The sequence below is a fragment of the Leisingera sp. ANG-M1 genome, assembly GCF_000813745.1.
Taxonomy (GTDB): domain Bacteria; phylum Pseudomonadota; class Alphaproteobacteria; order Rhodobacterales; family Rhodobacteraceae; genus Leisingera.
On sequence record NZ_JWLC01000005.1, the window covers coordinates 228,495 to 282,959 of the forward strand.

The 54,465-nt window shown below is 63.6% G+C and carries 55 protein-coding genes (1 of these 55 cut by a window edge); 30 read left to right on the forward strand and 25 right to left on the reverse strand.

Annotation, left to right across the window (positions count from 1 at the left end):
• Positions 1-327, forward strand: the 3' portion of a protein-coding gene (locus RA19_RS03390) for a diacylglycerol kinase (protein ID WP_039159693.1). The gene continues 27 nt to the left of window position 1, outside the view; only the last 327 of its 354 coding nucleotides appear in the window; the start codon falls outside the window, past its left edge; the stop codon is at positions 325-327.
• Positions 328-470: 143 nt separating this feature from the next.
• Here RA19_RS03390 and RA19_RS03395 read toward each other — a convergent pair whose 3' ends face one another.
• Positions 471-1,160: a hypothetical protein gene (locus RA19_RS03395; RefSeq protein ID WP_152615670.1), complete on the reverse strand. Its 690-nt coding sequence runs from the start codon at positions 1,158-1,160 to the stop codon at positions 471-473.
• Between the two features lie 8 nt (positions 1,161-1,168).
• The gene (rimO, locus tag RA19_RS03400) at positions 1,169-2,587 is read right to left on the reverse strand and encodes a 30S ribosomal protein S12 methylthiotransferase RimO (RefSeq protein WP_039159552.1); all 1,419 of its coding nucleotides are present in this window, start codon (positions 2,585-2,587) and stop codon (positions 1,169-1,171) included.
• Positions 2,588-2,842: 255 nt separating this feature from the next.
• Here rimO and RA19_RS27345 point away from each other — a divergent pair, with 255 nt between their 5' ends.
• Both RA19_RS27345 and RA19_RS03410 read left to right on the forward strand, forming a co-directional pair.
• On the forward strand, positions 2,843-4,156 hold the full coding sequence (locus tag RA19_RS27345; RefSeq protein WP_241479015.1) for a hypothetical protein: 1,314 nt from the start codon (positions 2,843-2,845) through the stop codon (positions 4,154-4,156).
• A 244-nt stretch (positions 4,157-4,400) separates the two neighbouring features.
• Positions 4,401-6,326 carry an AsmA family protein gene (locus RA19_RS03410; protein ID WP_039159556.1) on the forward strand — a complete coding sequence of 642 codons (1,926 nt, stop codon included), beginning with the start codon at positions 4,401-4,403 and terminating at the stop codon, positions 6,324-6,326.
• A 245-nt stretch (positions 6,327-6,571) separates the two neighbouring features.
• Here the strand turns inward: RA19_RS03410 and RA19_RS03415 are convergent, their stop codons facing one another.
• From RA19_RS03415 to RA19_RS03430, 4 genes are read right to left on the reverse strand one after another with little or no spacing between them, the layout of a single operon-like run.
• A complete protein-coding gene (locus RA19_RS03415) occupies positions 6,572-8,068 on the reverse strand; it encodes a phosphomannomutase/phosphoglucomutase (protein WP_039159558.1) in 1,497 nt (498 codons plus the stop codon).
• A 15-nt stretch (positions 8,069-8,083) separates the two neighbouring features.
• Positions 8,084-8,917 carry a 3-deoxy-8-phosphooctulonate synthase gene (gene kdsA, locus RA19_RS03420; RefSeq protein WP_039159561.1) on the reverse strand — a complete coding sequence of 278 codons (834 nt, stop codon included), beginning with the start codon at positions 8,915-8,917 and terminating at the stop codon, positions 8,084-8,086.
• 28 nt (positions 8,918-8,945) lie between these two features.
• Positions 8,946-10,625: a capsule biosynthesis protein gene (locus RA19_RS03425; protein ID WP_039159563.1), complete on the reverse strand. Its 1,680-nt coding sequence runs from the start codon at positions 10,623-10,625 to the stop codon at positions 8,946-8,948.
• The gene (locus tag RA19_RS03430) at positions 10,603-11,262 is read right to left on the reverse strand and encodes an ABC transporter ATP-binding protein (protein WP_039159564.1); all 660 of its coding nucleotides are present in this window, start codon (positions 11,260-11,262) and stop codon (positions 10,603-10,605) included. The genes RA19_RS03425 and RA19_RS03430 overlap by 23 nt, the downstream gene beginning before the upstream one ends.
• 241 nt (positions 11,263-11,503) lie before the next feature.
• Between RA19_RS03430 and RA19_RS03435 the strand changes: the two genes are divergently transcribed.
• The 3 genes from RA19_RS03435 to RA19_RS03445 all read left to right on the forward strand — a co-directional run bounded on the left by RA19_RS03435 (position 11,504) and on the right by RA19_RS03445 (position 13,427).
• On the forward strand, positions 11,504-12,121 hold the full coding sequence (locus RA19_RS03435; protein WP_052261628.1) for a uracil-DNA glycosylase family protein: 618 nt from the start codon (positions 11,504-11,506) through the stop codon (positions 12,119-12,121).
• Entirely contained in the window at positions 12,118-12,921 is an 804-nt protein-coding gene (locus tag RA19_RS03440) for an SseB family protein (RefSeq protein WP_039159565.1), read from the forward strand. Before RA19_RS03435 ends, RA19_RS03440 begins: the two co-directional genes overlap by 4 nt.
• Before the next feature lie 92 nt (positions 12,922-13,013).
• On the forward strand, positions 13,014-13,427 hold the full coding sequence (locus RA19_RS03445) for an ester cyclase (protein ID WP_039159567.1): 414 nt from the start codon (positions 13,014-13,016) through the stop codon (positions 13,425-13,427).
• Positions 13,428-13,500: 73 nt separating this feature from the next.
• Here RA19_RS03445 and yghU read toward each other — a convergent pair whose 3' ends face one another.
• Positions 13,501-14,376, reverse strand: a complete 876-nt coding sequence (gene yghU / locus RA19_RS03450; protein WP_039159569.1) for a glutathione-dependent disulfide-bond oxidoreductase — start codon at positions 14,374-14,376, stop codon at positions 13,501-13,503.
• Between the two features lie 273 nt (positions 14,377-14,649).
• On the opposite strand from yghU, the gene RA19_RS03455 reads away from it, so the two are divergent.
• Entirely contained in the window at positions 14,650-15,168 is a 519-nt protein-coding gene (locus RA19_RS03455) for a YHS domain-containing (seleno)protein (protein WP_039132858.1), read from the forward strand.
• Positions 15,169-15,265: 97 nt separating this feature from the next.
• On the opposite strand, the gene RA19_RS03460 is transcribed toward RA19_RS03455, so the two are convergent.
• A complete protein-coding gene (locus RA19_RS03460) occupies positions 15,266-16,114 on the reverse strand; it encodes an alpha/beta fold hydrolase (protein ID WP_039159571.1) in 849 nt (282 codons plus the stop codon).
• A gap of 125 nt (positions 16,115-16,239) precedes the next feature.
• Between RA19_RS03460 and RA19_RS03465 the strand changes: the two genes are divergently transcribed.
• Entirely contained in the window at positions 16,240-17,118 is an 879-nt protein-coding gene (locus RA19_RS03465) for a LysR family transcriptional regulator (RefSeq protein ID WP_039159573.1), read from the forward strand.
• Positions 17,119-17,184: 66 nt separating this feature from the next.
• Here RA19_RS03465 and RA19_RS03470 read toward each other — a convergent pair whose 3' ends face one another.
• Positions 17,185-17,781 carry a GcrA family cell cycle regulator gene (locus RA19_RS03470; RefSeq protein WP_039159576.1) on the reverse strand — a complete coding sequence of 199 codons (597 nt, stop codon included), beginning with the start codon at positions 17,779-17,781 and terminating at the stop codon, positions 17,185-17,187.
• Positions 17,782-17,943: 162 nt separating this feature from the next.
• Here RA19_RS03470 and RA19_RS03475 point away from each other — a divergent pair, with 162 nt between their 5' ends.
• Entirely contained in the window at positions 17,944-18,756 is an 813-nt protein-coding gene (locus tag RA19_RS03475) for an ABC transporter permease (RefSeq protein ID WP_039159578.1), read from the forward strand.
• A 5-nt stretch (positions 18,757-18,761) separates the two neighbouring features.
• Here the strand turns inward: RA19_RS03475 and RA19_RS03480 are convergent, their stop codons facing one another.
• Together RA19_RS03480 and RA19_RS03485 are read right to left on the reverse strand one after the other, a co-directional pair.
• Positions 18,762-19,994 (reverse strand): MFS transporter, encoded by a 1,233-nt coding sequence (locus RA19_RS03480; RefSeq protein ID WP_039159580.1) that lies wholly within the window; start codon positions 19,992-19,994, stop codon positions 18,762-18,764.
• A gap of 116 nt (positions 19,995-20,110) precedes the next feature.
• Positions 20,111-21,022 carry a DMT family transporter gene (locus tag RA19_RS03485; RefSeq protein WP_039159582.1) on the reverse strand — a complete coding sequence of 304 codons (912 nt, stop codon included), beginning with the start codon at positions 21,020-21,022 and terminating at the stop codon, positions 20,111-20,113.
• A 394-nt stretch (positions 21,023-21,416) separates the two neighbouring features.
• Here RA19_RS03485 and RA19_RS03490 point away from each other — a divergent pair, with 394 nt between their 5' ends.
• The 5 genes from RA19_RS03490 to RA19_RS03510 all read left to right on the forward strand — a co-directional run bounded on the left by RA19_RS03490 (position 21,417) and on the right by RA19_RS03510 (position 25,604).
• The gene (locus RA19_RS03490; protein WP_039159695.1) at positions 21,417-22,592 is read left to right on the forward strand and encodes an aspartate aminotransferase family protein; all 1,176 of its coding nucleotides are present in this window, start codon (positions 21,417-21,419) and stop codon (positions 22,590-22,592) included.
• Positions 22,593-22,668: 76 nt separating this feature from the next.
• Positions 22,669-23,595: an ornithine carbamoyltransferase gene (gene argF / locus RA19_RS03495; RefSeq protein ID WP_039159584.1), complete on the forward strand. Its 927-nt coding sequence runs from the start codon at positions 22,669-22,671 to the stop codon at positions 23,593-23,595.
• Positions 23,596-23,597: 2 nt separating this feature from the next.
• Positions 23,598-23,990: an ACT domain-containing protein gene (locus RA19_RS03500; protein WP_039159586.1), complete on the forward strand. Its 393-nt coding sequence runs from the start codon at positions 23,598-23,600 to the stop codon at positions 23,988-23,990.
• A 222-nt stretch (positions 23,991-24,212) separates the two neighbouring features.
• Positions 24,213-24,788, forward strand: a complete 576-nt coding sequence (locus RA19_RS03505; RefSeq protein WP_039159588.1) for an isochorismatase family protein — start codon at positions 24,213-24,215, stop codon at positions 24,786-24,788.
• Positions 24,789-24,884: 96 nt separating this feature from the next.
• Positions 24,885-25,604, forward strand: coding sequence for an SDR family NAD(P)-dependent oxidoreductase (locus RA19_RS03510; RefSeq protein ID WP_039159589.1), 720 nt, complete (start codon positions 24,885-24,887; stop codon positions 25,602-25,604).
• A gap of 66 nt (positions 25,605-25,670) precedes the next feature.
• On the opposite strand, the gene RA19_RS03515 is transcribed toward RA19_RS03510, so the two are convergent.
• The 3 genes from RA19_RS03515 to hrpB all read right to left on the reverse strand — a co-directional run bounded on the left by RA19_RS03515 (position 25,671) and on the right by hrpB (position 30,455).
• Complete coding sequence (locus RA19_RS03515) at positions 25,671-27,152, reverse strand: inorganic phosphate transporter (protein ID WP_039159590.1); 1,482 nt, start codon at positions 27,150-27,152, stop codon at positions 25,671-25,673.
• A 90-nt stretch (positions 27,153-27,242) separates the two neighbouring features.
• Complete coding sequence (locus RA19_RS03520; RefSeq protein ID WP_039159592.1) at positions 27,243-27,701, reverse strand: NUDIX hydrolase; 459 nt, start codon at positions 27,699-27,701, stop codon at positions 27,243-27,245.
• Between the two features lie 306 nt (positions 27,702-28,007).
• Entirely contained in the window at positions 28,008-30,455 is a 2,448-nt protein-coding gene (gene hrpB / locus RA19_RS03525; RefSeq protein ID WP_039159594.1) for an ATP-dependent helicase HrpB, read from the reverse strand.
• Between the two features lie 211 nt (positions 30,456-30,666).
• Between hrpB and meaB the strand changes: the two genes are divergently transcribed.
• From meaB to RA19_RS03550, 5 genes are all read left to right on the forward strand, one after another.
• Entirely contained in the window at positions 30,667-31,644 is a 978-nt protein-coding gene (gene meaB / locus RA19_RS03530) for a methylmalonyl Co-A mutase-associated GTPase MeaB (RefSeq protein ID WP_052261629.1), read from the forward strand.
• A gap of 5 nt (positions 31,645-31,649) precedes the next feature.
• Positions 31,650-32,453, forward strand: coding sequence for a hypothetical protein (locus RA19_RS03535; protein ID WP_039159596.1), 804 nt, complete (start codon positions 31,650-31,652; stop codon positions 32,451-32,453).
• 148 nt (positions 32,454-32,601) lie between these two features.
• Complete coding sequence (gene rpmB, locus RA19_RS03540) at positions 32,602-32,892, forward strand: 50S ribosomal protein L28 (protein ID WP_039159598.1); 291 nt, start codon at positions 32,602-32,604, stop codon at positions 32,890-32,892.
• Between the two features lie 124 nt (positions 32,893-33,016).
• Positions 33,017-33,367, forward strand: coding sequence for a DUF2946 family protein (locus tag RA19_RS26865; protein WP_039159600.1), 351 nt, complete (start codon positions 33,017-33,019; stop codon positions 33,365-33,367).
• A 56-nt stretch (positions 33,368-33,423) separates the two neighbouring features.
• On the forward strand, positions 33,424-33,909 hold the full coding sequence (locus RA19_RS03550; protein WP_039159603.1) for a copper chaperone PCu(A)C: 486 nt from the start codon (positions 33,424-33,426) through the stop codon (positions 33,907-33,909).
• Between the two features lie 99 nt (positions 33,910-34,008).
• On the opposite strand, the gene RA19_RS03555 is transcribed toward RA19_RS03550, so the two are convergent.
• Positions 34,009-34,710: an NAD-dependent deacylase gene (locus RA19_RS03555; protein WP_039159605.1), complete on the reverse strand. Its 702-nt coding sequence runs from the start codon at positions 34,708-34,710 to the stop codon at positions 34,009-34,011.
• A 50-nt stretch (positions 34,711-34,760) separates the two neighbouring features.
• Here RA19_RS03555 and RA19_RS03560 point away from each other — a divergent pair, with 50 nt between their 5' ends.
• Entirely contained in the window at positions 34,761-35,198 is a 438-nt protein-coding gene (locus tag RA19_RS03560; RefSeq protein ID WP_039159606.1) for a low molecular weight protein-tyrosine-phosphatase, read from the forward strand.
• Between the two features lies 1 nt (position 35,199).
• On the opposite strand, the gene RA19_RS03565 is transcribed toward RA19_RS03560, so the two are convergent.
• The 4 genes from RA19_RS03565 to RA19_RS03580 all read right to left on the reverse strand — a co-directional run bounded on the left by RA19_RS03565 (position 35,200) and on the right by RA19_RS03580 (position 38,298).
• Complete coding sequence (locus RA19_RS03565; protein ID WP_039159610.1) at positions 35,200-36,165, reverse strand: LysR family transcriptional regulator; 966 nt, start codon at positions 36,163-36,165, stop codon at positions 35,200-35,202.
• Positions 36,166-36,332: 167 nt separating this feature from the next.
• On the reverse strand, positions 36,333-36,644 hold the full coding sequence (locus RA19_RS03570) for a hypothetical protein (RefSeq protein ID WP_039159612.1): 312 nt from the start codon (positions 36,642-36,644) through the stop codon (positions 36,333-36,335).
• 150 nt (positions 36,645-36,794) lie between these two features.
• Positions 36,795-36,977, reverse strand: coding sequence for a hypothetical protein (locus RA19_RS03575; protein ID WP_039132816.1), 183 nt, complete (start codon positions 36,975-36,977; stop codon positions 36,795-36,797).
• A 355-nt stretch (positions 36,978-37,332) separates the two neighbouring features.
• Entirely contained in the window at positions 37,333-38,298 is a 966-nt protein-coding gene (locus tag RA19_RS03580) for a hypothetical protein (RefSeq protein WP_152615671.1), read from the reverse strand.
• A gap of 520 nt (positions 38,299-38,818) precedes the next feature.
• Between RA19_RS03580 and lepA the strand changes: the two genes are divergently transcribed.
• From lepA to RA19_RS03595, 4 genes are all read left to right on the forward strand, one after another.
• Positions 38,819-40,633 (forward strand): translation elongation factor 4, encoded by a 1,815-nt coding sequence (lepA, locus tag RA19_RS03585; protein ID WP_039159614.1) that lies wholly within the window; start codon positions 38,819-38,821, stop codon positions 40,631-40,633.
• A 401-nt stretch (positions 40,634-41,034) separates the two neighbouring features.
• Positions 41,035-41,577 (forward strand): hypothetical protein, encoded by a 543-nt coding sequence (locus tag RA19_RS03590; protein ID WP_039159616.1) that lies wholly within the window; start codon positions 41,035-41,037, stop codon positions 41,575-41,577.
• Positions 41,570-41,848 (forward strand): hypothetical protein, encoded by a 279-nt coding sequence (locus tag RA19_RS26870; protein ID WP_193748216.1) that lies wholly within the window; start codon positions 41,570-41,572, stop codon positions 41,846-41,848. The genes RA19_RS03590 and RA19_RS26870 overlap by 8 nt, the downstream gene beginning before the upstream one ends.
• Before the next feature lie 332 nt (positions 41,849-42,180).
• Positions 42,181-42,438, forward strand: coding sequence for a hypothetical protein (locus RA19_RS03595; protein ID WP_241479016.1), 258 nt, complete (start codon positions 42,181-42,183; stop codon positions 42,436-42,438).
• A 55-nt stretch (positions 42,439-42,493) separates the two neighbouring features.
• On the opposite strand, the gene RA19_RS26070 is transcribed toward RA19_RS03595, so the two are convergent.
• Complete coding sequence (locus RA19_RS26070; RefSeq protein WP_082020438.1) at positions 42,494-42,631, reverse strand: entericidin A/B family lipoprotein; 138 nt, start codon at positions 42,629-42,631, stop codon at positions 42,494-42,496.
• 230 nt (positions 42,632-42,861) lie between these two features.
• Here RA19_RS26070 and RA19_RS03600 point away from each other — a divergent pair, with 230 nt between their 5' ends.
• The 4 genes from RA19_RS03600 to RA19_RS03615 all read left to right on the forward strand — a co-directional run bounded on the left by RA19_RS03600 (position 42,862) and on the right by RA19_RS03615 (position 46,734).
• Positions 42,862-43,176, forward strand: a complete 315-nt coding sequence (locus tag RA19_RS03600) for a TraR/DksA family transcriptional regulator (protein ID WP_039159618.1) — start codon at positions 42,862-42,864, stop codon at positions 43,174-43,176.
• Between the two features lie 200 nt (positions 43,177-43,376).
• The gene (locus tag RA19_RS03605) at positions 43,377-44,030 is read left to right on the forward strand and encodes a protein-L-isoaspartate O-methyltransferase family protein (RefSeq protein ID WP_039159620.1); all 654 of its coding nucleotides are present in this window, start codon (positions 43,377-43,379) and stop codon (positions 44,028-44,030) included.
• A 134-nt stretch (positions 44,031-44,164) separates the two neighbouring features.
• Complete coding sequence (locus tag RA19_RS03610; RefSeq protein WP_039159621.1) at positions 44,165-45,571, forward strand: TolC family outer membrane protein; 1,407 nt, start codon at positions 44,165-44,167, stop codon at positions 45,569-45,571.
• Positions 45,572-45,645: 74 nt separating this feature from the next.
• Positions 45,646-46,734 carry a hypothetical protein gene (locus RA19_RS03615; RefSeq protein ID WP_039159624.1) on the forward strand — a complete coding sequence of 363 codons (1,089 nt, stop codon included), beginning with the start codon at positions 45,646-45,648 and terminating at the stop codon, positions 46,732-46,734.
• A 293-nt stretch (positions 46,735-47,027) separates the two neighbouring features.
• On the opposite strand, the gene RA19_RS03620 is transcribed toward RA19_RS03615, so the two are convergent.
• Together RA19_RS03620 and RA19_RS03625 are read right to left on the reverse strand one after the other, a co-directional pair.
• Complete coding sequence (locus RA19_RS03620) at positions 47,028-48,482, reverse strand: cobyric acid synthase (RefSeq protein WP_039159626.1); 1,455 nt, start codon at positions 48,480-48,482, stop codon at positions 47,028-47,030.
• A 194-nt stretch (positions 48,483-48,676) separates the two neighbouring features.
• Entirely contained in the window at positions 48,677-48,994 is a 318-nt protein-coding gene (locus RA19_RS03625) for a DUF6280 family protein (RefSeq protein ID WP_008556013.1), read from the reverse strand.
• Between the two features lie 219 nt (positions 48,995-49,213).
• On the opposite strand from RA19_RS03625, the gene efp reads away from it, so the two are divergent.
• A complete protein-coding gene (gene efp, locus RA19_RS03630) occupies positions 49,214-49,777 on the forward strand; it encodes an elongation factor P (protein ID WP_039132797.1) in 564 nt (187 codons plus the stop codon).
• A gap of 334 nt (positions 49,778-50,111) precedes the next feature.
• Here efp and RA19_RS03635 read toward each other — a convergent pair whose 3' ends face one another.
• Together RA19_RS03635 and ygfZ are read right to left on the reverse strand one after the other, a co-directional pair.
• Positions 50,112-50,915, reverse strand: a complete 804-nt coding sequence (locus RA19_RS03635) for a fructosamine kinase family protein (RefSeq protein ID WP_039159627.1) — start codon at positions 50,913-50,915, stop codon at positions 50,112-50,114.
• The gene (gene ygfZ / locus RA19_RS03640; RefSeq protein WP_039159629.1) at positions 50,912-51,646 is read right to left on the reverse strand and encodes a CAF17-like 4Fe-4S cluster assembly/insertion protein YgfZ; all 735 of its coding nucleotides are present in this window, start codon (positions 51,644-51,646) and stop codon (positions 50,912-50,914) included. Before ygfZ ends, RA19_RS03635 begins: the two co-directional genes overlap by 4 nt.
• Before the next feature lie 101 nt (positions 51,647-51,747).
• Here ygfZ and RA19_RS03645 point away from each other — a divergent pair, with 101 nt between their 5' ends.
• Complete coding sequence (locus RA19_RS03645) at positions 51,748-52,428, forward strand: TIGR04283 family arsenosugar biosynthesis glycosyltransferase (RefSeq protein ID WP_039159631.1); 681 nt, start codon at positions 51,748-51,750, stop codon at positions 52,426-52,428.
• A 127-nt stretch (positions 52,429-52,555) separates the two neighbouring features.
• On the opposite strand, the gene RA19_RS03650 is transcribed toward RA19_RS03645, so the two are convergent.
• Positions 52,556-54,415 carry an ABC transporter ATP-binding protein gene (locus RA19_RS03650; protein WP_039159632.1) on the reverse strand — a complete coding sequence of 620 codons (1,860 nt, stop codon included), beginning with the start codon at positions 54,413-54,415 and terminating at the stop codon, positions 52,556-52,558.
• Between the last annotated feature and the right edge of the window lie 50 nt (positions 54,416-54,465).

Genomic DNA, 54,465 nt, shown 5'->3' on the forward strand with positions numbered 1-54,465 from the left:
CTGCGCACCATCTGGAGCTGGGCCGGCTGCCGCGATGCCTGGGCCAATGAGCATTCCTTCCGCACCTGGGTCTGGGCCAACCTGGCCTCCGCCGCCCTGGCCCTGTGGCTGCCTTTGGAGCCCGCCGAGCGCGCGCTGATCCTGGCCCTGGGCATTCTGGTGCTGGCGGCCGAGCTGCTGAACACCGCAATTGAGCGGGCGGTGGATTACATCTCCAAAGACCACCACGAGCTGGCCCGCCGCGCCAAGGACGCAGGCAGCGCCGGCGTGGCGGTGACGGCGGTTGCGGCCGGGGTTGCGTGGGTTGTGGTGCTGGCTGGGCTATAGGGAAGCCAAATGCCCGCGCAAAGCGCGGGCAGCGCCCGACCCTCCCCACGGGAGGGCGCTTCGCACCCACCCAGGGTCAGGCGCTACGAAGGAAGAAACCGCGCATCTAGAGATGGGTAGATAGGATTTGAGAGTGACTGCCTTTAAAACTTCGCGGAAAAAAGCAATCCGTTCCTCCTTACGAGTACATCAACTTGACCGACCGACCACTCGTAACTGGCAATAATTTCCTCGGCACAATTGCGCAACTCTGACTGAGTTTCTTCATTGAAAGAAATCATACACTCAGAATAAAGGACTAATACTGTATCCTTCGCGTATTCTTTGGAGCTTTTTTTCTTAGCGACTTGATCAAGACACTTCAGTGTCTCGGCCATCAATTTCTTACTTGTGGTGCTGGATTTTCCGGAGGCAACAACGACCCTTGCGTTTGGGCCTCTGCCTTCTCTTTTGTATTCCGACAATCCAGATGCCTCTCCGTGATCAGAGAGGTAGACATTGAGTAAGTGTTCTTGCTGACCGTTAGTCCCGCGACCAATCTCAATTCGCTCTGTTTGTTCGGCGTCGCTCCACGTAACTTCAGCATCATAGGGCTGGTTGCCATCTATTACTCTACCGAGACAGGCTGGACGTCGAATTTTCATCCATTCAATTAATGGGAGTAACTCTTCGCCTGCCAACTTAAACAACCTTCCGTGTTTGCCTTGGCGGCACCTCTTATTTTCGTCACTCTCTTCGTCAGACTCAAAAATCTCTGTGAAAGCTTGCTCTAGGTCTTCGACAGTTTGGAAGTTCTGTATGAAATCTTGTAGATCTATCAATGACCTAGACATCATAACTCCTAACTAGCCAATCCGCCCCACAAGTCATACTCCCCCGCCTCATCAACTTCAACGGTCACCAGATCGCCCGCCTGCAACCCGTCCGTTCCCTCATCAATGAACAGGTTGCCGTCGATCTCCGGCGCGTCGGCCTTGGTGCGGCAGGTGGCGATGCCGTCTTCGTCGATGTCGTCGACAATGACCTGCATTGTCTGGCCGACCTTGGCCTCCAGCTTGGCTTCGGAGATCGCCTGGGCCTTCTCCATGAACCGCTCCCAGCGCTCCTGCTTCACCTCTTCCGGCACATGGTCCGGCAGGTCGTTTGAGCGGGCGCCGTCGACGTTTTCGTATTTAAAACAACCCACCCGGTCCAGCTGCGCCTCGTCCATCCAATCGAGCAGGTGCTGGAACTCACGCTCGGTCTCGCCCGGGTAGCCGACGATGAAGGTGGAGCGCAGGGTGATGTCGGGGCAGGTCGCGCGCCAGGCGTTGATCTCGTCCAGCGTTTTGGCGGCGGCGGCAGGGCGGGCCATGCGCTTCAGCACATCCGGGTGGGCGTGCTGGAAGGGGATGTCCAGATAGGGCAGCAGTGCGTTGTCCGGGTCCGCCATCAGCGGGATCAGCTCGCGCACATGCGGGTAGGGGTAGACATAGTGCAGCCGCACCCACAGGTCCTCGGCCGGGGCCAGCCTGCCCAGCTCGCGGGAGAGGTCGAGGATATGGCTGCGCACCTCCTCGCCTTTCCAGGGATGGGTGGAGTACTTGCGGTCGAGCCCATAGGCAGAGGTGTCCTGGCTGATCACCAGCAGTTCGCGCACGCCGGCTTCGACCAGCTTTTCCGCCTCGCGCAGCACTGCATGGACGGGGCGCGACGCCAGCTTGCCGCGCATATCCGGAATGATGCAGAACTTGCACTTGTGATTGCAGCCCTCGGAAATCTTGAGGTAGCTGAAGTGCCGCGGGGTGAGCTTGACGCCCGCCGCGGGCAGCAGATCCACATAAGGGTTGGGGGCGGGCGGCACCGCGGAATGCACCGCGTCCAGCACCTGCTCGTACTGATGCGGGCCGGTGACCGCATGGATGCGCGGGTGATGCTCGCGGATGTAGTCCGGCTCGGCGCCGAGGCAGCCGGTCACGATCACCTTGCCGTTTTCCTTCAGCGCCTCGCCGATCGCCTCCAGGCTTTCCGCCTTGGCGCTGTCGAGGAAGCCGCAGGTGTTGACGATCACCGCATCGGCGCCCGCGTAGTCGGGCGAAATGCCATACCCTTCCGCACGCAGCCGGGTGAGGATGCGCTCGCTGTCCACCAGCGCCTTGGGGCAGCCGAGCGAGACCATGCCGAGGGTCGGCTGATCGCTTTGACTTCCAGGGCGGGACGCCTCACCGAACTGCGGGCGGGGGGCGAGGTCGGGGCGGAGATCTGGCGGATTGCTGGTCATGCGCGCGCGTATATCAGGAATGCCGCGGGAGGCAAGAAAAACGGGGGTGCCTTGCGTGCACCGCCCGTTCACCCCCTGTGCACCGGTAACGGCTCTTTCACCGCCCGGCTGCAGGCCGGGCAGCCCCCGACCTCCCCCACGGGAGGGGGCTTCACCCCCACCCGAGGCCGGGGACTGCCCTCCGTTAAGTGTTGAAGCCGCGGCCCCAAAGCCCGTAGCCTGCGGCAAAGCCTATTTGCATGACGAGAGCGATTGATGCGTGACGAGACAGAAGCCCCGGCCCCGGCCGCCCCGCAGCGCAAGCTGAAACCCGCCAACGAGAACCCCTGGTATGTGCTGATGACGCTTTATGGGGAGGATCGTGAGCGTAACAGGGAGGCATGGAACGCCTGGGTGAAAAATGGAATCTCGGGAGACCATGTGCTTAAGAAGTGGCAAGAGAACTCACCTGCTAAGTTTCCCAACCTGATCTGGAATAATGATCAAGTGATCCGTTTCCACGAAGAGTGCGAGCGGCGAGGGCTGAAGGGCTCCGAGTTGCCAAATGTAGAAACCGAAATAAAGCTGTTTGGATTGGATTTCTCGGAAGGTCTGAACCTGGATGGTTATTTTTTCCCGCAACAGATGACGATTGCAAACTGCGATTTTGGTGAATTTTCAGCTCGAGACGCTCACTTTGTCGGAGTGGTGACCCTGGAAGACAATACGTTTCGCTCTTCGCTAGTTTTATATTGTGCACTATTTTCTGGAGAATATTATTCTTCTGGAAATGATTTTGCCAAAGGGGCTAATTTTCGATACGCCAAATTTGAAGGACTGATGACTAGCTTGGGTGATGATTATTCACAGGAAGCTGCATTCTCAGGCAATCGATTTTTGGGTCAAGTTAATTTTGGGTATACTAGGTTTGGTCAATCCGCTGCCGAGATCGATCATGATTGCTTGTTTCAAAATTGTGAATTTCTTGCACCAACTAATTTTCGCGAAGCTAAGTTCGAAGAATTCTACCCAGATTTCCACGGAGTATTGCTGCACGAGCGTACTCTGTTCTCAGCCGGTGACGAATTTTGGCCTAAGAGCGTACGGCAGCCTTTGGAACAGGCGCGAAGCACATGCTCTTCAATCCGCCACATCCTCGCAAAGCAAAGCCTCCCGGAAGACGAGCACTTCTTTTTCCGCCGGGAAATGCATTTTGCGGGGCAGATCGGCTCTATCTGGCAACGGTTGCCTTATCTGCTTTTCGGCTGGTTTTCAGATTACGGCCACTCCATCGCGCGCCCGTTCTGGTGGCTCTTCGTTGTTTGGCTTCTTGGCACTCTGGTCATAGCCGAGCACTTTGTGGCTGAAACCGCTAAGCCGCTGTTTGGCTCCAATGACTGGACGGCAATGGCGCTGAGCTTTTCAAACCTGTTTCCGGTCTTCGGGTTCGGGCGGGCGTATTTCAGCGCTGATTTCCTGCAGGCTCTGCCTCAGCATCTGAAAGCTCTCTCAGGTTTCCAAACCGTCGCCAGCCTGCCGCTGTTGTTCTTTCTCGGCCTTGGCCTGCGGCAGCGGTTCCGTCTGCGGTAGCGGGCCACACTTCCCGGGCTGCCTCGCAGCCCGGTTCGCGCCCGGCCCGCCCCGTCATGCCGGAGGCGTGCTTGCAGCACGGCGGCGGGTGCGATGTGCGCCCGCCCCGGGACGGGCGCGAACCTCTTGTTTGAGGACCGCACATCCCGCATTGCACCCTCCTTCCCACAGAGTAAGCTGGGGAAAAGACCCTCGATGGAACAGGTTGCCGGAACAGGGGGGACAAGACATGAGGAGTGGGGTGATGAGGTTGATTATCCGGGTTGTGACGGCGCTGGTGCTGACGGTGGCGGTTCTGCTGGGGGCGGTGCTGCTGCTGCCGGGCGAGAAGATTGCGCAGCTGGCAGCGGATCAGGTGGAGGCGCAGACCGGGCGCAAGCTGGAGATCGGCGGCAAGGCGCGCTTTACCTTCTGGCCCACTCTGGGCGTCAAGGCAGATGCGGTGACGCTGGCCAATGCGGACTGGGCCGGGCCGGAGCCGATGCTGAGCGCCGAGCGGCTGAACATCGGGGTGGCTGCGGCGGATCTTTTGCAGGGCAAGGTGCGGGTGACCGAGATCTCGGCGATCCTGCCGCATCTCAATCTCGCCACCCGCGAAGACGGCATTGGCAACTGGGTGTTCGGCCCGGGCCAGGATGGGCAGGCAGGGCAGAGCGGGTCTGCTTCGGACAGCGCGGCGCTGCCCCTGCGGATCGAGGCGGTAGAGCTGACCGGCGCCTCGCTGCGCTATGCGGCCCATGGTGAAGACCCGGTTGAGCTGAAGAACATCGATCTCTCTCTGCTATGGCCCGATCCGGCCGGCACGGTTGCCGTCAAAGCGACCCTGCGCCCGGCCGGCGAGCCGGTGCAGGTGGACGCCGAGATCGGCACCTTTGCAGCTTTCCTGGCCGGAGAGGTCTCTTCCATCGGGGCAAGCGTCACTGCGCCGGGCGGCAAGGGCCGCTTTGATGGCCATGCGGATATCAGCGGCGAGGCGAGCGGACGGCTGACCTTTGGCGCCGAGGATGCTTTGCAGACCGGGGTGGCGCTGGGGGTGTTCCTGCCCGATGCGTTTGCCCAGAAGGCGGTGTTTGCGGCGGATGTGACCTTTACCCGCGACGGGCGGCTGTCGCTGCGGGATCTGTCCGGCGGGCTCGGCGGCAACAGTTTGACGGGGGCTGCGGATGTGGAGTTCAAAGAACGGCCCAGGATCACTGCCCAGCTGCAGGGCGGCGCACTGGACTTCTCCGGGCAGGCAGCCGGTGCGGGCGGGGCAGGCCGCAGCGGGGGCGCTGCGGCGCCTGGCTGGCCGAAGGACACCATTGATGCCTCTGCGCTGGGGCTGGCCGATGCCGCAGTGGAGCTATCCTTTGACAGTCTCGACACCGGCAGCGTGAAACTGGGGCCGAGCAAGCTGAACCTGGCTCTCGACCGGTCCCGTGCAGTGCTGAAGTTCCTGCCTGCCGCGATGTTCGGCGGCCAGGTGCAGGGGCAGGTGGTTGCCAACAACCGCAACGGCTTTTCGGTGGGCGGCAAGCTGAATTTCAACGGCATCCGGTTGGAGCGTGCCTTGGGCGAGACCGCGGGCTACAGCCGCCTGAACGGCGAAGCGCTGGGCGAGCTGGAATTCCTCGGCTCCGGCAGCTCGGTCGATGCCATTATGCGCTCGCTCAGCGGCAAGGGCTGGCTGGAAGCGGATCAGGGATTCTTTACCGGATTCGATCTGGAACAGCTGATGCGCTCGGGCGGCAACGGCGGCAGCACCGTGTTTGATCAGTTGACCGCCAGCTACACGATCGAGGGCGGCAACCTCAGCAATCAGGACCTTCTGGTGCTGCTGAAAGGGTTCCGCGCCGATGGCAAGGGGCGGATCGGTTTGGGGGCGCGCGACCTGGACTATCTGTTCACGCCGCAGATCGTCCGTGCGGGCAGCGATCAGGTGCTGACGATCCCGGTGCGGATCACTGGTCCCTGGGCGGATCCGAGCATCCGCCCGGATCTGAGCCAGGCGCTGCAGACCCGGATTGACGATGTTGAACAGGAGGCCAAGGACCGGCTGCGCCAGAAACTTGGCGAGGAGCTGAACCTGGAGACGGAAATCGCGCCGGAGCAGGACCTGAACGATGTCATCAAGGAGCGCATCGAACAGGAAGCCCGGGACCAGTTGCTGCGCCTGCTGGGCGGGGATTGAGCACCCAAGCCGGAAGCCGGGTCAAGGAGGGCCAAAGGCCCCCGGGCATAGCCCGGCTTGTCCTTGACGCGGCTGCAGGCGTCTCACTCTTGATATGGCGCGTCTAAGGGCAGACTTGTCCTTAGACCGCATCTTAGCCAATGAAAACGCCCGCCGAAGGCGGGCGCGGGTCGCCTGCGTTAGCAGGCGAAATCCCTCAGCCTGCCGCCTGCGCCAGCAGGCGACTGCTTACTTGATCAAGGAAATCAGATGGTCTGATCGTAATCGCCCACCAGCGGCTCGGTACGGATTACCGCATCGATATCCGCAAAGATCGCCCGCATCTCCGCCTCGCTTTCCGAGCTTTCGCAGACTACCACCAGGTTCGGCGTGTTGGACGACGCCCGCACCAGCCCCCAGGAACCATTGTCCAGGATCACCCGGGCACCGTTCACGGTCACGACTTCCTTGATAGCGCGGCCAGCGAATTGCTCGCCTGCCTCATGCTTGGCCGCCAGTTTCTGGACCAGCCGCTCCAGCACCGTGTATTTCTCGGTGTCGGCGCAATAGGGCGACATGGTCGGGGTCGACCAGGTCTTGGGCAGCGCCTTGCGCAGGTCGGACATCGACTGGCCCGGGTTGCGGTCCAGCATCTTGCAGACCTCAACCGCGACCCGCATGCCGCAGTCATAGCCGCGGCCCACCGGCTCGGCCAGGAAGTAGTGGCCGGATTTCTCAAAGCCTGCCAGCGCGCCGATTTCCTTGACGCGGCGCTTCATGTGGCTGTGGCCGGTCTTCCAGTAATCCGCGGTAACGCCGTTCTTCTGCAATTCGGGGTCAGAGGCGAACAGCCCGGTGGACTTCACGTCTGCCACAAAGGTCGAATTCGGATAAAGCTTGCTGAGGTCCCGCGCCATGATCACGCCAACCTTGTCGGCAAAGATCTCCTCGCCCTCGTCATCCACCACGCCGCAGCGGTCGCCGTCGCCGTCAAAGCCAAGCGCCAGATCCGCGCCCGAGGCCTTCACCGAAGCGGACATGTCATGCAGCATTTCCATCGCTTCGGGGTTCGGGTTGTAATGCGGGAAGGTGTAATCGAGCCGGTTGTGGCTCTCGACCACCTCGACGCCCATGCGTTCGAAAATCTCCGGTGCAAAGGCCGAGGCTGTGCCGTTGCCGGTGGCGCAGACCACTTTCAGCGGGCGGGACATTTTGAAATCTCCGACCAGATCGTCGATATAGGCCTCTTTCACACCGTCCACGAACTCGTAAGAGCCGCCCGGCGCGGGCTGGCCTTCACCGTTCAGCACGATGTCGCGCAGCTCGCCCATCTCATCCGGGCCATGGGTCAGGGGGCGGTCAAAGCCCATTTTGACGCCGGTCCAGCCGTTCGGGTTGTGCGAGGCGGTGACCATGGCGACCGCAGGCACATTCAGGTGGAACTGGGCGAAATAGGCCATCGGCGACAGCGCAGGGCCGATGTCCTTTACCTGAATGCCGGCCTGCATCAGGCCGAGGATCAGGGCGTTTTTGATCGCCAGCGAATAGTCGCGGTAGTCATTGCCGACGGCAATCACCGGTTCAATGCCGCGCTTGCGCATCTGGGTGCCCAGGCCCAGGCCCAGGGCAGTCATGCCGGGAAGGTTGATCTCCTCGGGGTATTTCCAGCGCGCGTCGTATTCGCGGAAGCCCGTGGGCTTGATCATCGCGTCGCGCAGAAAGCTCCAGGTGTTCGGGGTCACCTCGGGCAGGGGTTTGGTCATGTCGAAATCTCTTCTTTAAATGCTGATCGGATTGGCTTTGGCCAATGCATCAAAGGCCATCAATGTGTCAATCAGCTGCGGCATCTGATCCAGGTAGATCATGTTCGGGCCGTCGCAGGGGGCGTTGTCCGGATCCTGGTGGGTTTCGGTGAAGACTGCACCGATGCCGGTGGCAACAGCCGCGCGGGCCAGAACCGGGGCAAATTCGCGCTGGCCGCCGGAGGAGCCGCCGAGGCCGCCCGGCTGCGCCACCGCATGGGTGGCGTCCATCACCACCGGGTAGCCGGTGCGCGCCATTTCCGGCAGCGACTGCATGTCGACCACCAGGCGGTTGTAGCCGAAGGACGCGCCGCGCTCGGTCAGCAGGATCTTCTCGTTGCCGGTGCTTTCGATCTTGGCCACCACATTGGGCATGTCCCACGGCGCCAGGAACTGGCCTTTCTTGACGTTGATCGCAGCGCCGGTGCGGCCCGCGGCCAGCAAGAGCGCGGTCTGGCGGCACAGGAAGGCCGGGATCTGCATGATGTCGCAGACTTCGGCGACGGGTTCGCATTGCTCCGGCTCGTGAATGTCTGTCAGCACTGGCACGCCGATGCTGTCCTTCACCGATTGCAGCACCTGCAGCCCTTTGTCCAAGCCCAGGGCGGGCTTGGCGTTCAGCGAGGTGCGGTTGGCCTTGTCAAAGGAGCCTTTGAACACATACTGCGCGCCGGCCTTGTCGCAGGCTTCCTTCAGAAGGCCTGCAATCATCTGCGCGTGGTCGGCGCTTTCCAGCTGGCAGGGGCCTGCAATCAGGGTCAGCGGGCGGTCATTGCCGATATTGAGACCGGCGACTTGAACGTTTTTCATGGGATTCCGATCGTGGCTTCCGATGGCTTTACGAGGATACTTGCTCCCGCAGGATCGACGCGGTGAGCGAACACATCAGGTAAATACCGGAAAAGATCAGGAATGCCAAAACGGTATTCTCGAACTTGCGCGGATATGACGGTTCCTCGCTTGGCACCGGCTCAACCGCGGTGGTCAGGTAGCGGACCTGGCGGTTGGCCTCAAGCCGGGTGGTTTCCACTTGCTGCAGGGCCGATTGCAGCATCAGGTCGCGGGTGGCGAGATCGGCCTGGGCCATCTGGATCTGGATCCGCAGGTTGGCAAGCGAATTTTCGCCGGCCGAGGCATCGACCATGCGGCCGTTGAGGCTGGCGATCACCGCTTCCAGCCGTTTGATGTCCGCTTCGGCGCCGGAGACTTTGGCCCGGTTGGGGCGGGCATTGTCCAAAAGCGCCGCCAGCTCCAGCCGTTTTTCCTCAAGCTGGATTTCAAAGGTGCTGATCTGCTGGCGCAAAGAGGCGACGACCCCTTCGGGATCCAGAACCGACCCCTGCTGCTGCAGCACCACCAGCCGCTCCTGGGCTGCGCGGCGCTCGGCCTCAGCATCGGAGAGGGCGGTTGCGGCCTCGGACATCTGGTCGGCACGTTTCTGCTGCGACAGGTTGTTCACTTTTTCCTGCGCGTAGGAAATCAGTTTGCGCGAAAACTCGGCCGCAGCCTCGGGGTCGGCAGCCGAGACTTCCATCCGCACCACGCCTTCGGTCGGGTCATAGCCGATTTTGACGTTGCGGCTGTAGGTGGCATAAGCCTCCTCGTTGGTGGGGTCGGTTTCCAGCCGCTGGATCGGGTCCAGCCATTCCTGGGTGAAATGCGCCTTAAAGCCGGCCTCGTCGTCCAGCCGCAGCATTGCCTCCTTGGACATCAGGTAGCTTTGCACGGCAATCGAGTCCTGGCTGGTGGCAAACTGGGTGCCGCTGAGCAGCCCGCCGACGCCGCCTGCAGCGCTGTCGGCTTTGAGCACCAGAAACTCGGATTTGGAGGAATACATCGGCGTTGCCACCGAGTAGAAGTAATAGCCCGCGGCCAGGGTCGGAAGCAGCACGAAGAATGCCAGCCGTGCGGCCAGCAGCGACAGCTTGCGGCGGCGGCGGCGGGCGATGTCGCGCTGGATTTCCTGAATTTCGCGGTTGCGCCGCTCTGCCGGGCTCAATTCGGTTGAGGGCAGGGTGGTCTTGGCGGCGGGAACCGTCTGCGGCAGCTGCACCGAGCCCGGCGCCGGCGGGGTGCCTGCGGGCTGGGTCTTGTTCTGCGGCACCACCAGCTCGAGCATGTTGGCGCGTTTGAACGGGTCGATGCCGCGCTCCCGCAGCATGCGCACCGCTTCGAAATCCGACGTGGCAGCCAGGTTGTGCTTCTGCGCCATCCGGCGGGCCAGCCGCAGCTGGCGTCCGGTCAGCCCCTCCTGCCGGATCGCCTCAATGTCGGTTTCCATCCGGTTTTCGCGGGCAGAGCTGACCATGCCGGACATGGAAGCGGGATTGGCACTGCCATCCGCTGCTGCAGCCGCTGCGGCCTGGGCCTGCGGCTGAGGCCGGGCCGACTGCTGCGGTTCCGCAGGGCGCTCCGCTGCCGCTGCCGCCGCTTGGGGTGCGGTTCCGGCAGCCGGGTCGCCTGCCGCCGCGGGACTGCGGCGGATGCGGAACTTCTTAGCTCTGGGTTTCGTAGTCATAGAGCTGTTTCGCTTCTTCCAAAGTGTCAAACATATGCAGCTGGCCCTGCAGCAGGACCGCCGCCGAACGGGCAAATTTTTCCAGCGTCTTAGCCTGATGCGAGACGATGATGATGGTGGTGGTGGAAAGCCGCTCCTGCAGGATCTCGCCTGCCTTGCGGTTGAATTCCACGTCTGTTGTGCTGGGCATGCCTTCGTCGATCAGGTAGATGTCGAAGTCCAGCGCCAGCATCAGCGAAAAGCTGAACCGGGCGCGCATCCCCGAAGAATAGGTGCCCAGCGGCTGGTCGAAATACTCCCCCAGCCCGCAAAGCCAGCGGCAGTAGGCTTCCACGTAATCCGGATCGAGCCCGTAAAGATTGGCGATATAGCGGCTGTTCTCCATCGCCGACAGGCGGCTGATCACGCCGCCCATGAAGCCCAGCGGAAAGGAAATCTTGCAGTTGCGGCGGATCTCGCCCTCGTCCGGTTTTTCCAGACCCGCCATCATGTTGATCAGCGTGGTCTTGCCGGTGCCGTTCGGGGCCAGCACGCCCAGCGATTTGCCTGCTTCGACGCGGAACGACACGCGGTCAAGGATCACCTTGCGCTGTGTCCCTGTCCAGAAGGACTTGCTGACGTTTTCAAACTCAAGCATCGCTCGTTCCGGTGTTGCCCGTGCGGCCCGATTGGGGGCTCTGTCTGCCTCAATTCCCAGGCGCTTTCCATCGCGCCCGTGGCTCTTTCTTATCAAAAGAGTGTTAATGGCCTACGCCGGGAATTTGGCCTTATTATGTCGAATTGTGACATAATTCATCAACCAAGTCTTAACCAATTTGGCGGTTATCCCGGGGGTGGACGGTCTTTTTTCGGGGCTATGGCGGAAAGCGGGGCAAGAGATGACTGGTTCCAGTCCGGAAACAATCGAGGCGGCCAGGCGGCTGAAAGCGGAGATTCGCAGCTGCCGGATCTGCGCAGAGCGGTTTGCCGCCACCGCCACTGCCCATGAACCGCGGCCGGTGGTGTGGTTCCGCCCCTCTGCGCGGATACTGATCGCGGGGCAGGCGCCCGGCGCCCGGGTGCATGAAAGCGGGCGGCCGTTCACCGACCCCTCAGGCGACCGGCTGCGCGCCTGGCTGGGGCTGTCCGAGGCGGAGTTCTATGACAAGGACCGGGTGGCAGTGGTGCCAATGGGGTTCTGCTTTCCGGGCTACAACGACAAGAAAGCCGATCTGCCGCCGCCCGCTATCTGCGGCAGGACTTGGCATGATCAGGTGATGGCGCATTTGCCGGAGGTCCAGCTCAAGGTGCTGGTGGGGGCCCATGCGCAGCGGTATCACCTGGGGGTGAAGGGGCCGGTGACGCCACTGGTGCAGGGCTGGCGGGATCATGCGCCGCAGGTCTTCCCCTTGCCGCATCCGTCCTGGCGTAATACCGCATGGCTGAAGAATAACCCCTGGTTCGAAGCCGAGCTGCTGCCGGTTTTGCAGGCCCGGGTGAAGGAGCTGATGCGATGAGCGAACAAACCCCGCTGGATCTGGCCCATGCGGCGATGGAAGCTGCCCCCGAGGATGATGCCGCAAGGCTGCGGTTCTACGAGCGGCTGGCGGATGCCGAGCTGTTCCTGATGCTGGCGGCAGAGGCGGAAGGGGAGCAGATCTCGCCTGAGCTGTTTGAGACGCCGGAAGGCGCCTTTGTGCTGGTGTTCGACCGCGAGGAGCGGCTGGCGCAGTTTGCCGGGCGGGCAGTGCCTTATGCCGCGCTGTCGGGCCGGGTAATCGTGCAGATGCTGACCGGGCAAGGGGATGGCCAGGGAATTGGTCTGGGGCTGAACCTGGAAGTGGCGCCCTCGGCCTTTCTGATCCCGGCGGACGCCATAGGCTGGCTGCACCGGACCTTGGGCCACGCGCCGGAAGAGGTTGAGGCCGGGGTGACGGAGTTTACTGCCCCCAAGGGCCTGCCGGAGGCACTGCTGACAGCGCTGGACGCCAAGCTTGCCACTGCGGGCGGGCTGGCTGCGGCGGCTTACCTTTCGGGCGTGCGCTATGAGGGCGGCGGGCAAGGGCACCTTCTGGGCTTCGTCGGCGCCAAGGAGGCCGCACGCGCCTCGCTTGCGAAAGCGGCCAGCGAAGCGCTCACCTTTTCCGGCATTGAGGCCGGCGCGATGGATGTCGGCTTCTTCGAGGCAGGGGACCCGGTGGCGGCCAGCCTGGCCCGTGTTGGCCTGCGCTTTGACCTGCCGCAGCCTGAGGCGGTTCAGGAAGTGAAGCCGGTGATGCCCGGCAGCGACCCGGACAAGCCTCCTCGCTTGAAATAGGTTTTCTCGCCCTCCGCGGTTTTCGCCTTATCTGCTGCTGCAAGGGCAGGGCTGCGGCCTGTGCCCGCCATACAGCAGGGAGGGAGAGAACGATGGCCATTAAACAGACAGCCCATGATTTCTGCGAGGCCTGCGATGCCGGCAAGGGATGGGATGTGTGCCAGGAATGGTGCACGCCGGATGCGAGCTTCTCCGTCCAGTCGGACGCGCTGGCAGAGGTCAAAACGCTTGCAGCCTATACCGAGTGGGCCAAGGGGCTGCTGACACCATTGCCGGACGCCCATGCCGAGTTCAAATCCATTGCTGTGGATGAGGACGGCAGCCGGGTGATCCTGTTCGCAGTGTTCCACGGCACCCATACTGCGGATGCAGGCAATGGTGCGCCGACCGGTAAAAAGGTCGCCTCCGACTATGTTTATGTGCTGGATTTCGACGGGGGCAAGATCCGCCATATGACCAAGGTCTGGAACGACGTGCACGCCCTTACACAGCTAGGCTGGATGTAGGGCGCAACGAAAAGCGCCCGCAGCGTGGCGGGCGCTCAGCTTTTCTTGAACCTGCGGTTTGCAGGCGGGGCGTTTACTCCGCCGCTTCCAGCTTGTCCTGGGTGCGGGTTTCGAAGTCGCTGGCGTCGTGGCGTTCGTGGAGCTGCATCTCCAGGTCGCCGAACGAGCGGTTCACCATACGGCCGCGCTGCACCGCCGGGCGGGCATCGATGGCCTGGGCCCAGCGGACCACATTGGTGTAGCTGGCCGCGTCCAGGAACTCAGCGGCGTCGCCATAGTTGCGGCCCAGAACCAGCTGGCCGTACCAGGGCCAGATGGCGATGTCAGCGATGGAGTATTCGCTGCCTGCGATAAACTCATGCTCTGCCAGCTGACGGTCCAGCACATCCAGCTGGCGCTTGGTTTCCATGGTGAAGCGGTCGATCGGATACTGCCATTTCTCCGGTGCATAGGCATAGAAATGCCCAAAGCCGCCGCCCAGGTAAGGCGCGCTGCCCATCTGCCAGAACAGCCAGTTCATCACCTCGGTGCGGGCAGCGCCCTCTTTGGGCAGGAAGGCGCCGAATTTTTCGGCCAGATGCAGCAGGATCGAACCGCTTTCGAACACACGGATTGGTTCGTCGCCGCTGCGGTCCAGAAGGGCCGGGATCTTGGAGTTCGGGTTTACCTCGACAAAGCCCGAGCCGAACTGGTCGCCGTCGCCGATCTTGATCAGCCAGGCGTCATATTCGGCGTCTGCGTGGCCCGCGGCCAGCAGCTCTTCGAACATCACGGTGACCTTCACCCCGTTCGGGGTTGCCAGCGAATAGAGCTGAAAGGGGTGCTTGCCTGCGGGCAGCTCTTTGTCATGGGTCGCACCGGCGATCGGACGGTTGATCGAGGCAAACTCGCCGCCATTGCCTTGTTCCCATTTCCAGACTTTCGGCGGGGTGTAGGGGGTGTCGCTCATCTGTCGGGCCTTGTTCTGATTGTTTCCTGAATAGGGTCAATCGCACATGCTTCGGCGATCGGCTCAGGCAGAGATAAGGGGATATTTACAAATTCCAATGACTGGAAGGTATGGGCGGCTGAAATTTTTCAAAAGTTCACAGAACCAGCGCATGCGGACACAGAGGCGTGAGACCCCCTTCGCATTTGTTTCAGGCCCTATAATGTTTGACCCGAAGCCGGATAGGATGCCGGTGCCCAAGTTGAAGCGATCACCGATGAAAGGGATGATTTCATGAAGCGTTTTGCACTTGCTGCTGCGGCAGCGCTGTCCTTTGCAATGCCGGCCTTTGCGGGCGAGCAGTATGTCGACGGCACCGGCTATGCCGTGTCGGGCTATGATGTGGTGGCCTACCGCAGCCTGGAAATGAACCCGGTTGGCACGCCGCAGACCGCGCCGGTGCGCGGCAGCACGGATTTCACCGCGGAATACAACGGCGCAACCTGGGCGTTCTCCTCGGCCGAGAACCGCGACAAGTTCGCGGCAAACCCGGCCTATTACGCACCGCAGTATGACGGCCACTGCGCCTATGGCGTCTCCAAGGGCGGCAAAGTGCCGGCCAACCCGAACCTGTGGCGCATCGTCGACGACAAGCTGTATCTGAACATCACCGACGTAGTGGTCGGCTTCTGGGAAGAAGACATCCCGGGCAACATCAACCTGGCCGAAGGCAACTGGCCGGGGATCGAGCCGAAAGCGGCCTCGGACAGCGTGATCCCGAAATTCACCTCGGAAGGCCCGGTCGCCAACTGATCCGGGCGCGGGCCGCGGAAGGCCTGCTGTATCAACAGGCAAGACAGGAAACCCGCGCTGGCGAGCGCGGGTTTTTTTGTTCGCTAAATAGGAAGCCCTAGCTGTTCCGGGCCAGGAAATCCAACAGCAGCTGCGAAATCCGCCCGGGCTGGTCCTCCATCGCAAAATGGCCGCAATTCTCCAGCACGTCCAACTCGGAGCCCGGGATTGCTTCCTGCAGCCGGTAGGCCCAGTCCGCGACCTGCCACGCGTCATCCGCGCCCCAGATCAGCTTGACCGGCAGCTTGCCCAGCTCATGCAGGCGGTCTGCAATTCCCATCGTGTGCTTGGGATCATAGTGGCGGACCTGATGCTGGAACAGGCTGCCCTGGCCGATAGGGCCGGAGATGAAATCCAGGTAGGTCTGCAGCGGCCCGTCTATCAGCTGCTGCTGGTTTTGAACTGCCGACAGCAGCCACTCCCGGAAATGCGCGCGGTGATCGGCATCAGGCTTCTTGATCAGCGCCTCCAGCCCGTCCTGCATCTGCTGGCGGGTGCGTTTTGACGGGTAGCTGTCATAGCTGACCACGTCGATCAGCGTCAGCGAGCGCAGCCGTTCGGGGGAGAAGACGCCGAGGCGCTTGGCGACGGCGCCGCCAATGTCGTGCGCGATCACATGGGTGCTCTCCAGCCCCCAATAGTCCAGCAGCCCCTCCAGAACCGGCACCTGCGCGCTGATCGAGGTGTCGATGGCCGGATCGGCGGGGCGTTCGGACAGCCCGTAGCCCAGCAGGTCGTAGACATGCACCTGGTGGCCTGCCTCCACCAGCGCCGGCATGACATTGCGCCAGATCAGCGAAGAGGACGGGGTGCCGTGGATCAGCACAACCGGCGTGCCCGCGCCATGCACGCCGTGGGTGATGCGGGTGCCGTTGATCAGCACATTTTCTGTGACAATGTGGTCCATGTTTCAGCTCCTTTTTTGCTAGGACCGAACATGATGCTAATTAGTCAATGACTCAAATGAGTTGATTTGATGTAGTGATCGAAATTTGTCATACTTGTCGCAAGAGCCGGAATCAGGAGACCCGTATGAGCCATCGGATGGACATCGACGTGCTGCAGGCGCTTTGCGCGGTGCAGGACTGCGGCGGGGTGACCCGGGCGGCGGAGCATCTGGCGCTGTCGCAATCGGCGGTCTCGCATAAAATCAAACGCTTGGAGGAGCGGCTGGGCCGCAGCCTGCTGGCGCGGCGCACCGGGGGGCCCCTGTTTACCGAAGATGGTCAGCGGCTTCTGGGCTATGCCCGCCGTATTCTGGCTCTGCATGACGAGGCCCTGGCCAGCCTCGCCAGCCAGCCGCTCAAGGGCAGCATCCGGCTGGGCATGACCGAGGACACCACCAGCAGCGGGCTGTCGCGCATCCTGGGCCGGTTTGCCCGGCTGCACCCCGAGGTTCAGGTGCGCACTCACGTGGCGCAAAGCCTGACGCTGGAGCAGCAGCTGGCGCGCGGCGAAGCGGATCTGGCGGTGATGCAGATTTTCCAGAGCCGGCTGCAGCCGTCGGACACGGTGCTTTATGAAGACAGCCTGCATTGGGTGAAATCACCCGATCTGCCCTTGCTGCCGGACCGCCCGGTGCCGTTCCTGGCCTTTGACGCGCAGTGTTTCTACAAGCATTGGGCCGAGGAGGCCGGATCAGAGCGCGGGGCAGGGCTGGTCACTGTCCTGGAATGCGCCAGTGTGGCCGGGATCGCCTCCGGTGTTTTGTCCGGGCTGGGTGTGGCTTTGCTCAACGCCCGCCATATCACGCCGCAGATGGAGGTCATCGACCATGTGATGGGCCCGCCGCCGCCGCCGATTGCTTATGTGGTTCGGATTGCGGCCAAGTCCCGCTCCGTCGCGGCCAAGTCCCTGGCGGCGGAAATCGCAAGGGAGTCTGCCGGTCAAAACAGCCTGAGCGCCGCATAATCCGCTGCCGTCAAAACAAAAAACCCGCGCCGGGGCGCGGGTTTCGAAGACTGTATGACCGGGGCCTCAGCGGCGGCGGTCGCGGCGCGAGGACATCGGCTGGAAGGCCACGCCCACATGCGCTTCGCAATAGGGTTTGCCCTGCTGCGCCGGCAGGCCGCAGAACCAGAAGTCCTCGGTCGCCGGGTCGCCCACCGGCCATTTGCAGGTGCGCTCGGTCAGGTCCATCAGGCTCAGCTTCTTGGCCTTCTTCTCGACCTCGTTCACCTTGGCCAGCGCCTCGGGGCTGATTTCATTGGCCGAAGGCTGCGGCGGCAGCGGCTGGCCGGCCGGGATGATCTGACGGCGCGCCGGAGTCGCGGGTTTTGCCTCAGCCGCAGGCTGAGCAGCGGCCGGGCGGGCCGGTTCGGTCTTGGGCTGCGGCTTGGGCTTGGGCGCAGCCGCAGGTTTGGGCGCCGCGGCGGCGGGCGCTGCTGCGGGCTTTTCCTTGGGCTCGGCTGCCTTGGCGCCGCCGCTGTTGCGGTTGGACAGGCCGAGGCGGTGCACCTTGCCGATCACAGCGTTGCGGGTGACGCCGCCCAGTTCCTTGGCGATCTGGCTGGCCGACTGGCCCTCGCCCCACATTTTCTTGAGCAGTTCGACGCGCTCGTCTGTCCAGGACATATGTTGCCTTTCCAAGCCAATAGCGGCCCCAGGGGTTCTGCGGGCCGCCATTAAATTCCGTGTGATCTCCTATTTTAATCACTACGGGCGGAGTTACAAGGCATCTTGCGCCCCAAGCCGCAGAGGTTATGCAGGCAATGCAACGAATAATGCGAGGGCAGCATGGCGGATCAGGGCTATCAGGTCGAACTAGGCGCGCGCCGGTTCGGGCACGTGAACTGGATGGGGCTGAAGGCGCTGGCCTGGCGCGAGGTGAAGCGGTTCCTGGCGGTCTGGACCCAGACCCTGCTGGCACCATTGATGACCGCGGCGCTGTTTCTGATGATCTTCAACATCGCCATCGGGCCGAAGCGCGGCGATGTGATGGGGGTGCCGTTCCTGACCTTTCTGGCGCCGGGCATCATGATGATGACCGTGATCCAGAACGCCTTTGCCAATACGTCCTCCTCGATCGTGATTGCCAAGGTGCAGGGCAATATCGTCGACACGCTGATGCCGCCCCTGTCGGGGCTGGAGATCCTGCTGGGCTACCTGGCAGGGGCCGTTGCCCGCGGCACATTGGTGGCGCTGGCGATCGGTCTGGGGCTGATGGCAGTGCTTCAGATCGTGCCTGCGCATCCGCTGGTGGCGCTGGTGTTCATCGTGCTGGGGGCGGCGTTTCTGGGCGGCCTGGGCATCGTCGCCGGGGTATTTGCCGACAAATTCGACCAGATGGCGGCGATTACCAATTTCATCGTGACGCCCTTGGCGTTCCTCTCAGGCACCTTCTATTCGGTTGAGGCGCTGCCGCCGGTGCTGAAGGCGATCAGCCATGTGAACCCGGTGTTCTACCTGATCGACGGGGTGCGATTCGGGGTGATCGGCACCTCCGACAGTTCCCCCTGGCTGGGGCTGGCGGTCTGCAGCGGCGCCACGCTTGCGGTCTGCACCCTGGCTTGGGTGATGCTGCGCACCGGCTACCGGCTGAAACCCTAACCCCGCTATTCCGCTGGCACCGGCTCGGCGGCGGGTGCCAGCTTGCGGTGTCCCAGGCGCGGGTGCAGCTTGCCCGCTAGCCAGACGGCCGCTGCGGTGGCGGCAGCGCCCGCGGTAAAGATGCCCGCAACAGGCGCCACCAACAGCACCAGCCAAGCCGCCCCTGGCGTCAGAATGCCGGAGATATCGCGGTAGCTGGAATAGACCGCCGACATCTCGGTCCGCTCCGAGGGTTTCACCGCCATCAGGAACGGAAGGCCTGCGCAGATATCCAGCAAGATCAGCGCGGCAGAGCCTGCGACCAGCAGCGCAATCGACGCCACCGGCCAGCCCTGGGCAAAGCCCGCGGCGCCGAAGCAGAGGGTCACGCCCAGGAAACCGGTGCGCACGGCCAGCCGGATCGAGTGGCGCTGCACCAGCCGCAGCAGCAGCGGCGCGCCGAACAGGGCTGCATTGGTGGCAGACAAAAGGATGCCGCCCAGCTCCTCGCCCAGGCCCTTTTCGATGGCAAAGATCGGCAGGTAGACCACATAGATCCACCAGCCCGCCGAGCGGATCACCGCAAACAGCCAGCCGGTGACCAGCCGCGGCTGGGCCAGGAAGCGGGGCAGGTATTTAAGTGGGCTGGAGGCCGGCCCGCGCGCCCGGGCGATCTGCTTGCCGTTACCCATCCGCATCCACCAAAACGCTGCCAGCTGGATCAGCGCCGCACCGCCGGAGATCAGAAAGGGGACAGGCGCCCACCACTCCAAGAGCAGCACACCGGCCACCGGCCCGGCGGTCCAGCCTACCGCAGAATAGAACATCCGCGAGGTCTCGCACCTGCCGAGCTCCACCCGGGCGATGTAATCCAGCACATAGGCGTTGAAGCAGATGAAGGTGACCACCGCCGCCACGGTGTTAAGCGCCAGCGCCGCCAGCACCGAGGCCGGGCTGCCCTCTATGGCAAAACCGGCGGACAGGACAAACATCGCAGCCCCCAGCGAATAGGCCCAGCGGCGCGGCAGCAGCCGGATCAGCCCTGGCACCATCATCCCGGCAATCAGCGACAGCACACCCACGGCGAAGTAGGACGCCGAGACAAGGCCGGCGTCTCCCAGTGCCCGGTACATGATCAGCGGAAACACTGAGATCAGGATGCCGCGCACCACTGCCTCAAGCCCCGCAAGGATGCCGAAGTCCCGCACCGAAGGCACCGGCGCGTGGCGCAGCCAATCAGGTATCCGCCGCTCGTGCATCTGTCCCTCCTGTCCCGCTGAAAGTCAGGGTGGAGGCGGAACCTGAACGGAAAATGCCGGTTTTCGACGCGGCGGTCGCTGCCGGGCCTGGGGCTGGGAGAAACTTTACGTGAAGCCTATTTCGCGGCGGGCGCCGGGGCGCGGTCATGGGGTCTTTGCCGCCCCTCCCGCCAGGCTAGAATGGCGGCGCCCGCCAGGATGATCACCGCACCCAGCACGGAGATGGCATCCGGCACCGCACCAAATCCCAGGAAGTCATAGAGCGCGGCAAAGACCAGCGTGGCATAGCTGAAAGGCGCCACAAATGACGCATCGGCCCGCGCCATGCCGTTGATGAAACAGGCCTGGGCGCAGGCCATCAAAAGGCCGAGCGCTGCCAGCGCACCCCATTGCGCAGGCGTTGGCATCTGCCAGACCGGCAGCACCGCGCAGGTCGCGATGGCCAGGCCCAGCAGGTTGTTGAACCACAGGACCTGCAACGGCGCTTCGCGGCCTGCCAGTTTCTTGATGAAGATCAGCTCCATCCCCATCACCGCCGCGGCTGTCAGCGCCAGCAGTGCCGCGGGTTGGAAGCTGGCAGGCGTGGGCCGCAGCAGGATCATCGCACCGATCATGGCAATCAGCGCAGCACCCCAGCGCCAGGGGCCGACACGCTCGCCCAGGAGCGGGATCGCCAGCAGCATGCCGAAGACCGGGTTCAGGAAGGTGATCGCGGTGGCATCCGCCAGCGGGATATAGGCGACGGAGGCAAACATCAGCGTGACACCCGCCCAGCCAAAGGAGGTGCGGCCGATGTGATAGCCCCAATGCGGCCGGATGAACTGGGGGCGCAGGATCAGCACCCCAGTTGAGATCCCCATGAAGGCAAACAGAAACCGCCCGTGGCTGATCTGCATCGGGTGCAGCGGCGTGCCCAGAACGTCTGTCCCCAGCGCTTTGGCCATCAGCGTTGTGGCTGCAATGAAGGTGGTTGCTGCCAGGATCAGGGCGGCGGCCAGGGCTGGGTTCTGCGGTGTGGCGATGCTCATGGCCCAAGCGGTGCGGCAAGCCGCCGCGGGATGCAAGGGGAAAGGCTGCGGCCGCGGACGTATTTTGCCGGAAGGAAGAGGGGCGCTGCCCCTCTTGGCCGTTGGCCAATTCACCCCGGGATATTTGAGGCAAGAGGAAAGCGGCAGGCGGAGGGGCTTCCAAAAGGGCGGCAGTGTCGCACGGAAGGGGTTTTCTTTTGGGAAAACCTCCGTTATGGAGCCTGCCCATGATCAAACGCGCAAATATCACCATCTCGCGACGCCGACGCCGCCTGGCGTAAACGGCCCTTTGATCTGTTGTGCCATCTGACGGCACATTCCCTCCCAATTCCGTTGACCTATGGCCTGGCTTGCGTCACAGCTTTGGCTTCACATCACCAAAAGGATGATCCTGATGATCCCGTCCGTTCTGCCAACCTACAACCGTGCACCGCTTGAGTTCGTCAAAGGCGAAGGCGCCTGGCTGACTACGGCGGACGGGCGACGCTTTCTGGATCTGGGGTCCGGCATCGCGGTGAACGCGCTGGGCCATGCGCATCCGGCGCTGGTGGAGGCGCTGACGTCGCAGGCGCAGAACCTGTGGCACGTCTCCAACCTCTATCACATTCCGCAGCAGCAGGCGCTGGCGGACAAGCTGGTGGAACATACCTTTGCCGACACTGTGTTCTTCACCAACTCCGGCACCGAGGCCTGCGAGCTGGCGGTGAAGATGGCGCGCAAGTATTTCTACGACAAGGGCCAGCCGGAGCGGGTGGAGATCATCACCTTTGACGGCTCCTTCCATGGCCGCTCGTCTGCAGGGATTGCTGCTGCCGGCTCTGAGAAGATGACCAAGGGGTTCGGCCCGCTGCTGCCGGGTTTTGTGCATCTTACTTTTGGCGATCTGGATGGCGTGACCAATGCCGTCTCCGAGGCAACCGCCGCGATCATGATCGAGCCGGTGCAGGGCGAGGGTGGTATCCGCCCGGTTCCCGATGCGGAGCTGAAGGCGCTGCGGGCGATCTGCGATGAACATGGCCTCTTGCTGATCCTGGACGAGGTGCAATGCGGTGTGGGGCGGACCGGCAAGCTGTTTGCCCATGAATGGGCAGGCGTCAGTCCTGACATCATGATGGTGGCCAAGGGCATCGGCGGCGGCTTCCCGCTGGGCGCGGTGCTGGCGACCGAAGATGCAGCCAGCGGCATGACAGCAGGCACCCATGGCTCCACCTATGGCGGCAACCCGCTGGGCTGCGCCGTCGGCTGCGCTGTGATGGACTACGTGGCGGATGAGGCGTTCCTGGCGGAAGTGAACCGCAAGGCCGGGCTTTTGCGGCAGAAGCTGGAGGGGCTGATCGCCGATCACCCGGAGGTCTTCGAAGAGGTGCGCGGCGCCGGGCTGATGCTGGGTCTAAAGTGCAAGGCGGCCAACATCGATGTGGTAAACGCAGGCTATGACAACGACCTGATCACGGTTCCGGCTGCAGACAATGTGATCCGGCTGCTGCCGCCGTTGACCCTCACCGATGAAGACATCGCCGAGGCTGTCAGCCGCCTGGAGAAAGCCGCGGCTCAGGTCGCAGCTGCCTGATCTTCCTCTTGCCCGAAATATCCCGGGGGTCCGGGGGCAGCGCCCCCGGCCTTCGCCAGAAACAAGCGATACAGTCATGAACCATTTCCTCGACATCCACAAAACCGACCCTGCCGATCTGCGCAGCATTATCGACCAGGCCGGCGCCACCAAACAGGCGCGGTTTGGCCGCCCCAAGGCGGCTTTGGACGATGAGCTGCCGCTGAAGGACCGCATGGTTGCGCTGATCTTCGAAAAACCCTCGACCCGGACCCGGGTGTCCTTTGACGTCGGTGTGCGCCAGATGGGCGGCCAAACCATGGTGCTGAGCGGCAAGGACATGCAGCTGGGCCATGGCGAAACCATCGCCGACACCGCCCGCGTCCTCAGCCGCTACGTGGACATGATCATGATCCGCACCTTCGATGAAACGGTGCTGACCGAGATGGCAGAATACGCCGATGTGCCGGTGATCAACGGCCTCACCGACCGCACCCATCCCTGCCAGATCATGGCCGACGTGCTGACCTATGAAGAGCACCGCGGGTCGATCAAGGGCAAGAAGGTTGTTTGGGCAGGCGACGGCAATAACGTTTGCGCCTCCTTCATCCACGCGGCCGGCCAGTTCGGTTTTGACCTGACCTTCACCGGCCCGGCGCAGCTGGATCCCGAGGAGGAATTCATGGGGCTGGCGCGCAAAGCCGGATCCAAGATTGTGATCGAGCGCGATGCGGCCAAGGCGGTTGAAGGCGCCGATCTGGTGGTGGCCGACACCTGGGTGTCGATGCATGACAGCCAGTCCTCCAAGGAACGCCGGCACAACATGCTGCGCCCCTATCAGGTCAACGACGAGCTGATGGCGCATGCCAAGCCCGATGCGCTGTTCATGCACTGCCTGCCGGCCCACCGCGAGGAAGAGGTGACCAGCGCCGTGATGGACGGTCCGCAGTCGGTGATCTTTGACGAGGCGGAAAACCGTCTGCACGCGCAAAAGGCCATCATGCGCTGGTGCCTCGAGGGCTGAGCGTGGCCATCAAGCTGCTGTTGCGCGGGCTGCCCGGCGAATACGCCGTGTCGCGGCTTGCGCCCGGTGCCGCCGTGCCCGCGTGGGCCGGCGGGCCGGGGCTGGTCAATGTCACCCATGCCGAAGATGAAATCTCGGTGGTCTGCCTGGCAGAACGGGTGCCTGAAGGCACTGAAAGCTCTGCGGGCTGGGCGGCGTTTCAGGTTTCTGATCTCTATGATTTCGACGCGCCGGGCGTAGTCCTGTCCGCTGTGCGGCCCGTCTCGGAAGCCGGGCTCGGGGTCTTTGCCATCTCGACCTTCTACCGGGACTATCTGCTGGTCCGGAAAACGGAGCTGGCGGCGGCTCAAGACGCATGGCGGGCGGCTGGGCATCAGGTGAAAGTCCGGGGCTAGGCTGCTGAGTTTTGCGTGCGGGGCGGGGAGCTCTCCCGCCTGCCGCGGGCCATTCCATGGAATGGCCCTTGCCAGTTGGGCGTGGCGCCGGGCCTATGGCCCGGCGCATTGCGTCTGACGCGGCGGAAGTGCTCTGAAGCTCAGCGGCAGCGGGGATTGGGCTGGTCACCGCCGCGCGGCTCTGCAACTCTTGCGCCGGTATTCAGACGCGAGGGAATTTTCATGGACCGGACCACAGCTTTGCTGATTGTCGACATGCAGCAGGAGATGGCCAATGTGACCGCCTCCGGGCGCCAGCGGGCCAATCCGCAGGCGGAAGACAGGATTGCGGAACTGGCCGCAGCTTTCCGTGCGGCCGGGCTGCCCGTCGTGCATGTGATGCATGACGATCCGCGCCCCGAAAGCAAGTTCCGCCGTGATCTGCCCAGCGGCCAGCCAATGGCATGCGCCGCCCCGGCAGAGGGCGAGGCGGTGTTCTGGAAAACCGGCTCCTCCGGGTTCACCGGCACCGGGCTGGAGCAGCATCTGCGCCAGGACGGCATCACCCGGCTGGTGATCGCGGGCGGGGTTGCAGCCTTCTGCGTCAACTCGACAGCCCGCTCAGCGGCCAATCTGGGGTTTGGAATCCAGGTTGTGGAGGATGCGCTGATCGCCTTTGACATGCCGGCCCGGAAAGGCGGCATGCTGGATGCGGAACAGGTGCTGGAAGTGACACTGTCGGCGCTGCATGCCGGATTCGGCCCGGTGCTGCCCGCCTCGGAGGTGCTTGCGCAGCTGCCGGCTGCCGCACCGGCCTGAGCCCGGTATAGGATGCAAGGATTTGCCCTTGCCGCCTCTTGAACCGGAGCTCTTCTGCCGCCAGCTTTCTGAAGTCGGAACAGCGGAGGCCTTGCAATGGCGCAGACATCAACAAAACCGGTTGCACTGATTGTAGGGGCGGGGGCGGGGCTGTCGGCCTCCTTTGCCCGGGCGCTGGCGGGAGCGGGCTACGCGCTGCATCTCACCGCGCGCGGAACTGGCAAGCTGGAAGCACTTGCCGCCGAAACAGGTGCAGAGCTGCACCAGCTGGACGGCACCGATGCGGAGGGCATCAGCAAGCTTGTCGAGAGTTTGCCGGGTGATCTGAGGGTGGCCTGCTACAACCCTTCGGCCCGGGTGCGCGGGCCATTGACTGAACTAGACCCGGACGCCGTCCGCAAGGCGGTGGAGGTCACTGCCCATGGCGCTTTCTTGCTAGGGCAGGCGGCAGCGCGGCGGATGCTGATGCAACAGCCCGCGGAGGGGCGGCTCGGGACGATCCTTTTCACCGGCGCTTCGGCTGGGGTCAAAGGCTTTGCCCAGTCGGCGCCTTTTGCCATGGGCAAGTTTGCGCAGCGTGGGCTGGCGCAGGCAATGGCGCGGGAGCTGCATCCCAAAGGCATCCATGTGGCCTGGGTCAATATTGATGGAGGCATCCGCAATGCTTCGCGCCCCGAGCGGGTGGAGGCTGCGGACAACCCGGACAGCATGCTCGACCCGTATGCAATTGCGCAGGAGTACATGCATCTGATCAACCAGAACCGCTCAGCCTGGAGTGACGAGCTGGTTCTGCGGCCCTGGGTCGAAAGATTCTGAGCAGCCCAAAAGAAAGCCCCCGCGGCCGGATGGCGCGGGGGCTTTCTGTGTTGGGTGCAGAGCGGATCAGCCGACGATGCTGTTCAGCAGCAGGTAGATCACGGCCGACAGCAGCGCCGCTGCGGGCACGGTGATCACCCAGGCGGCGACGATGGTCATGAAGTGGCTGCGGCGCACCAGCTTGCGGCGGCGGCGTTCCTCTGGCGCAATCCGCTTGGCCTCGGGGCGGCCTGCGGCGGATTTCTTCAGGCGGCGCTCCATGTGCCATTCGCGGAAGAAGCCGACGCCGAACACCGCGCCCACCGCGATATGGGTGGAGGAGACCGGCAGGCCCAGCCAGCTGGCGACAATCACGGTGATCGCGGCCGACAGCGACACGCAGTAAGCGCGCATCGGGTTCAGCTTGGTGATCTGGCTGCCGACCATGCGGATCAGCTTGGGGCCGAACAAGAACAGGCCGAAAGAAATGCCGAAGGCGCCGATCACCATCACCCAGGTCGGGATCGCAACCTTGGAGGCAAAGTCGCCGAACTCGGTGGCATGCACGATGGCGGCCAGCGGTCCGACTGCGTTGGCAACATCATTGGCGCCATGGGCAAAGGACAGAAGGCCCGCAGAGATCACCAGCGGCAGGCCGAACAGCGCTTTCAGCGACTTGTTGCGGTTTTCCATGCCTTCGGACTGGCGCTTGATCAGCGGCGCGGTGATGACATAGGCCAGCGCACCGGCTGCGGCACCGATCAAGAGCGCGGTCTGCAGGTCGATCTTGATGATTTTCTTCAGGCCTTTGAGGGCCAGGTAGGCGCCAAAGGCCCCGGCCATGATGCCCACCAGCACCGGCACCCAGCGGCGGGCGGCGGCGATCTTGTCGTCCTGATAGATGATCTTGGCCTTGATGAAGGCCAGGAACAGAGCGGCGATCACCCCGCCCAGCACCGGCGAGATCACCCAGCTGGCGGCGATCTTGCCCATGGTGGGCCAGTTCACGGCTGCGGTGCCCGCGGCGGCAACGCCTGCGCCCAGCACGCCGCCGACCACCGAATGGGTGGTGGAGACCGGCGCGCCGACCCAGGTTGCCAGGTTCACCCACAGCGCCGAGGAGATCAGCGCCGCCATCATCGCCCAGATGAAGATGCTGCCATTGGCAACAGCGGCGGGGTCGATAATGCCTTTGGAAATGGTCGAGACCACATCGCCGCCCGCCAGGAGCGCGCCTGCGCTTTCGCAGATGGCGGCAATTACAATGGCGCCGCCCATGGTCAGCGCGTTGGCGCCCACGGCCGGCCCCATGTTGTTGGCAACGTCGTTGGCGCCGATGTTGATCGCCATATAAGCGCCGAACGCGGCGGCGGCGATCACCACCATGCTCATCGCCGAGCCGCCGAAGAAGACGCCCGCGGCGAGGCCGGCCAGCACGATGAAGGCCAGCGCGATGCCGGGCGCCACCAGCGGGCGGGAGACATAGGCTGTGGCCAGTTCAAGCTGGGAGATCCGGTTCAGATCCTTGTCCAGCGTGTTCCATTGGGTGCGCTGCGGTGCATCGCTCATCGTCGCATTCCTGATTCCGAGGTCTGCGCACGCGCCTAACGCCGCTCGGGTAGCGGTTCAAGCGTTTGACATAAAAATGTCACATAACTTTTACAATTGGCGAAGCACGTCCTGTAGCTGCGGCTCATGCACCAGGGTTGCAGCCTGTTCCGGGCGCATCCACTGCCGCGTGCGCTCGGCGGACTCCGGGTAGTCGTCCGAGAGCTGTTCCACTTCGGCGGCAAAAATCAGCGTGGTCACCGGCTCATCGGCGCCGTTATCGCGGCGCTTGATGTAGTTGTATTCGCCAATCGGCTTTTGCGAGATGCTGGCCTTTTTGACGCCGGCTTCTTCCCAGGCCTCCTGCAGAGCAGAATCCGGACCGTCCTTACCCTCGATCGGCCAGCCCTTGGGGATGATCCAGCGGCCGGTGCCGCGGCTGGTGACCATCAGCACCTCCTTGCCATCGGCGCAGGTGCGGTAGCACAGCGCAGCAACTTGCAGGCGGTTCGGTCTCTTCAGCATCGGCCTGAGGATTTCCTCCCAGGCGCGGGTCAGGGTGCGGGTCATGTCTGCTCAGCCTTTGATGTTGGGTTGGCCCCGTTTTCTGTGTGAATCTGTGGGAAAGTAAGTGTGCTTGCCCGGAATTTCAAGGTTGCCGTCCGGGTTGTGCCGGAATGGGGCGCCGCCGCGGACCGTTTCAGCGCACAGGTTCCGGATCCGGCCAGTATAGCAAGGGAAAGTGAAGGGGCGCTTAAGCCGGAGCGTGCCCCCTGTGCCGGAGCCAGGGAGGGCTCCCGCCGGCGGGTTTGCGCATCAATGATACGCCGCCCGCCGTTGGGCCGCGCAGCGCGCCTGCGGCGCGCTGCGCCCCGCTTACTTGCGCCGTTTCGCTCTCAGGGTCGGGTCTTCCTGGGTGGGATCTTCGGGCCAGGGGTGCTTGGGGTATTGCGCGCGCATATCCTTGCGCACGTCGGCATAGGAGCCGGCCCAGAAGCCGGGCAGGTCGCGGGTGATCTGGATCGGGCGCTGGGCGGGAGACAGGAGGGTGATCTTCAACGGCACACCGCCGACGGAGGGATGGCGGCTGACGCCGAACAGCTCCTGCAGGCGGACGGCGATCTCCGGCACTTCCAGCGCATAGTCGATCGGGATCTTGCGGCCTAGTGGAGTAACAAAGCTGCCCGGCGCTTCGCGGTCCAGAAGCTGGGTCTGCTCCCAGCTGAGTGCGGCTGTGAGCGCGGGCAAAGGGTCGAAGCGTTTCCAGTCCTCCGCGGATCTCACGCCATCCAGCATCGGCAGCAGCCAGTCTTCCAGCCGTTCTGTCAGTCCCGGAATGGAGAAGTCCGGCAGATCATGGCCTTCCGCCCGTACCAGCTCAACCCGCGAGGCCAACCGGGCTGCAGCGCCGCTCAGCCGCAGGCCCAGGTCCCGGACGCCCTCCAGCATGGCTTCCGCCACCGCATCACCGGGGACATCTTTCCAGATCCGGTCGTCCAGTGCGATGGCGCCAAGCCGCTCCTGCTGGCGTGCCACCACCCGGCGGTCGCGTTTGGACCACGCACAGGTGTCGTGCCAGGCGATCTGGTCCGCGAACAGCGCGCGGATTTCGCCCTGGGAGATCTGCGCGGCCATGCGGATCTTTGCCTCGCGCGGGTTGCCATCAGTGTCCAGCGCCACGATGAAGGGCGCGCCTGCCAGCATGTCGCCGCCTTCCAGCACCGCGCCCTTGCCGCCCGACAGCACAAACCTTGGCGTATCGCCCTTTCGCCGCTGGCCGATGCGGTCGGGGTAGGCAAGCGCTGCCATCGCGGCAGCCGGCAGGCCCGCGTCGCGGCGGCCCGCCTGTTTCTCCAGGCGCCGGGCCTCGCTTTTGATCCGCTCCACCACGGGGCGGTTCAACTGATAGGGGCGGGAGCGTTCAAACCCTTTAGGGTCCTTCAGGGCTTGCAGCCGCAAGGACAGATCCGAAGGTGCGCCGCGCAGCGGGTCGCGTTCGCCCAGAAGCGCAGCCAAAGGCGCCGCAGATGGACCACCCGTCAGCAGCATATGGCCAAGACGCGGGTGCAAAGGCAGAGCGGACAGCGCTTTTCCGTGCTCTGTGATCCGCCCCTGCGCATCGAGCCCGCCCAGCATGCGCAAGAGCGCCTGCGCCTCAGCCATAGCGCCCGCAGGCGGCTGGGTCAGGAAGGAGAGGTCCTCCGGCGAAGCGCCCCACAGCGCCAGCTCCAGCGCCAGGCCGGTGAGGTCGGCGCTTTCGATCTCTGCTGGAGGAAAACCCATCAGCGCGCCTTCTTCGCCCTTGGTCCACAGCCGGTAGCAGATGCCCTCAGACACGCGGCCGGCACGGCCCTGGCGCTGGGTCGCCTCGGCGCGGGTGACTTTCTCAGTCACTAGCCTTGACATGCCGGAGCCGGGATCAAACCGTGCGCGCCGGGCCTGGCCCATATCCACAACAACACGGATGTCCTGAATGGTCAGCGAGGTCTCGGCAATCGAGGTGGCCAGCACCACCTTGCGGCCTTGCGGCTCGGGCTGGATCGCGGCGCGCTGCTCGGCAAAGGGCAGGGCGCCGAACAAGGGCCGGATATGGCAGTGGGCTGGCAGGCGTTTTTCCAGCGCGCCGGCGGTGCGGCGAATTTCGCCCTCGCCGGGCAGGAACACCAGAATGCCGCCGCCGGTGGCCTTGGTGTCCCGCTCGGCCTGCACGACCAGATCGGCCAGTGCATCCAGGCGTCGGGCTTGCGCAGGCAGGGGCTTCTCCAGCCAGCGGGTCCCGACCGGAAAGCTGCGGCCTTCGGAGGTCACCATCGGCGCCTCCATCAGCGCCGCCACCGGTCCTGCGTCCAGTGTCGCCGACATCGCCAGCAGGATCAGGTCGTCGCGCAGGGCGCCGGCGACCTCCAGGCACAGGGCCAGGCCGAGATCGGCGTTCAGCGAACGTTCGTGGAATTCGTCAAAGATCACCGCCCCGACGCCGGGCAGGTCCGGATCGGATTGCAGCATCCGGGTCAGGATGCCTTCGGTCACCACTTCGATTTTGGTTGCCTTGGAGACCTTGGCATCGCCGCGCACCCGGTAGCCGACGGTCTGCCCGGCTTTCTCACCCAGAGTCTCCGCCATCCGTTCTGCCGCGGCACGGGCGGCCAGGCGGCGGGGCTCCAGCATCACGATACGGCCCTGGGTCAGCCCGGCCTCCAGCATCGCCAAGGGAACCCGTGTGGTCTTGCCTGCGCCCGGCGGCGCCTGCAGCACGGCGCGGCTGCAGGTGCGCAGCGCATCCAGCAATTCGGGGAGGGCGTCTTCGATCGGCAATCTGGTCATGACCCGCCTTATCGCCAAAGGCGGCGGCAAGGTCTAGCCGGGCAATGTGCTGCGCTGATTGCGCAAACCAGCCGGGCCGTGGCGCTTTTGCCGCGTTTTCCAGAGCCCCGCCTCCTGTAGAGTGCGCGGCGCAAGGCGGACCGCGCAGCTGGCTCTGGACATTTCCGGCAGGCTTGCGCCAAGGTCCGCCCATCACGACAGGAAGGCGCGCATGGATACCGAACAGCTGAGCGAAAAGATCTTGACCGGAGACCGCAGGGCCCTGGCCCGCGCCATCACCCTGGTGGAAAGCGGCCGCGAGGATCACCGCGCCAAGGCGGGCGAACTGCTGTCGATGCTGGCCAAGCACAAGCGCCAGTCGCTGCGTATCGGCCTGTCGGGCACGCCCGGGGTGGGCAAATCCACCTTCATCGAAAGCTTCGGCATGCTGCTCACCAGCCTCGGCCTGCGGGTGGCAGTGCTGGCGGTGGACCCGAGCTCGGCGCGTTCCGGCGGCTCGATCCTGGGCGATAAGACCCGGATGGAGCGCCTCAGCCGCGAGAAGAACGCCTTTATCCGTCCCTCGCCGAGCCAAAGCCACCTGGGCGGCGTCGCCCGCCGCTCGCGCGAGGCGGTTGCCCTGTGCGAGGCGGCCGGGTTCGACGTGGTGCTGATCGAAACCGTCGGCGTTGGACAGTCGGAAACCGTGGTGGCCGAGATGTCGGACCTGTTCCTGCTGCTGCTGGCGCCTGCGGGCGGCGATGAGCTTCAGGGGGTGAAGCGCGGCATCATGGAGATGGCCGACCTCATCCTGGTGAACAAGGCCGATGGCGCGCTGAAGCCCGTCGCAACCCGTACCTGTGCCGACTATGCGGGCGCTTTGCGGCTGCTGCGCAAGCGGCAGCAGGACCCCGAGGATTTTCCCAAGGCGCTGATGGTCTCGGCTGTCGAGGAGCACGGGCTTGAGCAGGCTTGGGAGGAAATGCAGGCGCTGACCGCGTGGCGCAAGGAAAACGGCCATTGGGAGCGCCGCCGCTCCGATCAGTCCTGCTACTGGTTTGATCAGGAAGTGCGCCAGGCGCTGCTGGCGCGGCTGCATACGGCAGGCGCCCAGGCCGCGATGGCGGAGCTGTCCACCCTGGTGGCCGCGGGGGCATTGACCCCGGCGGCAGCGGCAGAACAGATGCTGCAGGACCATCTGAAAGGCTGAGGCGCATGCAGGAAACCCGGGTGTTTGACGGCGACAAGCTGCGCGCCTCGCTGTTCAACCCGGGCGCTGACCGCCTGTTTGTGACCTTCCGCCAGCGGGTGGCCGTGGCCGGAGAGTTCGAAGACCGCGGCCCGGTCCGCAATATGACCGGGCACGGCTATGCTCATCTGCATATCCAGCCCCGCAACAATGACTGGTATATCAACAGCGAGACCAAAGCGCTGTCACGCAGCCTGAAGGCGCTGACCAAAGGCTATGCGGACGTCTCCGCCATGGGCTTCTCCATGGGTGGATACGCGGCGTTGCGGTTTTCGGCAGCGCTGCATTTGAAGCGGCTGATTGCGGTGTCGCCGCAATACACCATTGCCAAAGGCGCGGTGCCGCATGACCGGCGCCGCAAGGAGGCGGCTGCGTTTGACGCGGCGCTGGGCGATCTGGTGCGCTATGGCCGCCATGATGTGCAGGGGGTGGTGCTGTTTGACCCGTTCCGCAAGATGGACCTGAACCATGCGCTGTACATCCAGGCAGTGTTTTCGGACCTCCAGCTGTGCCGCCTGTCCTGCGGCGGCCACCCGGCCAGCCAGGTAATCCGCGAGGGCGGCAGTTTCTGGGACCTGCAGACGCTGCTGCGCGACGGGCCGCTGACCGCGGGGCGGGTGCTGGCCTTGCACCGGCAGCGGCGGCGGCTGTCGCGCACCTATTGGCAGAAGCTGGCACGGGTGGCCCGCCAGCGCGGCAGGCCGCATCTGGGAGCCGCAGCAGATAGCGGCCTGCAGAGGCTTGCGGCGGCTCAGGAAAAGGGGCAGTAAGGCCCGCAAGAAAGCTGAGTTGAATCACTTGACGCTGTTGCCGGTTGAGCGTAAGAGCAGCGGACCAGTTTTCGGGCGCAGCCAATGGCGGCGCCCCTTGTGATTTGGCCTGGTTCTGCCCAGGCCTCCAGAAACGAAGGATGATGATATGTCGCGCCGTTGCGAACTGACCGGAAAAGGCCCGATGACTGGCAACAATGTCAGCCACGCCAACAACAAAACCAAACGCCGCTTTCTGCCCAACCTGAACGACGTGACTCTGCAGTCCGAAGTTCTGGGCCGCGGCATCAAGCTGCGCATCTCCGCAGCCGCTCTGCGTTCCGTCGACCACCGTGGCGGCCTGGACGCGTTCCTGGCCAAAGCCAAGGACGAAGAGCTGTCGGCCACCGCGCTGAAAGTGAAGAAAGAGATCGCCAAGGCGCAAGCTGCTCAGGCGTAATCTTCTCACCGGATTGATTAGCGGACACCGCGCAGAGGAAACTCTGCGCGGTGTTTGCGTTTGCACAACATGCCGCGGCGAAGGCTCTTGCAGCCGCTGCAGGGCGCGGGCATATCTGGCACCGATGAGAACCGCCCTTCGCAGATATCTTGGCCTAATCCTGGCCCTGGCTGTTGCGCTGACCGCGCATAACGCCGCGGCCTTGCAGGGCAGCCGCGATGCGGCCGGGCAGATGGTGATCTGCACCGGCACCGGTCCGGTGGTTGTCTATGTGGACAGCGAGGGCCAGCCCACCAAGCCGCCGCACAACTGCCCGGATTGCGTGATGCACCTGCTGGATGCGGTTGCGCCTTCACCGGCGGCGGCAGCCCCGCTGCCTGCAGGGCATCGCGGGGCGTCTGTGTCTGAGACTGCCCGGGGCCGGGCGCAGCAGATTTTGCGGGCCACCGCCCGGGGGCCGCCGGCGGCTGGCTGACCTTCCAGTTCTGAACCCCCTCAAAATCTGACATTCTCAATCAAGGGAGACATGTGATGTCCCTGAAATCCGTTGTTCTGGCAGCCGCTGCTGCCGCCGCCTTTGCCACCTCCGCCTTTGCCGGTGATGCCCGGAAGATCATGGTGCATGACCCATACGCACGGGTCTCTTCCCCCACTGCCAAGGCCGGGGCTGCTTTCATGGAAATCATGAACCATACCGGTGAAGACGACCGGCTGATCGATGTGCGCTCGGACGCGGCGGCGCGGGTGCAGCTGCACACCCACCAGGAAGACGCAAACGGCGTCATGAAGATGATGCATGTGGAAGAGGGCTTTGCCGTGCCCGCAGGCGCCGCTCACATGCTGAAGCGCGGCGGCGACCATGTGATGTTCATGGGCCTGACCCAAGGTCTGAACCACGGCGATGTGGTGAAAGTGACTCTGGTGTTCGAGAAAGCCGGCGAGATCGAGATCGAAGTGCCGGTGGATCTGGAGCGCAAGGCTGAAGCGCACGGCGATCACTCCGGCCACTCCAACTAATCCCGGGACAGGGGCAGGGCGGGCGCGGCGTCAGGCTGCACTGCAGCCCTCCTTCGCGCCCAAAGCCCGCCCTTGCGGCGGGCTTTTTGCCGCCTGGGTCTAGCGGAGCAGCTCAGCCGCCCAGGTCGGCACGGTCTCGCTGGCCGGGCCAAAGCGGCGCTCGGCAAAGCGGGAGGCGGTGGCGGAGGGCTCCAGGTTTAGTTCCACCGTATGGGCTCCGGCAAGATGCGCCTCGTCGACAAAGGCCGCGGCCGGGTAAACCTCGCCCGAGGTGCCGATGGCGGCAAACAGATCTGCCGCGGCCAGGTGCGCGTATATCTCCTCCATGAAATACGGCATCTCGCCGAACCAGACCACATCGGGCCGCCCCTCAGGCGCGGCACAGGCGGGGCAGGGCTGGCCAGGCTGCATTTCCGCAGGCGCCACCCAGCGGTGGCCGCAAGCGGCACAGAGTGCGTCTGCCAGCGTCCCATGCATATGCAGCACCCGGGACGCGCCGCCCGCCTCATGCAGCCCGTCGACATTCTGGGTCACGATCACCACTTCGCCCGGATGTTCCGCCTGCAGCCGTGCCAGCGCCTGATGCGCGGCATTGGGCAGCGCCCCGGCTGCCTGCGCCCGCCGCGCATTGTAGAACCCGTGCACCAGGCTTGGATCGCGCGCAAACCCCTCGGGTGTTGCCACATCCTCGATCCGGTGCTGCGCCCAAAGCCCGCCTTCGTCGCGGAAGGTGCCGAGCCCGCTTTCGGCAGAAATGCCCGCGCCGGTCAGGATGACAATCTTCTGCGCACTCTTCCCCATCGCCCTGGAACCTCCTATCACTGCCCCTGTCCAGCAGGAGCCATGACCCAATGCCTACCCGTATTCTGTTTGTCTGCCTAGGAAACATCTGCCGCTCGCCGGCCGCCGAAGGCGTGTTCCGCGCGCTCTGCCCGGAAGCGGAGACCGACAGCGCAGGCACTGCCTCCTATCACGTGGGAGAGCCGCCCTACGGCCCGATGCAGGCCGCAGCACGGGCGCGCGGGCTGGACATCTCGGACCTGCGCGCGCGGCAGTTCCGCCGCGGTGATTTTGACGCATTCGACCTGATCATCGCGATGGATGCCAGCAATCTGGAGAATATCGAGGCGCTGCGTCCCGCAGGCAGCGAAACTCCGGTGCGGCTATTCACAGACTACGCGCCGGAATCAGGCGCGGACCACGTGCCGGATCCCTATTACACCCGCGATTTCGAAGGCTGCCTGGATCTGATTGAAGTCGCCGCAAGCGGGCTGAAATCAGCGCTCTGACTTAATCCGCGATCACCCGGAAACCGCCCGCCAGAAACGGCATCTGCTGCACCGCCGGGTCGATCATCTGGGTCTGAACCAGGCGGCGGACGGTTTCTGCCACATCGCGCGGCACCCGGTCGGCCCAATCCGCGGCGGTGAACAGAGAGATCGTCCGCGACATCTCGCCAAAGGGCAGCGGGAAGGCGTCGATCTGATCGTGGAAGCGCCCCGCCCGCATGTAACCTAGCGGCGTGGTGACGGCCCAGCCGATCCGCCGCGCCACCATCGCCATCAGCGCCAGATGCGAGCCGACCTCGAACCGGTCTTCGAACTCCAGTTTCTGGCGCGCCAAAAGCCCCTCGATCTGCTGCGAGATCAGCTGCTCCCGGGCATAGCGCAGGAAGGGCAAGTCGCGCAGCTGCCCGGCCGCCTGCGCCGCATCGCTCACGGCGCCCTTAGGGGCCACCAGGATAAAGGGATCCTGCACCAGCGGGTATTCCACCAGCCCTTCGTGAAGTTCGCCGGTGGTGGCGGCCACCGCGATATGCAGCTCGCGCGCCTCCATGGCGCGCACGATGTCATGGCTGGAAGCGGTGATCATCTTGAACCGGCACTGGGTGAGGCTGTCAGCCAGGATGGTGGCCAGCCGCGGCGTCAGGTCATTGTCGAAATCATCAATCAGCCCGATCGAGAGCGCCTGCAGGTGGGTCAGGTCCATCACCGTCAGCTCGCTCTGGGCCAGCCGCAGCTCGCCCAGCACCGCCTCGGTGCGGGCCAGAAAACTGCGCCCGGCCGGCGTCAGCACCATCGGGCGGCGGCCGTGGTCGATCAGCTCGCTGTCCAGCGCCTTCTCCAGGTTGCGCATCTGCTGGCTGACCGCAGGCTGGCTGAGCCCGGTCATCTCCGCCGCCTGGGCCACCGATCCGGTCTTGGCCAGAGCCTCAAATACTTCCAGCCCGCGCAGGGTAACGCCCTTGATCAACATCTGAACTGCTCCAATAGCTTAGGCCGTATGTTCCGTGTTGCGCCACCCCGGTCAAGAGGGGCGGGGCTCCGGTTTTCCCGCCTTGCGAAAATGCCGCAGCACAGATGCATCAAAACAGGAAAAGGCGCCCGTCAGGACGCCTTTTGCAGAGCTGTTTGAGCGTGGGCTCAGCCGCAGGTGCGGGCGGCGCGGTCGCCGAACAGCTTGTAGCGCTCCCACAGCCGCTCGTCGCTGCGGTTGTCGGACTGGCGTACCACCTGTGCTTGATGCGGGTCGGCAAACCATTTCGAGACGGTCTTGCGTTCGGACCGTGTCAGGCTGCGGTTGGCCACTTTCTGGATGCAGTTGCACAAGGAGGGAGTGGCGGCATTGCGGTCCGACTGGCGGCAAGCGCGCTCAATCGCGCCGGCCTCTGCCTGAACCGGTGCCATCAGCCCTAGGGTTCCGGCGCAGAGCGCCGCGGTGAGGAGGAGTTTCATCTGGCTCGAGCCCCGTATTTTACAGAGCGGGTCTGATGCCCGCGGAACTGTCCGCACTATGACGCAAGCGGCGAGGCGTTTCAATCTTGGTAAACGGGGTGTTCACGCCGGCTGGAGCGCCGCAGCCGCGGCCCTCCAGCCTTGCGGTTTTCAGGCCTGGTTCGGCCCGCGCATCGCGCGCACGGCCTGGCGCACGGCTTTCCAGTCCGCGGCTTCATCGTCCTTGCCGGCCTCTTCGCAGGCCCTCATCTTCTGAGCGGCCTCCGCTTCGGCCTTGTCGCCATGCGCGGCATAAAGCGCGCGGGCATATTCACTGGCTTTGATGGCATCCATACGGGTCGTCCTCCTTAGCTCATGGCTCTTGCCAGAGGTCTGCGCGTTTCACGGAATGAGGGGAGTATAGCGCATTTCGAAGGCCTGCGCAGGCAGAGGGGAGAATTTGAAGCGTTTGGGGCAAATCGCGAAGGGCAGTGCCTGACCTTGGGGAGGCGCAATCGCGCTTTCCCGTGTGGAGTGAGGTAGCCTCCCGGAAACCATCCGGGGGATGGTTTCTCTTTCGAGCGGGCGGAGCCCAATCAGGCGCGGCGGTGCTGGTGCAGAACTGAGGGGGCGGCTGACCTTGGGAAGGTGCAAATGCGCCTTCCCGTGGGGAAGGTCAGGCGCGGCCCGTCCTCTCGGACGGGCGGGGCTAGATTTCCAGAGTGCTCTTTGCCGCTGCCGTTGAGCGTGCGGGTGCGGCTTCAGAAGGTGAAGATACCTCACCAAAAATCATGTCGCGATAGCGGGAAATGTTCTCAAGGCGCTGCTGTGTGCCTTCTGTGTCTCCGCTCACGAACCACAGGCCGGTGCAAAGAGCCGCATACAGTTTCCAATCGCCTAGGCTTGTGCCCAGTTGTTTCTTGAAGGCATCGGAGAAAGCCGAGGGTTTAGCGGCGCACGCTTTCTGAAGTTCGTTCTCCAGCTCAGCAACTTTTGCGTTCAACCGCCCTATTTCGGCCCGAAGCTGATCTTCCGTTTCGCTCGCAATCGCACCGCTGCTCGGTGCGTCCTGAATGGTGGCGTTCACTGCGAGCAGCAAAGCAGGCAATGAAGCTAGCGGTTCCAGAGCTTCAGGGAGTGCATTGGCGCCAGTTTCCGTGTGAAAGCGTTCAATGCTCTGAGTAACTTGCGCTGCTAGACCTAGCAGGCTTGCGGAGGTAACAACCCGGTTTTCGATCAAGTGGCTTACGGATTTGGGTTCGTGCTTGGGGAACCGTTCCTTGACTGTTGACGAAGCACTAAATTCAGCCCTGATGCGTTCGATCTCGGCAGCGACGGCTTCGGGGCCAGCGTTCCAGATCGCGTCGTCGATCAGTGCAACGCGGCTCTGAAGTTCCCAGTCGAGTGGTTCGCCGTCTAAGAAACCTTGGTACCAATCAATCCAGAAACGCCACTTAGGTAAGCTGGCCTTAGCGCGCCGGAAGTTCTCCCAAGCATGCAAAGGCTTCTTGCTTACTTCGTGCTCTGGCCACAATGGTGCTCGAAGCCTTTCTGCTGTCGAAAGAAAAGTCTCCTTGCACACGATTGAGATTACCTGTCTACGAACTGATTTAGCCGCTTCAACTGGAGTACCCAGTAACGCAATAGACTCCGAAGCGGAGCTAATTGCGCGCATTGAAGAGGTCGAGAAAGGTTCATGGCACGAAAAAGTTGCCTCCGCGGCAAACCTGGCTGCGTACGTCGCAGAGTTCATGCTATTCAGAACCGCATGTTGGAGGCTAGCTATATCCGACGTAATTGCCGCCGACCGAGCGTATGTAAGGCATATTTCCTCGCATGCTGCTTTAACTGCTTCTGCGGCTCTAGTGTGCCTAGGTGAGAGAACTGTCCTGTTCGCAGCTGTCGTAATCGACATTATTGCCGCACGGCACAAAGTTAGCAGGTACTCTGGGGGATTTGGGTCTGCCGTGGAATTGCTTTCATTTTGCATTGCCGCAGGCAAGCATCTCAAAAGCGTGCGGCCAGCCAGCGTGTTACACGTCTGTGCATCCTGTTTCCGTAGCCAGGAGTTCAGTTGACCCTCTGTTGTCATGACGCTGAAGTTGTTCAATTTCAAATGTCCGTTAGCTAAATACCTTCACGCGACGCCACACGCCCGCTTGACCAAACCCCGAATCCAAATCATATGCCTCACCATGACTGAGCTCTCAAAGATCCGCAATTTCTCCATCGTCGCCCATATCGACCATGGCAAATCCACCCTTGCCGACCGGCTCATCCAGGAGACCGGCACGGTGAAGGACCGCGACATGAAGGAGCAGCTGCTCGACTCGATGGATATCGAGCGCGAGCGCGGGATCACCATCAAGGCCAACACCGTGCGCATCGACTATGTTGCCAACGACGGCGAGACTTATGTGCTCAATCTGATCGACACCCCCGGCCACGTCGACTTTGCCTATGAGGTCTCCCGCTCCATGCGCGCGGTTGAAGGCTCGCTCTTGGTGGTCGACAGCACCCAGGGCGTTGAGGCGCAGACGCTGGCGAATGTCTACCAGGCGATTGAGGCGGATCATGAGATCGTCCCGGTCCTGAACAAGATCGACCTGCCGGCCTCCGACTGCGACCGGGTGGCGGAGCAGATCGAGGATGTGATCGGCATCGACGCCACCGGCGCCATCCAGGTCTCGGCGAAGACCGGGCAGGGCATCCGCGAAACGCTGGAGAGCATCGTCACCGAATTGCCTGCACCCGAAGGCACCCTGGACGCACCGCTGAAAGCCATGCTGGTCGACAGCTGGTACGACGCCTACCTCGGCGTGATCGTCCTCGTGCGCATCATGGACGGCACCCTGAAGAAGGGCATGCGGGTCAAGTTCATGTCCAACGGCACCCTGCACCATGTGGACCGCGTCGGCGTGTTCCGCCCGGAGATGCAGATGGTCGACTCCTTGGGCCCCGGCGAAATCGGCTTCCTCACCGCCTCGATCAAACAGGTCCGCGACACCCGCGTCGGCGACACCATCACCAATGACCGCAACGGCTGCGAAATCGCGCTGGACGGATTCAAACCCGCCCAGCCGGTGGTGTTCTGCGGCCTCTTTCCGGTCGACTCCGCCGAGTTCGAGGACCTGCGCGACGCCATCGACAAGCTGGCCCTGAACGACGCCTCCTTCTCCTTTGAAATGGAAACCTCCGCCGCGCTGGGCTTTGGCTTCCGCTGCGGCTTCCTCGGCCTGTTGCACCTCGAAGTGATCCGCGACCGGATCGAGCGCGAGCATGGCATCGAGCTGATCACCACCGCGCCAAGCGTGATCTACCACATCTACATGAAGGGCAAGGACAACGAGCCCGGCGAGATGATCGAGCTGCACAACCCCGCCGACATGCCCGACCCCTCCAAGGTCGACCACATCCAGGAGCCGCGCATCAAGGCCACCATCATGGTGCCCGACGAATACCTCGGCGACGTGCTGAAGCTCTGCCAGGACCGCCGCGGCATCCAGGAAGACCTCACCTACGCCGGCTCCCGCGCTATGGCGGTCTATGACCTGCCGCTGAACGAGGTCGTCTTCGACTTCTACGACCGTCTGAAATCGGTGACCAAGGGCTATGCCTCCTTCGACTACCAGATGACCGGCTACCGCCAGGACAACCTGGTCAAAATGTCGGTGCTGGTGAATGACGAGCCGGTCGATGCGCTCTCCACCATGGTGCACCGCGATCGCGCCGAGATGCGCGGCCGGGCGATGTGCGAAAAGCTCAAGGACCTGATCCCGCGCCACATGTTCAAGATCCCGATCCAGGCGGCCATCGGCGGCAAGGTGATCGCCCGCGAGACCCTCTCGGCGCTGCGCAAGGACGTGACCGCCAAATGCTACGGCGGCGACGCCACCCGGAAGCGCAAGCTTCTCGACAAGCAGAAAGCGGGCAAGAAGAAGATGCGCCAGTTCGGCAAAGTCGACATCCCGCAGGAAGCGTTTATTTCCGCCCTCAAAATGGACAGCTGAAGCTGGCCATTTTCGAGGGCGCGCGGGCGACAGCGGTTGGCGCAGCCAACTAGCGTGCCCGCCCGGTTTTGTTCTGCAGTGACAACGCTACATTAGTAACCAGAACAACACGGGGCCACGGCCCCGTTTTTCATGTCTGCGATTGCCAATCTCCCGCCCGGCCGAGAGGCCGGGCAGCGCCCGATCCGCCCCCACGGGCGGGCGCTATGCACCCACCCTCGGACCGGGCGCTGCCCTTCGGGTTAGAGGAGGCGTTAGATGAAGGCGGATTGCACATGTCATTGCGCACGAGGCCACAGCGTAATGGCGCGCTTTCGATTGCAAATTTCGTTCTTGAGGGGTATGTGACCTGTGTTTGACTATGGCAAAATTAGCATTTATTTTCTCTTGTCGGGCAACAGATGGACAGTCTATTGGTGCTTCCTCAATCGCTTGTTCGTTACCGTCCTATTAGCGGTGAGTATCAAGCATCTGAGCTTGAAAACCTAGCAAAGAGCAAGATCTGGTTCCGACATCTTGGCGGGCAGAACGACAGCGCTGAGGGCGTCGTTCCAATTGTGAGGTCATCTGAGGAGCGGTTGCGGAGTATCTATAAAGACCTTCGCATTGCGGCTTTGCGGCACTTGGCACCAGACCATGAACTTTGTCAGAAATATCAGTCGGTTAAAGAGTTTCGAGCTTTTTTGGGCAGGAGGCGTTCTTGGCAGAAGCAGTTTACGCAAATTGCTCCCCAACGCATTCGAATATCTTGCTTTTCAATTCCAGAGGAACATGACGAAGAGTACATGTGGAAGAAGTACGCCTCCGAGGGGCGGGGGTACAAGCTTCACTATTCCCTTGCGAACAATATCTTGGAAAGTGATGCGCCCTTTTGGTCAAGAGTTTTCTACGGCGATAAACTGGATAGAAAGCGCGTTTCGGAGGCTGAACTTTTTGGTGGCTGAATTTCAGCTAAATGGAGTTCCAGTGTTTGATACAAACCCGAAGCAGTGGGTAGGGATACTTCAAGCATTCTCAGCATGTAAAACAGCAGAGTGGTTTCCTGAGGGAGAGATACGTTTGATCAAATACTCTCTAGCAGAAGACGGGTATATTTCAGTTCCTAACTACGTACTGACCGGAGTGACATTTGGAAAAATTACCCAGGATGAACTGAAAAATGCTGTGCGACGGTCATTAGGTAAGAGCTTAGACTATGGGCAACGTTCGAGGTAGCGCTCCTGCTCCAGAATATGGGGGCTCGTCGAATACTTGAACACTGTCCTTCAATCATCTTATTGCCCGGTTGCCAGACCGGGCAGCGCCCGTCCCGCCCCCCCCGGGCATGTCGGAGGCGTGCTTCCAGCACGACGCGGGCGCTTCGCTTCCCACCCCGCCGGGCCGGGCGCTGCCCTCCGCGTGAAGAGGCAACCTCACCGCCCCGGCCAAAACCCGCCGATCCCCATGCGCCAAGCTCCGCCGGTTCCGGCCTCCCGCCGCCGCCCCGGCTGATAACCCGCCGCAAAACTGCTATCCTCCCTCTAGCCAAACTTTCGGAGGATGGCCTCATGACACCCCAAAAAGTGAAACTCACCACCCTGGCCGCAGCGCTGTGCCTGCTGGCCTCACCGGCGCTCTCCGGCCAGTGCCCGGCGGATATTGCTGCCATCGACGCGGCGATTGCCGCCGGAACCGACCTCAGCGACGCGGACCTGGCCACGGTTCAGGACCTGCGCGACGAGGGGCAAAGCCTGCATGACGGCGGCGATCATGCGTCCTCAGTGGCCATTCTGGCCGAGGCCAAAGCGATGCTGGGGATTGAATAGCCCCCGCAAAAGAAAACGCCCGGCGGCTGGGCCGGGCGTTCCTGAAAACAAAACCTTACAGCGCGTCCTGCACGTCCTGCGCCGCGCCGCTGATCGCCTGGCCGGCCTTGGAAATGTCGCGCCCGGCGCCCTTGGCAGTCTCGCAGGCCGCAAGCCCCAGCAGCATCAGCCCCATTGCAAAAATCCGCATCATCGCGACGGCTCCTTACCTTTGTCCAAATTGCTGCCCTGCGGTGTAGCAAGCCGCCCCGGCGCGGGCCAGCCCATTTGCAGCAGCAGCCGCAGCGCCGCAGGCATTTACCAAAAATTCGCAACTTATAGGTTAGTGAGTCCCCCGAAAATCGCGAGTATATTGATCTGTATCAAGGTTGTAGCTTTGACGTCGCGGCAGGTTGCCCGCGACTTGAGCTGGAGGGTGTGTGAATGAACTTTTCTCATAGAAAGCAAACACTTGAGGTTCGCCGGCTGGAACTGGCCGGTCTCTTGGCAAATGCCGGGCTGAAACTGGAGGGGGCCGCCCCCCGGTCCGGGCTGCATCAGATGCCGCGGGTGCCCGGCACTGGCGCCTTTGAAATGCCGGCCGCGGCCAGCCTCGAGGAGCTGCGCCGCATTGATGCGGCACTGGCCCGCCTGCGCGAGGGCTCCTACGGCTACTGCCAGATCTGCGGCGACAACATCGGCGACGATTGGCTGGACGAGCGTCCGGCATCGCCGTTCTGCAAAAGCTGCGCGCTGTAACGCCGCGCCCTGTTTGCTACCCCGGCCAGCGGCTCCTAGGACCGCTGGCTTTTTGCTGCCCGGCGGGCCCGGAAAACGCGGCGGCAGTTGTCCCGCTGCCGCACTGCACTACTTTAGCCATTCGCGCCACAGGCCCCGTTGCCGAGGTGGCCGGGATATGTCACAACCTGCCTAACCGACTGAACACATGAGTTTAGCAGATGCCCGATTTCACTGAGCGCCGCCGCATGATGGTGGATACCCAGATCCGTCCGTCGGATGTGACCAAATACCCGATTATCGAAGCCATGCTGGCGGTGCCGCGCGAACAGTTCGTGCCCGATGCGCAGGCCGAAGCGGCTTACGCCGATCAGAATGTGGATCTGGGCGGCGGCCGGGTGCTGCTGGAGCCGCGCACCCTGGCCAAGATGCTGGATGCGGTGGATATCCAGAGCGACGAACTGGTGCTCGATGCGGCCTGCGGGCTGGGCTACTCCACCGCGGTGACGGCCCGGGTTGCGCAGATGGTGATCGGTGTCGAGGAAGACGAAGACATGGCTGCGGATGCGCAGGCGCTGCTTTCCGAGACCGGGGCGGATAATGCAATTGTCCATACCGGACCGCTGGCGGAAGGCGCGGCAGAGCACGGGCCTTATGACGTGATCCTGGTGCAGGGCGGGGCGGAAGAGCTGCCCGCGGCGCTGCTGGAGCAGCTCAAGGACGGCGGCCGGATTGCGGCGCTGATGATGAGCGGCGCGCTTGGCGAAGTGAAGATCGGCTACAAGAGCGGCGGCCGGATCTCCTGGCGGTTTGCCTTCAATGCCGGCGCACCGGTGCTGCCGGGCTTTGCCGCAGAACGGGATTTTGCGCTCTGACCCGGTTGCGGGCAGAAGCGGCGGCTGGGGGGCGCAGCCGGATTTGAAGGGGAGAGACCGGGCGCCGGATTGATGCGCCCGGACTGCGGAGAAACTCACCGCGGCTGGCGGCGCGGCAAAAGATAAGGCAACCGATGCGAATGAAATTTCCGGCGAGTGTGTTTAAGGCTTTTGTGTTTGCCGGCGGCGTGACCGCCACGGCCCTGATGCCGCTGAAGGCAGCGGCAGACAACCTGTCCGATGCGATGATCGGCGCCTACAAGACCAGCGGCCTGCTGGAACAGAACCGGGCGCTGCTGCGGGCGGCAGACGAGGATGTGGCGATTGCCGTTTCACGGCTGCGCCCGCTGATCGAATGGACCGTATCCGCGGTAAACACCTACAGCGAGTTCAGCCAGGAACCGACGCAGAACACACTGTCCACTCAATTGGAGCTGACCCAGCTGCTCTATGATGGCGGCGCAACCCGGATGAGCAAGCTGTCGGCGCAGGAGACGGTTCTGGCCACCCGCCAGGCGCTGCTGAGTGTCGAACAGGATGTGCTGTTCAGTGCGGTGCAGGCCTATGTGGGCGTTCTGCAGGGGCAGGAGAATGTGGCGCTGCGCCGCAACAACCTGCGCCTTCTCCAAGAAGAACTCAAAGCCGCCCAAGACCGGTTTGAAGTAGGGGAAGTGACCCGCACGGATGTCGCGCTGGCAGAAAGCCGCGTTGCGGCGGCCCGGGCTAACCTGACAGACGCAGAAGGCACGCTTCTGACGGCCAGGGCGACCTATCAGCAGGTCGTTGGACGGGCGCCGGGTGCCATTGCAGGGCAGCCGGCCTTGCCGCGCCAGACGGTCTCGCTCAATCAGGCTCAGGCAGTGGCGATCAAGAACCAGCCGGATCTGCTGTCGCGGCAGCATTTTGTCAAGGCCAGTGAGTATGACCTTGCCGCTGCAACGGCCGGACTGGGGCCAAGGGCGAACCTGCAGGCTAGCGTGGGCTTGAGTGAAGACACTCATGAAAGGTTTGACACGAATGAGACCTCCAGCATCGGCATCACGCTGACCCAGGAGCTCTACGCCGGCGGCCGCAATTCAGCGACCCGCCGCCGGGCAATTGCCACATCGGATGCGCAGCGGGGACTGCTGATCAATACGCAGCGGGTTGTGCGTCAGAATGTTAGCTCAGCCTTCTTTAATGTCGAAACGGCGCGCGTCAGCCTGATTTCCTCCAACGAACGGGTGCGTGCGGCCAAGGTGGCCTTTGACGGCATCCGCGAGGAAGCCACTCTTGGCGCCCGCACCACGCTGGACGTGCTGCAGGCGGAGCAGGAATACCTTGATGCTCAGACCGAGCAGGTGAACGCCCGTGCCAACCAGGCCATCGCTGCCTATCAGCTGCTGCAGGCGCAGGGGCTGCTGACGGCCGAGCACCTGGGGCTGGCGGTCGAAATTTATGACCCGACGCTCTATTACAATCTGGTCAAAGATGCGCCCGCGCATGTCAGCAAACGCGGCAAGGATCTGGACCGCGTGCTCAAGGCCTTGGGGCGGAACTGACAATTGTTGCTACCGGTTGTGCGGTGACGGGAAGGCCGCTACACTCTCTTCAAGAGGCAAGAGTGGTTCATAAAATGTCCGACCCCGTTACCCATGCCGAGATTGAAGATGTGCTGTCGTCAATCCGCCGCCTGGTAAGTGATGACAACCGCAGCCAGCCTGCAGCGCCGGAACCGGCCGCGCGGCTGGTGCTGACCCCGGCACTGCGGGTGCAGGAGCCGGAAGACCTGGATCAGGACGATGCACCGGCGGAACAGCCAGAGCCGGAAACTGGCAGCGGTGCCGCTGCCGGATCGGTGCCGGAAGCGGCAGAGGCCGGTTTCGCCGGAGACAGCGAAGAGACGGCTGAGCAATCCTCCCCCGTAGACGGGGAGGCAGAGGAAACGGCCAGGGCCGAAGCGGCTCTGGAGGCCGAGCCGCCCATCGCCTTCCGCCACCGGAGCGCGGATCAGCTGGAAGAGACAGCCGGGCCGGAAGACGCAGGCCAGGAGGAGGGCAGCGCGCCGGACGTGCCTGTGCAGGAGCCAGAGCAGGATCCGGCAGCAGCGGATGCCCCTTGGTCCGATCCCCAGGCCACGCTTTATGGCGCGGCAGCGGATGCCGCGCAGCTGAAGGGCAGCTCATCCGGGGCCGAAGCGGCCGAGGCTGAGCCGGAAGAAAATGCTGCCACTGCGGGTGCCCGGGCGGCGTCGGTTGTGCGCAAGATTGCTGAGCTGGAAGCCCGCAGCGGCGGCGCCGGGAACACTGCCCGGCAGCATTGGGAGCCGGACAGCCAGACCGAAGCGCCTTTTGCGGGCACGGGCGCAGATACCATCGAATGGCGCGACGAGCCGCTCTCGGCACGCCGCATGGCCCCAAGTGAAGCGCCCGGCATAAATGAGAGCCCTGCCGACGGGGCTGCGGCCTCCGGGCCGGGCGGTGCTGCCGGCGAGTCACCGGAAAGCGCAGAGACCGTTGTGGAGGCAGCCTTTACCGGCGCTGCGCTGGAGGCGATGGCAGAAGCTGGTGACACCTACCTCGACGAGGACAGTTTGCGGGATCTGGTTGCAAGCATTGTCCGGGAGGAGCTGCAGGGACCGCTGGGGGAGCGCATCACCCGCAACGTGCGCAAACTCGTCCGCCGCGAAATACACCGTGCGCTGGCGGCGCATGATCTTCTCTGAAGCGGTTGCTTCCTGACCCCCGGGAATATTGAAAGCAGAAACCAAGCGGCAGGGCGTTCCGGATGGAACGCCTTTTCCTTGCAATGCAGGGGGCAACTTGAGGGCCTATTAGGCCGTGTGGCTAGTGCCGCGAGGGGAAAAGCTCCCGCCCGGCTCGCGGCTTTTGAAAAAGCCTCTCGCCAGTTGGGCCCGGCGCCGCGCTGTGCGCGGCGCCGGGCCCAAGGCCGCTGACGGTTCTGGCCCTGGCCAGGGCAGTCTGGCGGGCGCGGGAGCCCCGTTTCCCGGCGTCCGTGTCAGACGCGCACGGGCTGAGACAGCTTCAGCAGCTGGTCCAGGTCCATGTGGCGTTCCAAATGTTCAGCCAGCGCGTCCAGGGTTTCCTCGACCCCGTCCTCATAGCCGGTCAGGCTTTCGTGGCCGAGCCCGCCAAGGAAGCTGGCGCGGAAGGCATCCGAGGAAAACAGCCCGTGCAGGTAGGAGCCTTTGACCCGGCCGTCTGCCGAGGCGGCACCCTCGGCCCGGCCGCCGATGGTGAGCCAGGCGCGGCTGCAATCAGCGCCCTCGGTGCGGCCCATGTGGATTTCATACCCGCTCACCGGCAGGTTGCCGTCCCGGGTCACCGCCTCGGTCAGCGTCACCCGCTTTTCGCCCGCCATAACCGTGTGCACATCCAAAAGGCCCAGCCCGTCCACCTTGCCGGGCCGTCCGTCGACACCATCGGGGTCGTCAATGCTCTTGCCCAGCATCTGATAGCCGCCGCACAGGCCCAGCACATGGCCGCCGCGGCGGTGATGCGCCTGGATGTCGATGTCCCAGCCTTGGGCGCGCAAGTAGGCCAGGTCGCCGATGGTCGACTTGCTGCCGGGCAGGATGATCAGATCGGCATCGCCGGGCAGGGCGCGGCCCGGCGGCACGATCTCCACCGTCACCTCCGGCTCGGCAGCCAGCGGATCGAGATCGTCGAAATTCGCCATCCGCTCCAGCTGCGGCACCACCACCTTGCAGGCGCCGCCCTGGCGCGATGCGATATCCATCATGTCTTCGGCCGGCAGCTTCCAGGCATCCCAGAACCACGGCACCACACCCAGAGAGGGCCAGCCCGTGCGCGCTGCAATATCGTCGCGGCCGGCATCAAACAGGCTGAGATCGCCGCGGAAGCGGTTCACCATGAAGCCTACGACCCGCTCCAGGTCATGGCGTTCAAGCACCGCCTTGGTGCCGACAATCTGCGCAATGACGCCGCCGCGGTGGATGTCGCCGGCAATCACTACCGGCACCTTGGCCGCACAGGCAAAACCCATGTTGGCAATGTCATTCTTGCGCAGGTTGGTTTCGGCAGGCGAGCCTGCGCCCTCGATTAGCACCAGATCTGCCTCCGCGGCCAAGCGGCGGTAGCTTTCCAATGCCGCTTCCAGCAGGCCGGATTTGTCGCGCATGAACGATCCTGCGCCTTGGGTGCCGCGGCGTTTGCCCTGCACGATCACCTGGGCGCCGGTATCGGTCTCCGGCTTTAAAAGAACCGGGTTCATGTCAGTATGGGGCGGCCGCATCGCAGCGCGCGCCTGCAGTGCCTGGGCCCGGCCGATCTCGCCGCCCTCGGGCGTGACGGCGGCATTGTTCGACATGTTCTGCGGCTTGAACGGCGCTACCTTCAGCCCGCGCCGGGTGTAGGCCCGCGCCAGCCCCGCCACGATGAGCGACTTGCCGACATTGCTGCCGGTGCCCTGGATCATGATTGAACGCGCCATTGCCGACTCCCTGCCTTGGCCTTCTCTGTCAAAGGCTTCCATAGCAGGTTAGGCCGCGCCGTCTATGGGCGCTGTGCCGGAAGCGCCAGCGCACCGTCTGCGCGCGACGGCTTGACCTGGCGGCAAACGCCTGCGGGCAAAAAGAAAAACGCGCCCCAAGGGGACGCGCTTTTCAGCAAGGCAGGCAGAAGTCCTTAGGCGGCTTCAGCCTGCGCAGCGTTGCGGCGTTCGCTTTCTTCACGCGACAGCGCAACCGAGGTCCGCACACCGCGGCCCACGAAGTCCATCAGGCCTTCCACAACCCGCTCGTTCGGGTCGATACCTGCGCAGGACAGCACTTCGCGGCCATCGCGCGAGCGTGCCCAGCGGGCGATTTGTTCCGGGCCATTGCCGTATTTCTTGTCGTCGGCGATGGCATCATCCAGTGCGGCCAGCACAACGGCTGCAAACAATTTGCGAGCCCTGTTGCCCTGTTCGTTATTATAAGCGGTGCCGTCTACGAAATCTCGCATCTCGCATCCTTTGTTGTTCTTGCTATTGCAATTTTCGGCGTAGCGCTGCTTATGGCGGAATTGTGACGATTCGGGTAGCCCGCAGATGCATAGCTTTCATGCAAATTGCGCATACCTTATTCACAGATCCTCCATACCATATCCTTGTCTTGCCAGCAGCCGACCTGCCAGATATAGGGGCTTGCAAGTTTTCAACAACCATCCGAAAGGCATTTTCCCATGCCCAAGATCAACGGTAACGAAATCCGTCCCGGCAACGTTTTGGAACATAATGACGGTTTGTGGGCAGCGGTGAAGGTCGATCACGTCAAGCCCGGCAAAGGCGGCGCCTTTGCCCAGGTCGAACTGCGCAATCTGCGCAACGGCTCGAAGCTGAACGAACGCTTCCGTTCCGCCGACAAGGTGGAGCGCGTGCGGCTTGAGCAGAAAGACCAGCAGTTCCTCTATGAGAGCGACGGCATGCTGGTATTCATGGATGCCGAAACCTACGAGCAGATCGAACTGCCCGCGGACCTGCTGGGCGACCGCCGCCCGTTCCTGCAGGACGGCATGACCATCGTCGTCGAATTCTACGAGTCGGAAGCGCTGAACGCCACCGTGCCGCAGAAAGTGACCTGCAAGATCGTCGAGACCGAGCCGGTTGTGAAAGGCCAGACCGCGGCCAACTCCTTCAAGCCCGCGATCCTGGACAACGGCGTGAAGGTCATGGTGCCGCCGTTTGTCGGCCAGGACGAGATGATCGTGGTCAACACCGAGACCATGGAATACTCCGAACGCGCCTGACCGCTGCCGGAAGCCTGATATAGAAAGCCGTCCCTTTGGGGCGGCTTTTTTGCTGGCAGAAGCTCCTTGGCAGAGTTCCCGGTTCATGGTTGGGCAGGGCAGGGCTCCCGCGCCTGGCGGCGTGCCTTGGCTGCGCCAAATCCCTTGCAGCCTTGGGCGTGGCACCGCTTACGCGGTGCAGAAGGCTGCTGAGAGGTACTTGGGGGCAGAACCCGCCTTCAAGGGCTTGTTCGATTGTACCGGCGCCGTGCCGCGTCAACGGTGAACCGCGCTTGCCAGCACGGCCGCCGGGCGGCGGCTCTTGACCCGGCAAGTTGCAAGTCGTGCGCGGGGGCTAAAGGCCCAATGCTGAAAGCCTGGCTTCGACCATGCCCCGGTATCCCGCACCGAAAAGCCGCAGATGCACCAGCGCAGGCCAGAGCTGGTAGATGCAGCGGCGCATTTCATGGCCGGGAGCCAGTGCCCCGTAGCCTGCATAGAAGTCTGCAGGCGGCGTGCCGAACAGATGCAGCATCGCCAAGTCAACTTCGGCATGGCCGAAATAGCAGGCCGGGTCGATCAAGTAGGCGGCGGCACTGCTGAACAGCACGTTGCCGGTCCACAGATCCCCATGAAGCAGTGCGGGCGGGGGTGCGTTCGGCAGCAGCTCCGGCAGCTTCAGGCAAATGGCTTCGACGCGCTGCCGCAGATCGCGGGGCAATGCGCCTGGGTCCGCCAGCAGCCGGCGGCGGGCCCAGAACTCGGGCCAGTTCTGCAGAGGGGAATTCGGAACCTCCACCTGACCGAAGGCGTAGTCATTGGACCAGCCGTAATGCTGCCCGGCGGTTGAATGCAGCTGCCGCAGGGCTGTGCCCAAAGCCCGCCACCTGGCGGCGGTAGGCGGTGTTTCGTCCAATGCCTCCATCAGCAGCAGGCAGCCTGTCACCGCCAGAACCTCGGGCGCAGGCACCCCCGCCGAGCGGATGGCTAGCAGCATCCTGGCTTCCTGCGCTGCCAGCGGGCCGGATTTGGCCACCACCTGACGGCCATCGCGCAGCTCCAGAAGATGGACCTCGGAGAGGTCGCCGCCATGCAGCGGGCGGGTACGCGCGACTTCCGCACCCAGCAGGGAATGTACAGTCTCTTCCAGCTCGCTCACGGCTGCCAGGAGACGCGGGCCTCTCCGGCCAGCATCTCCCCCTTGGCGCGGTCAAAGCGCAGGTAGGCAATGCCCTTGCCGCCGGATTGGGTGAACAGCGTGCCGGCCGGCTTGCCGTCTGCGGTGATCTCTGTGCCAACCGGCGCGGAGCCCTCGACGTCCACGACCCGCAAGCCCTTGCGCAGCTCGGTCTTGTGCTTCATCCGCGCGGTGACTTCCTGGCCGACATAGCAGCCCTTGCGGAAATCGACCCCCTTCAGGGCCTCAAAACCCGCTTCCAGGATATAGCTGTCCGGCCCCAGCTCGATGCCGGTCTCGGGGATGCAGTGGGCCACCCGGACCGCATCCCAATCGGTGCCGTCGTCACCGCTTTCCGCGCCGTACAGCCGCCATCCCATCTCCGAGTGGCGCGGATCAGCGAACGCCCCCTTCGGCGCCGGGCCAGTGCCGCGGCTCACCTGCAGCTCCGTCATCTCCACCTGCACGTCGGCGCGCAGCCGGTACATGTTCAGCCGTTTCAGAAGACCGTCTGCCAATGAGGCTTCCACATCCAGCAGCACCGCATCGCCGTCCGTCGCCAGGAAGAAATCCGCCAGGTATTTGCCTTGCGGCGTCAGCAGCGCGGCATAGACCAGGCCGTCGTCCAGCCGGTCAACATTGCTGGTGACAAGCCCCTGCAGGAAGCTCTTGGCGTCAGCGCCACTCAGGCGCAGGATGCGGCGGTCGCTCATTTGTGTCTCCTGTCGGCCCGCATGGGGCATTGGACTGTTTGGCCCAGTGATATAGGAAGCGGGGCGGAAGAAAACAGCAAATCCGCCCAAGGATCTCTCTCATGCCTGCGCCGGTCAGCATTGTCATTCCCACCTTGAATGCGGCTGAAGAGCTGCCCGCCGCGCTGGAGTGCCTGATGGAGGGGCTGGCGGCCGGGCTGATCCGCGAGCTGGTGATCAGCGACGGCGGCTCGGCGGACGGCACCCGGGCCATTGCGGAGGCTGCAGGGGCAGAGTGGATCAGCGGCGCGCCGTCGCGCGGCGGCCAGCTGCGCCGGGGCTGTGCGGCGGCGAGGGGCGATTGGCTGCTGGTGCTGCATGCGGACACTCATCTGGCGCCGGGCTGGGCCCAGGCCGTGGCGCAGCATCTGGAGACGGGGCAGGGGCATCCCGCCTGCTTCCGCCTGCAGTTCCGGGCCCGCGGACTGATGCCTGCCTGGGTGGCGGGCTGGGCCAACCTGCGCACGCGCCTGTTCCGGCTGCCCTACGGCGACCAGGGGCTGCTGATTGGGCGCGCCGGGTACGAGGCCGCGGGCGGCTACCCTGATCAGCCGCTGATGGAGGATGTGGCTCTGGCGCGCCGTCTCAAGCGGGTGGCGGTGCTGCCCTGCGCGGCGCGGACAAGTGCCGTGCGGTACCAAAAGGCTGGGTGGATGACGCGCGGGGCGCGGAATCTGTGGACGCTAACGCGGTACTTCCTGGGGGCAAGTCCTGAGAAGCTGGCTCGTTCCTACCGTAAGTAGCGGTGAGGGCAACGCGCGTCCGCGGGCGGAAGCGTAGCGCCCGCCGTTTTGCCGGAGGCAAACCTGCGGTTTGACGGGGGCGGACGGGCGCTGCCCGGCCTTCAGCCGGGCGAGGGGCCTGTTCTAATTACCCGAATACCTTGCGGGCAAAGCGGCGGAACCAGCGTTCTTTGCCGTTGTCCGCATCCTCAGGCACTTGCTCTGCCTGGGCGGCAATGCCTGCAGTATCCACCACCGTCTTGCCGTCCTGAAACTGCAGCCGGTAGAGATCGGCATAAAGCCCGCCGCGGTCCAGCAGCTCGTCATGGCTGCCCTGATCCACCACCCGGCCGCGGTCCATCACCACGATCTTGTCGGCATTGCGGATGGTTGACAGCCGGTGCGCAATCACCAGCGTGGTGCGCCCGCCTGCCAGCCGGTCCAGCGCCTGCTGCACCACTTTTTCCGACTGCGCATCCAGCGCCGAGGTGGCCTCGTCCAGCAGCAGCACCGGCGTGTTGCGCAGCAGCGCCCGGGCGATCACCACCCGCTGCCGCTGGCCGCCCGACAGGGCCGAGCCGCGGGGGCCGACGCGGGTCTCCAGCCCGTGCTCCAGCTTGGGCAGGAAATCCGCCACATGCGAGGCATCCAGCGCCGCCTGCAGCTCCTGCTCGCTGATGTCCGTGCGGCCCAGCACGATGTTTTCCCGCAGGGTCTCGTCAAACAGCAGCGCCTCCTGGGTCACCACCGAGAACAGCCCGCGCAGATCGCCGGTGTTCAGATCGGTGACCTCCACGCCGCCGACCGTGACAGAGCCGTGCTGCGGGTCCACCATCCGGGTCAGAAGGTTGAAAATGGTCGACTTGCCGGCGCCGGAAGCGCCAACCAGCGCAGTGGTCTTGCCGGCTTCGGCTTCCAGGTTCAGCCCGTGCAGGATCTGCGCATCGCCATAGCTCAGGTCCACACCGCTAAGGCGGATCGGCGGCAGCCCCTCGGGCGCGGGCTTGGGGCTCTTCGGCTCGGACAGCAGGATCGGCGCATCCAGCAGCTCCTTGATCCGCTCCAGCGCCGCCGCCGCCGCCTGCCACACGCCTGAGATATTGGCCAGCTTCCGCATCGGTTCGAACGACAGGCCGATCGAGGTGAAGAAGCTCATGAACTGGCCGACGGTCTTGTCGCCGGAAATGATCTCGGAGCCGCCATACAGCAGCACCGCCATGAAACCGACCCCGGCCATGATGTCGGTCATGCCCGAAATGGACGAGGTGCCAAAGGCGGCCTTCACTTCGGAGCGCACAAATTCGTCGGTGCGCTGCGCAAAGCGGCCGGCCTGGTAGTCCTCCAGCCGGTTCAGCTTGACCGGCACGATGCCGTGAAAGATCTCATCGAGCCGGGTGGACAGATCCGCGCCCAGATCGCGGGCGCGCGAGGCTTTCTTGCGCACATAGCGCTGGGCCGACGCAATGGGCAGCAGCAGCACCGGCACCCCGATCAGCAGGATCAGCGTCCAGCGCCAATCGATGCTGAAGGCAACGCCCAGCACCGCCACCATAGCCACCAGATCGCGGCCTGCGCCGGTGATCACTGCCCGCCAGACCGCGTTGATGGCATTGACGTCCGATTGCACCCGCTGAATCAGCAGCCCCGGCGGGTGCTGCTGGTGAAACGCCGGGTCCTGGCGGATCAGCCGGGCCAGCATGTCCTTGCGCAAATGCGCGGCGGAAGTCTGCGATACCTTGCTCAGCAGCACCTTCTGCACGACGCTGGATACGCCTCGCAGGGTGAAAATGGCCAGAAACGCCAGGCTGACCCAGACCAGAGCATCGGTATTGCCTGCGACAAACACCAGGTCGAACATCGGCTGCATCATATAGCCAAGCGCGCCCATGGTCGCGCCTTCCAGCACCATGAAGACCACGGCAATGCCCAGGAGGCCGATGTAATGGCGCAGGTAACCGCGCCACAGCCAGCCGAACAGCTCGCGGGAGGATTTATGTGGCTTGCTCATGCGGGGAGGGTCCGGCAGGGAATTCGGGTCATTTCAGGCCTTTTTGACAT

What these genes read in the sequence shown, in the direction of transcription:
- RA19_RS03515 (WP_039159590.1), bottom strand. Translation starts at nt 27,152, where the DNA reads ATGAGCGATGCACCGCAGCGCACCCAATGGAACACGCTGGACAAGGAT.
- RA19_RS03490 (WP_039159695.1), top strand. Translation starts at nt 21,417, where the DNA reads ATGATCCCGTCCGTTCTGCCAACCTACAACCGTGCACCGCTTGAGTTC.
- RA19_RS03395 (WP_152615670.1), bottom strand. Translation starts at nt 1,160, where the DNA reads ATGTCTAGGTCATTGATAGATCTACAAGATTTCATACAGAACTTCCAA.
- RA19_RS03470 (WP_039159576.1), bottom strand. Translation starts at nt 17,781, where the DNA reads ATGTCCTGGACAGACGAGCGCGTCGAACTGCTCAAGAAAATGTGGGGC.
- RA19_RS03645 (WP_039159631.1), top strand. Translation starts at nt 51,748, where the DNA reads ATGCCTGCGCCGGTCAGCATTGTCATTCCCACCTTGAATGCGGCTGAA.
- hrpB (WP_039159594.1), bottom strand. Translation starts at nt 30,455, where the DNA reads ATGACCAGATTGCCGATCGAAGACGCCCTCCCCGAATTGCTGGATGCG.
- RA19_RS03555 (WP_039159605.1), bottom strand. Translation starts at nt 34,710, where the DNA reads ATGGGGAAGAGTGCGCAGAAGATTGTCATCCTGACCGGCGCGGGCATT.
- RA19_RS03430 (WP_039159564.1), bottom strand. Translation starts at nt 11,262, where the DNA reads ATGCTTGAGTTTGAAAACGTCAGCAAGTCCTTCTGGACAGGGACACAG.
- RA19_RS03410 (WP_039159556.1), top strand. Translation starts at nt 4,401, where the DNA reads ATGAGGTTGATTATCCGGGTTGTGACGGCGCTGGTGCTGACGGTGGCG.
- RA19_RS03605 (WP_039159620.1), top strand. Translation starts at nt 43,377, where the DNA reads ATGCCCGATTTCACTGAGCGCCGCCGCATGATGGTGGATACCCAGATC.
- RA19_RS03650 (WP_039159632.1), bottom strand. Translation starts at nt 54,415, where the DNA reads ATGAGCAAGCCACATAAATCCTCCCGCGAGCTGTTCGGCTGGCTGTGG.
- RA19_RS03560 (WP_039159606.1), top strand. Translation starts at nt 34,761, where the DNA reads ATGCCTACCCGTATTCTGTTTGTCTGCCTAGGAAACATCTGCCGCTCG.
- RA19_RS03505 (WP_039159588.1), top strand. Translation starts at nt 24,213, where the DNA reads ATGGACCGGACCACAGCTTTGCTGATTGTCGACATGCAGCAGGAGATG.
- RA19_RS03625 (WP_008556013.1), bottom strand. Translation starts at nt 48,994, where the DNA reads ATGCGAGATTTCGTAGACGGCACCGCTTATAATAACGAACAGGGCAAC.
- RA19_RS03620 (WP_039159626.1), bottom strand. Translation starts at nt 48,482, where the DNA reads ATGGCGCGTTCAATCATGATCCAGGGCACCGGCAGCAATGTCGGCAAG.
- RA19_RS03570 (WP_039159612.1), bottom strand. Translation starts at nt 36,644, where the DNA reads ATGAAACTCCTCCTCACCGCGGCGCTCTGCGCCGGAACCCTAGGGCTG.
- rimO (WP_039159552.1), bottom strand. Translation starts at nt 2,587, where the DNA reads ATGACCAGCAATCCGCCAGATCTCCGCCCCGACCTCGCCCCCCGCCCG.
- RA19_RS26865 (WP_039159600.1), top strand. Translation starts at nt 33,017, where the DNA reads ATGAGAACCGCCCTTCGCAGATATCTTGGCCTAATCCTGGCCCTGGCT.
- RA19_RS03535 (WP_039159596.1), top strand. Translation starts at nt 31,650, where the DNA reads ATGCAGGAAACCCGGGTGTTTGACGGCGACAAGCTGCGCGCCTCGCTG.
- meaB (WP_052261629.1), top strand. Translation starts at nt 30,667, where the DNA reads ATGGATACCGAACAGCTGAGCGAAAAGATCTTGACCGGAGACCGCAGG.
- RA19_RS03580 (WP_152615671.1), bottom strand. Translation starts at nt 38,298, where the DNA reads ATGCGCGCAATTAGCTCCGCTTCGGAGTCTATTGCGTTACTGGGTACT.
- RA19_RS03600 (WP_039159618.1), top strand. Translation starts at nt 42,862, where the DNA reads ATGAACTTTTCTCATAGAAAGCAAACACTTGAGGTTCGCCGGCTGGAA.
- RA19_RS03485 (WP_039159582.1), bottom strand. Translation starts at nt 21,022, where the DNA reads ATGAGCATCGCCACACCGCAGAACCCAGCCCTGGCCGCCGCCCTGATC.
- RA19_RS03595 (WP_241479016.1), top strand. Translation starts at nt 42,181, where the DNA reads ATGACACCCCAAAAAGTGAAACTCACCACCCTGGCCGCAGCGCTGTGC.
- ygfZ (WP_039159629.1), bottom strand. Translation starts at nt 51,646, where the DNA reads ATGAGCGACCGCCGCATCCTGCGCCTGAGTGGCGCTGACGCCAAGAGC.
- RA19_RS03510 (WP_039159589.1), top strand. Translation starts at nt 24,885, where the DNA reads ATGGCGCAGACATCAACAAAACCGGTTGCACTGATTGTAGGGGCGGGG.
- RA19_RS03440 (WP_039159565.1), top strand. Translation starts at nt 12,118, where the DNA reads ATGAGCGAACAAACCCCGCTGGATCTGGCCCATGCGGCGATGGAAGCT.
- RA19_RS03590 (WP_039159616.1), top strand. Translation starts at nt 41,035, where the DNA reads ATGGACAGTCTATTGGTGCTTCCTCAATCGCTTGTTCGTTACCGTCCT.
- rpmB (WP_039159598.1), top strand. Translation starts at nt 32,602, where the DNA reads ATGTCGCGCCGTTGCGAACTGACCGGAAAAGGCCCGATGACTGGCAAC.
- RA19_RS03435 (WP_052261628.1), top strand. Translation starts at nt 11,504, where the DNA reads ATGACTGGTTCCAGTCCGGAAACAATCGAGGCGGCCAGGCGGCTGAAA.
- RA19_RS03460 (WP_039159571.1), bottom strand. Translation starts at nt 16,114, where the DNA reads ATGGACCACATTGTCACAGAAAATGTGCTGATCAACGGCACCCGCATC.
- RA19_RS03475 (WP_039159578.1), top strand. Translation starts at nt 17,944, where the DNA reads ATGGCGGATCAGGGCTATCAGGTCGAACTAGGCGCGCGCCGGTTCGGG.
- RA19_RS03575 (WP_039132816.1), bottom strand. Translation starts at nt 36,977, where the DNA reads ATGGATGCCATCAAAGCCAGTGAATATGCCCGCGCGCTTTATGCCGCG.
- RA19_RS03480 (WP_039159580.1), bottom strand. Translation starts at nt 19,994, where the DNA reads ATGCACGAGCGGCGGATACCTGATTGGCTGCGCCACGCGCCGGTGCCT.
- RA19_RS03425 (WP_039159563.1), bottom strand. Translation starts at nt 10,625, where the DNA reads ATGACTACGAAACCCAGAGCTAAGAAGTTCCGCATCCGCCGCAGTCCC.
- RA19_RS03550 (WP_039159603.1), top strand. Translation starts at nt 33,424, where the DNA reads ATGTCCCTGAAATCCGTTGTTCTGGCAGCCGCTGCTGCCGCCGCCTTT.
- yghU (WP_039159569.1), bottom strand. Translation starts at nt 14,376, where the DNA reads ATGAGCGACACCCCCTACACCCCGCCGAAAGTCTGGAAATGGGAACAA.
- RA19_RS03565 (WP_039159610.1), bottom strand. Translation starts at nt 36,165, where the DNA reads ATGTTGATCAAGGGCGTTACCCTGCGCGGGCTGGAAGTATTTGAGGCT.
- RA19_RS03615 (WP_039159624.1), top strand. Translation starts at nt 45,646, where the DNA reads ATGTCCGACCCCGTTACCCATGCCGAGATTGAAGATGTGCTGTCGTCA.
- lepA (WP_039159614.1), top strand. Translation starts at nt 38,819, where the DNA reads ATGACTGAGCTCTCAAAGATCCGCAATTTCTCCATCGTCGCCCATATC.
- kdsA (WP_039159561.1), bottom strand. Translation starts at nt 8,917, where the DNA reads ATGAAAAACGTTCAAGTCGCCGGTCTCAATATCGGCAATGACCGCCCG.
- efp (WP_039132797.1), top strand. Translation starts at nt 49,214, where the DNA reads ATGCCCAAGATCAACGGTAACGAAATCCGTCCCGGCAACGTTTTGGAA.
- RA19_RS03520 (WP_039159592.1), bottom strand. Translation starts at nt 27,701, where the DNA reads ATGACCCGCACCCTGACCCGCGCCTGGGAGGAAATCCTCAGGCCGATG.
- argF (WP_039159584.1), top strand. Translation starts at nt 22,669, where the DNA reads ATGAACCATTTCCTCGACATCCACAAAACCGACCCTGCCGATCTGCGC.
- RA19_RS03445 (WP_039159567.1), top strand. Translation starts at nt 13,014, where the DNA reads ATGGCCATTAAACAGACAGCCCATGATTTCTGCGAGGCCTGCGATGCC.
- RA19_RS27345 (WP_241479015.1), top strand. Translation starts at nt 2,843, where the DNA reads ATGCGTGACGAGACAGAAGCCCCGGCCCCGGCCGCCCCGCAGCGCAAG.
- RA19_RS26070 (WP_082020438.1), bottom strand. Translation starts at nt 42,631, where the DNA reads ATGATGCGGATTTTTGCAATGGGGCTGATGCTGCTGGGGCTTGCGGCC.
- RA19_RS03465 (WP_039159573.1), top strand. Translation starts at nt 16,240, where the DNA reads ATGAGCCATCGGATGGACATCGACGTGCTGCAGGCGCTTTGCGCGGTG.
- RA19_RS03455 (WP_039132858.1), top strand. Translation starts at nt 14,650, where the DNA reads ATGAAGCGTTTTGCACTTGCTGCTGCGGCAGCGCTGTCCTTTGCAATG.
- RA19_RS03610 (WP_039159621.1), top strand. Translation starts at nt 44,165, where the DNA reads ATGCGAATGAAATTTCCGGCGAGTGTGTTTAAGGCTTTTGTGTTTGCC.
- RA19_RS03415 (WP_039159558.1), bottom strand. Translation starts at nt 8,068, where the DNA reads ATGACCAAACCCCTGCCCGAGGTGACCCCGAACACCTGGAGCTTTCTG.